General features: G+C 42.7%; 46 protein-coding genes and 2 riboswitches. Of the genes, 15 read left to right on the top strand and 31 right to left on the bottom strand.

The features are described from left to right. Positions 1-670 precede the first annotated feature (670 nt). From CSV70_RS14590 to CSV70_RS14570, 4 genes are all read right to left on the bottom strand, one after another. Entirely contained in the window at positions 671-1,132 is a 462-nt protein-coding gene (locus CSV70_RS14590) for a DinB family protein (protein WP_085132440.1), read from the bottom strand. A 55-nt stretch (positions 1,133-1,187) separates the two neighbouring features. After that, positions 1,188-1,550 (bottom strand): hypothetical protein, encoded by a 363-nt coding sequence (locus CSV70_RS14585; protein WP_099661145.1) that lies wholly within the window; start codon positions 1,548-1,550, stop codon positions 1,188-1,190. Between the two features lie 147 nt (positions 1,551-1,697). Beyond that, positions 1,698-3,971, bottom strand: coding sequence for a sensor histidine kinase (locus tag CSV70_RS14580; RefSeq protein ID WP_085132438.1), 2,274 nt, complete (start codon positions 3,969-3,971; stop codon positions 1,698-1,700). Between the two features lie 156 nt (positions 3,972-4,127). Then, positions 4,128-4,817: a response regulator transcription factor gene (locus tag CSV70_RS14570; protein WP_085132436.1), complete on the bottom strand. Its 690-nt coding sequence runs from the start codon at positions 4,815-4,817 to the stop codon at positions 4,128-4,130. Positions 4,818-5,113: 296 nt separating this feature from the next. Here CSV70_RS14570 and CSV70_RS14565 point away from each other — a divergent pair, with 296 nt between their 5' ends. Then, the gene (locus CSV70_RS14565; RefSeq protein WP_085132435.1) at positions 5,114-5,296 is read left to right on the top strand and encodes a hypothetical protein; all 183 of its coding nucleotides are present in this window, start codon (positions 5,114-5,116) and stop codon (positions 5,294-5,296) included. A gap of 110 nt (positions 5,297-5,406) precedes the next feature. Here CSV70_RS14565 and CSV70_RS14560 read toward each other — a convergent pair whose 3' ends face one another. The 6 genes from CSV70_RS14560 to CSV70_RS16625 form a co-directional block, all read right to left on the bottom strand. Continuing rightward, on the bottom strand, positions 5,407-6,105 hold the full coding sequence (locus CSV70_RS14560; protein WP_085132434.1) for an ECF transporter S component: 699 nt from the start codon (positions 6,103-6,105) through the stop codon (positions 5,407-5,409). Beyond that, on the bottom strand, positions 6,078-7,751 hold the full coding sequence (locus CSV70_RS14555) for an ABC transporter ATP-binding protein (RefSeq protein ID WP_085132433.1): 1,674 nt from the start codon (positions 7,749-7,751) through the stop codon (positions 6,078-6,080). Before CSV70_RS14555 ends, CSV70_RS14560 begins: the two co-directional genes overlap by 28 nt. Beyond that, on the bottom strand, positions 7,733-8,611 hold the full coding sequence (locus CSV70_RS14550; protein WP_099629559.1) for an energy-coupling factor transporter transmembrane component T: 879 nt from the start codon (positions 8,609-8,611) through the stop codon (positions 7,733-7,735). The genes CSV70_RS14555 and CSV70_RS14550 overlap by 19 nt, the downstream gene beginning before the upstream one ends. Before the next feature lie 82 nt (positions 8,612-8,693). Continuing rightward, complete coding sequence (locus tag CSV70_RS14545) at positions 8,694-10,991, bottom strand: S-layer homology domain-containing protein (protein WP_143560435.1); 2,298 nt, start codon at positions 10,989-10,991, stop codon at positions 8,694-8,696. Between the two features lie 112 nt (positions 10,992-11,103). Beyond that, complete coding sequence (locus CSV70_RS14540; protein ID WP_099629557.1) at positions 11,104-13,212, bottom strand: DUF4430 domain-containing protein; 2,109 nt, start codon at positions 13,210-13,212, stop codon at positions 11,104-11,106. A gap of 144 nt (positions 13,213-13,356) precedes the next feature. After that, positions 13,357-13,541, bottom strand: a riboswitch (cobalamin riboswitch). Between the two features lie 141 nt (positions 13,542-13,682). Then, the gene (locus CSV70_RS16625) at positions 13,683-13,859 is read right to left on the bottom strand and encodes a hypothetical protein (RefSeq protein WP_099627696.1); all 177 of its coding nucleotides are present in this window, start codon (positions 13,857-13,859) and stop codon (positions 13,683-13,685) included. Positions 13,860-14,229: 370 nt separating this feature from the next. Here CSV70_RS16625 and CSV70_RS14530 point away from each other — a divergent pair, with 370 nt between their 5' ends. Next, a complete protein-coding gene (locus CSV70_RS14530; RefSeq protein ID WP_099661144.1) occupies positions 14,230-15,717 on the top strand; it encodes a glycine betaine uptake BCCT transporter in 1,488 nt (495 codons plus the stop codon). A 48-nt stretch (positions 15,718-15,765) separates the two neighbouring features. Here CSV70_RS14530 and CSV70_RS14525 read toward each other — a convergent pair whose 3' ends face one another. From CSV70_RS14525 to CSV70_RS14495, 7 genes are all read right to left on the bottom strand, one after another. Beyond that, positions 15,766-17,046, bottom strand: coding sequence for an O-acetylhomoserine aminocarboxypropyltransferase/cysteine synthase family protein (locus tag CSV70_RS14525; RefSeq protein WP_099661143.1), 1,281 nt, complete (start codon positions 17,044-17,046; stop codon positions 15,766-15,768). Between the two features lie 141 nt (positions 17,047-17,187). Continuing rightward, a riboswitch (SAM riboswitch) is annotated at positions 17,188-17,291 on the bottom strand. Between the two features lie 544 nt (positions 17,292-17,835). Further along, a complete protein-coding gene (locus CSV70_RS14520) occupies positions 17,836-18,612 on the bottom strand; it encodes a sulfite exporter TauE/SafE family protein (RefSeq protein ID WP_099629490.1) in 777 nt (258 codons plus the stop codon). A 57-nt stretch (positions 18,613-18,669) separates the two neighbouring features. Further along, a complete protein-coding gene (locus CSV70_RS14515; RefSeq protein ID WP_085132426.1) occupies positions 18,670-18,897 on the bottom strand; it encodes a sulfurtransferase TusA family protein in 228 nt (75 codons plus the stop codon). 56 nt (positions 18,898-18,953) lie between these two features. Beyond that, complete coding sequence (locus CSV70_RS14510) at positions 18,954-20,075, bottom strand: MBL fold metallo-hydrolase (RefSeq protein WP_099629489.1); 1,122 nt, start codon at positions 20,073-20,075, stop codon at positions 18,954-18,956. After that, positions 20,072-20,650 carry a sulfurtransferase TusA family protein gene (locus CSV70_RS14505; protein WP_099629488.1) on the bottom strand — a complete coding sequence of 193 codons (579 nt, stop codon included), beginning with the start codon at positions 20,648-20,650 and terminating at the stop codon, positions 20,072-20,074. Before CSV70_RS14505 ends, CSV70_RS14510 begins: the two co-directional genes overlap by 4 nt. Positions 20,651-20,694: 44 nt before the next feature. Next, positions 20,695-21,174, bottom strand: coding sequence for a DsrE/DsrF/DrsH-like family protein (locus CSV70_RS14500; RefSeq protein WP_085132423.1), 480 nt, complete (start codon positions 21,172-21,174; stop codon positions 20,695-20,697). Between the two features lie 90 nt (positions 21,175-21,264). Next, positions 21,265-21,528 (bottom strand): metal-sensitive transcriptional regulator, encoded by a 264-nt coding sequence (locus CSV70_RS14495; RefSeq protein ID WP_085132422.1) that lies wholly within the window; start codon positions 21,526-21,528, stop codon positions 21,265-21,267. Between the two features lie 287 nt (positions 21,529-21,815). Here CSV70_RS14495 and CSV70_RS14490 point away from each other — a divergent pair, with 287 nt between their 5' ends. Together CSV70_RS14490 and CSV70_RS14485 are read left to right on the top strand one after the other, a co-directional pair. Next, positions 21,816-22,037: a DUF2187 family protein gene (locus CSV70_RS14490; protein WP_029053955.1), complete on the top strand. Its 222-nt coding sequence runs from the start codon at positions 21,816-21,818 to the stop codon at positions 22,035-22,037. 147 nt (positions 22,038-22,184) lie between these two features. After that, the gene (locus CSV70_RS14485) at positions 22,185-22,835 is read left to right on the top strand and encodes a LysR substrate-binding domain-containing protein (protein WP_158232427.1); all 651 of its coding nucleotides are present in this window, start codon (positions 22,185-22,187) and stop codon (positions 22,833-22,835) included. Positions 22,836-22,854: 19 nt separating this feature from the next. On the opposite strand, the gene CSV70_RS14480 is transcribed toward CSV70_RS14485, so the two are convergent. Then, positions 22,855-23,160: an EamA family transporter gene (locus tag CSV70_RS14480; protein ID WP_232319135.1), complete on the bottom strand. Its 306-nt coding sequence runs from the start codon at positions 23,158-23,160 to the stop codon at positions 22,855-22,857. Between the two features lie 72 nt (positions 23,161-23,232). Next, the gene (locus CSV70_RS14475; protein WP_085132420.1) at positions 23,233-24,150 is read right to left on the bottom strand and encodes a LysR family transcriptional regulator; all 918 of its coding nucleotides are present in this window, start codon (positions 24,148-24,150) and stop codon (positions 23,233-23,235) included. 113 nt (positions 24,151-24,263) lie between these two features. Here CSV70_RS14475 and hutG point away from each other — a divergent pair, with 113 nt between their 5' ends. The 4 genes from hutG to CSV70_RS14455 all read left to right on the top strand — a co-directional run bounded on the left by hutG (position 24,264) and on the right by CSV70_RS14455 (position 28,870). Further along, entirely contained in the window at positions 24,264-25,223 is a 960-nt protein-coding gene (hutG, locus tag CSV70_RS14470; protein WP_085132419.1) for a formimidoylglutamase, read from the top strand. Next, the gene (gene gltS / locus CSV70_RS14465; RefSeq protein ID WP_085132418.1) at positions 25,220-26,410 is read left to right on the top strand and encodes a sodium/glutamate symporter; all 1,191 of its coding nucleotides are present in this window, start codon (positions 25,220-25,222) and stop codon (positions 26,408-26,410) included. Before hutG ends, gltS begins: the two co-directional genes overlap by 4 nt. A 275-nt stretch (positions 26,411-26,685) precedes the next feature. Further along, a complete protein-coding gene (pepT, locus tag CSV70_RS14460) occupies positions 26,686-27,912 on the top strand; it encodes a peptidase T (protein WP_099627691.1) in 1,227 nt (408 codons plus the stop codon). Positions 27,913-27,916: 4 nt separating this feature from the next. Further along, a complete protein-coding gene (locus CSV70_RS14455; protein ID WP_099661142.1) occupies positions 27,917-28,870 on the top strand; it encodes a DMT family transporter in 954 nt (317 codons plus the stop codon). Positions 28,871-28,918: 48 nt separating this feature from the next. Here the strand turns inward: CSV70_RS14455 and CSV70_RS14450 are convergent, their stop codons facing one another. The 4 genes from CSV70_RS14450 to CSV70_RS14435 form a co-directional block, all read right to left on the bottom strand. Next, the gene (locus CSV70_RS14450) at positions 28,919-29,812 is read right to left on the bottom strand and encodes a DMT family transporter (protein WP_099661141.1); all 894 of its coding nucleotides are present in this window, start codon (positions 29,810-29,812) and stop codon (positions 28,919-28,921) included. 269 nt (positions 29,813-30,081) lie between these two features. Next, entirely contained in the window at positions 30,082-31,107 is a 1,026-nt protein-coding gene (locus CSV70_RS14445) for an ABC transporter substrate-binding protein (RefSeq protein ID WP_198166121.1), read from the bottom strand. Between the two features lie 77 nt (positions 31,108-31,184). Continuing rightward, on the bottom strand, positions 31,185-31,964 hold the full coding sequence (locus tag CSV70_RS14440) for an ABC transporter ATP-binding protein (protein ID WP_085132414.1): 780 nt from the start codon (positions 31,962-31,964) through the stop codon (positions 31,185-31,187). A gap of 5 nt (positions 31,965-31,969) precedes the next feature. After that, positions 31,970-32,788: an ABC transporter permease gene (locus CSV70_RS14435; protein ID WP_099661140.1), complete on the bottom strand. Its 819-nt coding sequence runs from the start codon at positions 32,786-32,788 to the stop codon at positions 31,970-31,972. A gap of 107 nt (positions 32,789-32,895) precedes the next feature. On the opposite strand from CSV70_RS14435, the gene CSV70_RS14430 reads away from it, so the two are divergent. Beyond that, positions 32,896-33,603, top strand: coding sequence for a hypothetical protein (locus CSV70_RS14430; RefSeq protein ID WP_099661139.1), 708 nt, complete (start codon positions 32,896-32,898; stop codon positions 33,601-33,603). A gap of 37 nt (positions 33,604-33,640) precedes the next feature. Here the strand turns inward: CSV70_RS14430 and CSV70_RS14425 are convergent, their stop codons facing one another. Then, on the bottom strand, positions 33,641-33,919 hold the full coding sequence (locus CSV70_RS14425) for a hypothetical protein (RefSeq protein ID WP_085132411.1): 279 nt from the start codon (positions 33,917-33,919) through the stop codon (positions 33,641-33,643). A 100-nt stretch (positions 33,920-34,019) separates the two neighbouring features. Continuing rightward, positions 34,020-35,099 (bottom strand): AI-2E family transporter, encoded by a 1,080-nt coding sequence (locus CSV70_RS14420; protein ID WP_085132410.1) that lies wholly within the window; start codon positions 35,097-35,099, stop codon positions 34,020-34,022. Between the two features lie 255 nt (positions 35,100-35,354). Here CSV70_RS14420 and CSV70_RS14415 point away from each other — a divergent pair, with 255 nt between their 5' ends. Next, the gene (locus CSV70_RS14415) at positions 35,355-37,004 is read left to right on the top strand and encodes an SLC13 family permease (protein ID WP_099661138.1); all 1,650 of its coding nucleotides are present in this window, start codon (positions 35,355-35,357) and stop codon (positions 37,002-37,004) included. A gap of 44 nt (positions 37,005-37,048) precedes the next feature. Here CSV70_RS14415 and CSV70_RS14410 read toward each other — a convergent pair whose 3' ends face one another. Further along, positions 37,049-38,248 (bottom strand): MFS transporter, encoded by a 1,200-nt coding sequence (locus CSV70_RS14410; RefSeq protein ID WP_085132408.1) that lies wholly within the window; start codon positions 38,246-38,248, stop codon positions 37,049-37,051. A gap of 145 nt (positions 38,249-38,393) precedes the next feature. Here CSV70_RS14410 and CSV70_RS16810 point away from each other — a divergent pair, with 145 nt between their 5' ends. Together CSV70_RS16810 and CSV70_RS14405 are read left to right on the top strand one after the other, a co-directional pair. Next, entirely contained in the window at positions 38,394-38,516 is a 123-nt protein-coding gene (locus CSV70_RS16810) for a hypothetical protein (RefSeq protein WP_255397532.1), read from the top strand. Positions 38,517-38,741: 225 nt separating this feature from the next. Then, positions 38,742-38,951, top strand: coding sequence for a CsbD family protein (locus CSV70_RS14405; RefSeq protein ID WP_085132407.1), 210 nt, complete (start codon positions 38,742-38,744; stop codon positions 38,949-38,951). Between the two features lie 96 nt (positions 38,952-39,047). Here CSV70_RS14405 and CSV70_RS14400 read toward each other — a convergent pair whose 3' ends face one another. Beyond that, positions 39,048-39,521, bottom strand: coding sequence for a YflT domain-containing protein (locus CSV70_RS14400; RefSeq protein WP_085132406.1), 474 nt, complete (start codon positions 39,519-39,521; stop codon positions 39,048-39,050). A gap of 163 nt (positions 39,522-39,684) precedes the next feature. On the opposite strand from CSV70_RS14400, the gene CSV70_RS14395 reads away from it, so the two are divergent. From CSV70_RS14395 to CSV70_RS14385, 3 genes are all read left to right on the top strand, one after another. Further along, on the top strand, positions 39,685-39,984 hold the full coding sequence (locus tag CSV70_RS14395) for a DUF3243 domain-containing protein (RefSeq protein WP_085133610.1): 300 nt from the start codon (positions 39,685-39,687) through the stop codon (positions 39,982-39,984). Positions 39,985-40,000: 16 nt separating this feature from the next. After that, positions 40,001-40,240 (top strand): hypothetical protein, encoded by a 240-nt coding sequence (locus CSV70_RS14390; protein ID WP_085132405.1) that lies wholly within the window; start codon positions 40,001-40,003, stop codon positions 40,238-40,240. A gap of 161 nt (positions 40,241-40,401) precedes the next feature. Continuing rightward, complete coding sequence (locus CSV70_RS14385) at positions 40,402-41,307, top strand: EamA family transporter (protein WP_099661137.1); 906 nt, start codon at positions 40,402-40,404, stop codon at positions 41,305-41,307. A 243-nt stretch (positions 41,308-41,550) separates the two neighbouring features. On the opposite strand, the gene CSV70_RS14380 is transcribed toward CSV70_RS14385, so the two are convergent. From CSV70_RS14380 to CSV70_RS16845, 4 genes are all read right to left on the bottom strand, one after another. Further along, positions 41,551-42,111, bottom strand: a complete 561-nt coding sequence (locus tag CSV70_RS14380) for a hypothetical protein (protein ID WP_099627686.1) — start codon at positions 42,109-42,111, stop codon at positions 41,551-41,553. Then, entirely contained in the window at positions 42,104-42,991 is an 888-nt protein-coding gene (locus CSV70_RS14375) for a hypothetical protein (protein WP_085132401.1), read from the bottom strand. Before CSV70_RS14375 ends, CSV70_RS14380 begins: the two co-directional genes overlap by 8 nt. Positions 42,992-43,003: 12 nt before the next feature. After that, the gene (locus CSV70_RS14370) at positions 43,004-43,633 is read right to left on the bottom strand and encodes an alpha/beta hydrolase (RefSeq protein ID WP_085132400.1); all 630 of its coding nucleotides are present in this window, start codon (positions 43,631-43,633) and stop codon (positions 43,004-43,006) included. An 89-nt stretch (positions 43,634-43,722) separates the two neighbouring features. Beyond that, a complete protein-coding gene (locus CSV70_RS16845; protein ID WP_085132399.1) occupies positions 43,723-44,697 on the bottom strand; it encodes a c-type cytochrome in 975 nt (324 codons plus the stop codon). Positions 44,698-45,042: the final 345 nt, after the last annotated feature.

The following is a 45,042-nucleotide window of genomic DNA, read 5'->3' as shown; positions in this document are numbered from 1 at the left end:
GCGATAGTGCCCGCCAGTTGTCTCAGGGCCACGGCCTACCCCGCAGTTGTGCCTGCGCTACTGTGGGAAAGTGAATTAGTTTGTGTTTCTAGCAAAAAAACAGCAACATTGTGATACTAATCATTTATTTTTTGTGAATGAAGTGGCCTACACACTATCCAGCTAAGAGGCTGGCAAACCGAGAAATTGCGAATGTTACCAGACTTAGAAACGCATTTGGCAGAATAACGACGCGGTTGCAGGTCTTATTCACTTTTGGTTGGGACGTCGCTCGACTAGCTGTTGGATACTAAAATTAGTGAGCGTATGCTTTCTCGACCCGCGCAGGCACGTGGGGGATTGCCTCCAGCCCTGAGCCAGCTGGCGATAGTGCCTGCCAGTTGTCTCAGGGCCACGGCCTACCCCGCAGTTGTGCCTGCGCTACTGTGGGAAAGTGAATTAGTTTGTGTTTCTAGCAAAAAAAACAGCAACATTGTGATACTAATCATTTATTTTTTGCGAATGAAGTGTATTAGCTTCCCTACACAATCTAACGAAAGCCATCCACCAGCGCCGAAGTGAGGACAATGGGCTTTCTACTTACACCGCAAGCAAAACAACAAACTTTTAACCAAACACAAAAAGCTGCTCACGAAATCGATTACGATCTCCTGAACAGCTACATCGGATTTTACTTATTCGCTTTAATTAGGCCATCAATCAAACCTGCATGCAAACCTTCATGCCAAGTAAGAAACTGCAGAACTTCATCGACAGTTTCCATCGTAATGAATTTACCGATAGAAAGTGGTGTACTCAATCGATGGGCTAGCTGTTGTTCGGTTAGTTTCGATATACGCTTGCTTTGGTCTTTCATCGCAGCGACTAACTCCTCTTCAACTGGAGGACTACTCGGCCAAGTAGATGGACTCGTTCCTGGCGCGAAGAATTCAGTCCACTCTAACTTATCGACTGGGTAGTCATTCAGTGCGCGGTGAAGAAGATCTTCAGTTAATGAATAGATATGTCCTACATTCCACCGTACAGTATTAGAAAAACCTTCAGGTTGAACGTCCCACGCGTAATCGTCTGCACGTTTAATGAGACTTAATGTATAACCTCTCGCCATGTAGAATTGTTGCAATGCACCCATTCATTCCACCCTTTCTTCTAACCTAAAAACAGCCTTGCACTTAGGCAGGCTGACTTTACGATGGATTCTCTTCTTGCTTTTTAATATTCTTATGCTCATTCCACTGGTCATGCGCTTCATGGTTGTATTCACGATTATGTTCTTCCTGATCTCCATACGGGAACTTTTCACCGGGTGTCAGATCATGATAATTTTGGCTTGGTGATTTATTTTGACTGTATGCGGAGGGTTTATGTTCTCCCGTTTCATCCTGTGCATTTTCTCTAAATGCTACACTTGAATCAGAATCTGCTGGATCGGCAAGAGGTAGTTCGTCTGGTACTACTACGTCTTCTACTACACCCTTTTGTTCATTAATCTCTTCCAATTTCGGAGTTAGATCTTTTTTGTTTGGATACTTTCCGTCAACGATTGTCATATAACCATTCCTCCCTTTCATGCAGCCAAGAATCAATAGACCACACTCTCTATACATACCCGTATTCGCCATAAACTAAACTAATTCCTTTTTAATTTTAAAAAAAGAGTAAGACAGGAATTTCCTCCCATCTCACTCCACACCAATTTACCCACCTACGACATCAATCGTCACTTTGAATAAATCTCCATCCACTTCCACTTCCATTCGACCGCCATGCAACTCGACAATAGATTGAGCAATAGCCAGCCCGAGACCCGAACCTTCCGTTTGTCTCGACTCATCGCCTCTCTTAAAGCGTTCGAATAATTCATCCGTATTGTCTGTAAGTTCATATTTCGCGACATTCTTCAAGATGATACGTGCATTCGATCCGACTTGCTGAAGATTGACGTACACTCGGGTACCAGGCAGCGAATACTTCCACACATTGATGAGCAGATTATCAAGTACTCTCCACCACTTCTGACCGTCTACCATCGCAAACACTGGCTCTTCAGGTAAAGTAGTTCGAATATGCAAATCTTGATCAACGAATTCTTCCGCGTGTTCTGCCAATGCTTGTTGTATCAACTGATTCAAATCCACACGTTGCTTCACCATTTCTAAATTACCGCTTGCCATTTTGGATACTTCAAATAAATCTTCAATGAGCGTTTTCAGGCGCTGGGATTTCTGATCCAGAATGCCGACGTATTTCGCGCGTTCTTCCGCAGTTAACGTCTCATCTTTCAATAAATCCGTATACGTAATGATTGAAGTAAGCGGCGTCCGTAAGTCATGGCTGACATTCGTAATTAGCTCTGTTTTTAACCGCTCACTCTTCGCTTGCTCATTAATCGATACGCGAACACCTTCGCGAAGATTATTCAAGTTCGCTGCATGTTTCGCAAGCTGTGATGTACCTTTGACGGGGATCGCTTGCGTCAGATGACCCGCTGCCATATCATTCGTTGCAGCCAATATACGAGTTAAATAAGCTGTTTTTTTCACGAAAATGAATAATGCTGGTAGTGCGACAAACAGTACACAGAAAAAGTAGATGATTAGGAGCGTCGGTTGCATGAATCCACCAACCAAGCCTATGCCGGCAAGGAAAAAGATCATCAGTAACAACGATAACTGTACACCGATCGTACGATTGCTGAACGTGACTCTAATATCTTTCACAAATTGCATCGTGAAGCTTTCCTGCCAATCCTTCATCAGTCGTCCAGGTTCGCGGTATAGTATAAATAAATGAACAACTTGAAACGCCAATAATGAAGTAAACAGTACACCAACCAGCAAGAAACTGACGGTGATATTACCGATTGTCCCCAAACTTAGGTACCTAAACTGATTGAAGATATTGTAGATAGCCGATTGGAAATAAAGTGTCAGAATAAACGTAGTGAACAGTAAAAAGACTACTTTCACATCGATTTTCCAGCGTGAATACGTGGTAGCGAATCTTGACTGGAGCACCCACTCTTTCTGAAACTTCATAACTGTAAACAATGCCGCGAGAGCAAGCACACCGAGAATCCACAATACATATATCATATATTTTCCACGAATGAATTGATCATTTTCCTTGGCCATTTCCCCTGACACTGTAGCATCTGCAGGAATAATAACTGTTCCTTCGAAATATTGCGTAGGGTTGCTGATTCCTTCTACATCATCTGTGAAGGTTGAGTCGTGTTCCATTGAATAATCAAAGTAGTCATCGTCATACGCCGTGCTGGTTCCTTCTACGTCATCTGTGTACATTGAGTCTTGTTCCATTGAATAATCGGAATAGCCATTGTCATACACAGCCGAGTTCGCCCTGAAATATCCTGTTGCATCAGTAAATTTTTGATGAAAGAGTGCCGTTACCTCGACATCTCCCCGAGAAAATCGTTCGCCCGTTTCAATATTAACGAGATCGTAGGCAATCGGAATATTCGTTTCCTGGCTATTTTCTGTCTCATTAATTTGACGCGCTAAAGCATTTGCCTTTTCCAAACGAATTTTGTCTTCCACGTAATGATCGCTTTTAAAGTTCTTTTGAATGTCTTCCAATTTCATATTCCGCTCTTTAACTAGAGCCAATAGCAAGGTTTCATTTTTCTTGCTTTTCGCATCCGTAATTCGTTCATCATATTGTTGCTGAATATTATCAAGCTGTTCAGAAAGTGTACCGTATCGCTGTCGGTACTCTTCAATTTCATCCCGTGAAACCACTAATTCTTTCTCCGCTTTTTTCAGGTCAATTGGATTAAGTACGGTAGTCGACAGATTATCATATACTTGTTCCATTCTGTAAGTAAATTCTTCTTGATCAGTAAACGACTTGCCAACAAGCTGCGGCGCATAATGAATAATGGACGGCAATGCGATCACTACAAGCGTCACGAGTGCGGACCAGATGGCCAATTTTATATTTTTGTTCATTACACGGTTCCTCCTCTAATAATTCGTCCGAAGTAATGAGTCGCTAGGTTTACTCGTTCCCAGCCGTCCAGGAAAAGATCCACTGTATAGGAGGCGCAGTACAGTAGGCTACCCAGAGCTAACGTAATCGCAATGATTGACCCAACCAAGCCGTTTCTATTTTTCAATTTTGTAGCCAACGCCCCACACCACCTTTACATACTGCGGATTTTTCGGATCCGCTTCTATTTTCTCTCGGATCTTTCGGATATGCACCGCCACAATATTTTCTGCGTTATATGCCTGTTCATTCCACACACGTTCATATATTTCATTAATTGAAAATACGCGTCCTGGATGTTTCATCAGGAGTTCCGTGATTTTGAATTCAATTGGAGTCAGCCGAACCGGTGTCCCATTTACCGTCAACTCCTTCTCTTCTTCATTGAGGACAAGTCCGTTTACTTCAATTACTTTTTGTCCTTCATACGTCCCCAGCATTACATACCGGCGAAGTTGTGACTTCACACGAGCCATCAGTTCAAGCGGATGGAATGGCTTCGTGACATAATCATCTGCACCAACTGACAACCCATGTATTTTGTCAGAGTCTTCCACTTTCGCACTTAACATGATAATGGGGATATTCTGTACTTCCCGTATCTTGAATGTTGCCGTGATCCCATCCATATTCGGCATCATAATATCTAAAATCAATAAATGGATTTCATTCAACGCCAGCAACTCTAGCGCTTCTTGACCATCTTTCGCTTTCAGCACATGATATCCTTCATTTTTCAAATAAATCTCAATTCCCTCACGGATTTCCTTATCATCGTCTGCTACAAGCACTGTAAACTCTGCCATATACGTCACCCCGTCTCACTAATACCTTCATTCTACCACCCTACTCTTAACAAAGACTGAGGATAAATATGAAGAAAATCTTAAGATAGATTTGAATGAATTCATTTGCGCTCATTATACTGCTTCAACCGCTCTTAAAAATTCACAAGTGCTCATAGAACATGGACAAGCGCTCTATCATGCCACAAAAGCGCTCATAGAACACATCCAACCGCTCTATGCAACGTCACAACCGCTCATAGGTGATGTATAATCTCCAATAAGAATGCCACACTTCTATAATGGAGGTGACGAACATGCCTAACAAAAAGAGTAATAAGAAGAAAAATGAGAACATGCGTGAGGAGTATGGTTTTGGATATGATCTGAGTCCTGACGATTTCGATGTAATTGGACAGAACGATGCGGCTAAGAATAAGAATGCGAACTCGAAGAAGAACAAGCAGTCGGAAGGTAATCAACCGTTTAATCCTTCGTGATTTTTAAAGGAGAAGGCATCGTTATCGCATATAATCATTCGCTTTTTACTCATTGCACACAAAAAGAGTAGCCATTTTTGGCTACTCTTTTTGTGTCTTATGTATACCAGTTAATCTGGCTGCTCATACAGCAACCCATACTTCCGCTGAATGCGTTGCAAAATCTTCATCCAACTTGCTCCAAATACACAAATGAAAAATACATTGGATAAGGCATGCGCGAGATCAAAGTAGATACTGGAAGCAAAAATCCCGGCAACGTATTTCCAAGAAAGTGCTTCAATATTCCCTACAATAACCCACGCATTCATGACCCAGCCGAAAATATAGCCCCAGACGAAACCAAACACACTTTTCCCCCAAAGCGTCTTCATAAACACGGTATTACGTAATAGTCCCGCAGTCATTCCCATCATGCCCCACGCATACATTTGCCATGGAGTCCAAGGCCCTTGCCCGAGAAAAAAATTTGAGACAATAGCAGCGACAGCACCGACGATGAAACCTGACTCCGCACCAAAGACTAACCCTGCCATAATGATAATGAAGGAAGTTGGCTGAATGCTCGGAAGTCCGGCAAATGGAACACGCCCAACTGCTGCGATCGCTGCAAGCATTGCCAGCAAGACCACTTCCCTTCCTCCTACATCCCGCCACTCAAAGCGAGCGAAAAACGGAATCATAATGGCCGCGATCATGATGATACTCAGTAATAAATACGCTCTGTAATGAAAGAAGACGATCGAAACGACAAGTAAAGACAGTAATACTAAAGAAACAATCAGTAAATACTTTCGCGAACGACCCATGTCGCCACAGCCTCCTCATACGTCAATACTTCAGGCTGTTTTGTTTCCCGCGTCGCGCGATTGATCGCCGTCGTGTAGAAATAATTGCCTTTGAATAATTCATCTGGCGTACCGTCTGCTGCGATTTCTCCATCAAACATCATGGCACAACGTTGTGCATAACTCGCTGCAAAGCCGATGTCATGCGTCACCATGAAAAGGGTCAGTCCGTCTTGCTGCAAACTATACAATAACTCACCTAAATGCTGCTTCGAAACCGGATCCATCCCTTTCGTCGGTTCATCCATGAACAACATTTCGGGTTCACCTAGCAAAATACAGGCAAGTGCCGCTTTCTGGACTTCCCCACCTGAGCAGTCATACGGATGACGCGTACGTAAATGGGAAATACCGAACGCTTCAAGCAAATGATGCATCCTTTCCGTTAAATTGGATAGCTTCAAGCGCTCACCAATAGTCTGCATTTCTTCTTCTATCGTTTGCTGAACAAAATACGTTCTAGGATTTTGTGGCAAGTAGGCAATTTTTCCAATCCACTCAGAATCCTTCATTTTCCGCATATCTTGCCCATTCAAGCGGACTTTTCCACGTTGCGGTTTTATACTGCCGAGACTCGTGCGTAAAGCAGTCGTTTTCCCACTGCCGTTTCCTCCAACCATCGCAAAAAATTGACCTTTTGGGATACGTAACGTAAAACTTTTCAAGACGAATGGTGCTTTCTTTTCGTACCGGAAAAACACATCGTCCATCTCGAGTATCCATGGCTCTTTCGATCGATTGGATTGCGCTTCAACAGGCGCAATTTCATGCTCTTCACGACCGATCCACTGCTTACATTCTTTCACCGTAAGAGGAATCGCCGTAATAACAGGTTTCTCTTCAAACTCCATATATAGTCGTGCGAATGTAGGTACGTACGGAAAAAAATGTGTTGCTTGATCCATATATAATTCTCCAATGACTTGGCGACTATCCCCTTCGTACCTAATCTGACCGGATTCCACCAGTACGACTCGGTCCGCCACTGCAAACAATTCTTCCAAACGGTGCTCGACTAATACAATCGTCATCCCCGTTTCTTTATTTAAACGCTCAAGCATCAGTACCAACTCTTTTGCCGCCACCGGATCGAGTTGTGATGTCGGTTCATCAAGCAAGAGAACGCGCGGCTTCATAAGTAGTACCGACAGTAGATTTAACAACTGCTTCTGACCACCAGACAGCTCGGAAGGCTTTGCATTCAACAAGTCCTCCACTCCGAAAAAGTGCACCATTTCCGCTACCCGTTTACGCATTTCAAAAGTAGAATACCCTAAGTTCTCCAATCCAAAGACAATCTCTTGCATCACTTCATCCATGACGATTTGATTGTCTGGATCCTGGAAAACATAACCGACTTGTTCGACCATCTGCCGCTCTTCCCACTCATTGATCAGTTTACCTTTATAGAGAATTTCCCCTTCAAGTTGTCCCGCCGGTGTCAATTCCCTCTTCAATACCTTCAGTAAAGTCGTCTTACCACTGCCACTTGCGCCTCCAATGACGAGGAATTCTCCTTCATTAATAGAAAGTGAAATATCTTTCAGCACATGCTGATCTGTATTCGGAAAAGAAAACGAGACGTGATTCAAATTGAATAATTCCATTTCAGTTGTTCTCTCCCTTCTACAAGTACTGGAAACAGTGCCATGGCCATGCCGCAAGCGAATACCGCGAAGTCAAGCAATGATAAATGCAATGTACCAAGTTCCGGATACATGACGATCTTTCCATAGCCCATCAATCCACCCGTAACGCACATGACGAAAACCACGATTAAATAACTCAACCACTGTTGATCCGACTTCGTCATCCGGTACGGAATATATGGACGCCTTTTACCAGATCCATATCCCCTTGCTTTCATAGAATCCGCAGTCTCCACAGCTTCTTCCAATGACCATGACAGCAGAATTTGTAACATTGACATACCACTCTTCGCACGCTCACGTACTGTTCCCTGTGTCATCGTCAAGCCTTTCAGACGTTGGACATCCTGAATTTCAGTCAACCGCCTTTTCAGCAAAGGCACAAAACGGATGGACATCATAATTAGAAATGCAGTCCTCGGCACGATTCTTGCGAAAATATATAATATTTTATTACCGTTCAAGACGAGATTCAACGAAACGAATAACAGAAGAATCATCAACAACGACATCGCTGTCACGACACCATAGAGCATCGCTTCTAGCGTCACTTGTTTTCCAAAGAGATGAAAGAACACATGCGTTCCTCTTGAATTAATAAATGGATTGAGCACAATGATGAGCACAGTCATAGTCATCATCAACGGCATCCACTGCTTCATAGCCTGTCCGCCATCATGCGAAAGATTGACCGCAAGTAATGCAAGGCAACCGGCTAACAGAAAGATCGGATGATTGAAGAACATCGCAAAAAAACCAATGCAGATATAATAAAAGAACATCACGAAAGGGTGAACTGCGTGTATTCCATTGCTCATAACCCTTCCCCCCACTAGCCTATCAAGATACTATACGATAAAGACAGACAATCTTGCACCGCGTGTGTGCAAGATTGTGTGATCATTTGGCATTCAAAAACTCTATTAACATTTTCATAGCATGTGCACGAGATGTAGAGTTACTTGGCATAAATTTGCCATTCTCTCCATTTGCCATCTTCAAATCATATAACATTGTCATCGCTTTTATAGCTTCCATATTGTATGAATGAATATCACGGAAAGGCGCTACTTGCTTGAACTTATACACTTCACCGTTCTTCACTTCATACGCACGGTATAACATAAGCGCCATTTGTGCACGCGTCACTTGTTGTGTCGGCATGAATTTACCGTCGATCCCTTTTATTAAACCATTATGGTATGCAGCTGCAATTTCGGCTTGTGTACTTGCAGCATACTTTTGTGTGTCTAAGAATGGTGCTTTCTTATCCGTTTTTAAATCCAATGCACGAACTAAAATCGATACTGCTTGTGCACGCGTCAGTGATTGATTCGGCTTGAACGTATTGTCTTTATAGCCACTCGCTATTCCTTGCTCTACTGCTTGCGTAATATAATCCTTTGCCCAGTGTGTAGTAATATCCGTGAACTGTGGAGTTGGATTCGGTTCAGGCATTGGATCTGGTTTAGGGTCAGGTTTCGGATCTGGATCAGGTGTTGGTACAGGATCTGGCTTTGGTGCCGGAAGAACAGGTACTTCTTTGAAGTCGTACAATACACCTTTGCCTTTTGTGAATAAATCAAATGCTACTAATGCTTGCAACGCTTGCTCCGTTGCCATAGCATTCGAACGACTATCTCCTGCTGTATGCTGGAAGCCGCCGTCAGATGTTTGGAAACTCAATAGGTGATCAATCAAGTTGATGCCATTTTTCGTGAACATCGGTATACGCGGATCGATTTGATTCGCAGTCAGACCGATGATGACTTGTGACGTCGCTTCACTTGAAATACCACCGACGAATGCTTCGTCAAATCCACCTGTTGGACCTTGTGCATTTGCCAGGAACTTCACTGCACGATCCATCGCTTTACGAACTTCCGGCTGATCTGTATACGGCGCAATACCGATCAATGCCATCGCCGTAATGTCATAGCTTGTCGATCCTTCCTTACTCGTCGCCAAGCTCCACGATCCGTCATCTTTTTGGTATTTCAATAATTCCGCAACTAGTTTTTCACGTGTCCATTTCGAGTTGTTTGGCACTTGGTAACTTCTTGAATCGAGTGCAATTAACGCGAAAATGATTCCGTTATTCCCTTGGTATGTCAGGCTATCAGCACCCGTCATATGCTTTTCGCTATTCACAATTTTGTCAATTAAGTTAAAGCCTTTGCCATCTGCATTCGTCGGATCAATACCGATTGCTGAAGCCGCCATGGTTAAACGCTGTACATCCGTAATCTTCATACGACCTTTGCCAGACCTGCTAATCACTTGGTCTTGCAAATGGTCATAGAATTCTTTTGTATAGGAAGCAGGTACTTTCTTACCTGCTTTCACCAGTCCAATTGCCTGCCATTCACTGTCGATTGTGCCTGCAAGCATTTGTACACTTGCCTGGCTAATCGCTGAATTGACAAGCTTTGAGTAATCTTTAATCGATGGTGATTCTGGTTCTGGTTTTGGATCCGGCTTCACTACCGGAGGCTCTGGTGGTGGATTCGGATTAGGTTCTGGATTGGGTAACGGGTTCGGTTCAGGATTAGTATTAGGTGCATACGTCACCTTCACTGTTTTTGTAACCGTATCATCCTTCTTATCCGTTGCCTTTAAGACAATGTTGTTCTCGCCACTCTGCAACACGGTATTTACTGTGTTCCCTGTGACTACTGCTGGTTTGCCGTTTACAGTTACTGTAGGTTGAAGTACTGTTCCGAAATAACTCGCTGCATTTACTTGGAAGGAAAGAGCAGACTGTGTAACTGTTGCTCCCGATGTAACTCCTGACACAGAGATTTTCGGCTCCAAGTCCTCTCGGAAAGGAAACAGATCGGCGTTTAAATCCTTACCTAAGTCAATCGTATATTTCCACTCCACTTTATCGCCAGGGATGAGCTTGATGACACCCGCTCCACGATTCGGGAAGATGCCGTTAACGCTGTACATCCAACCGCTGCCTTGTCCACGATCGAATTCAAATACGCCTTGGATCCCTTCGACATATGCACTTTCATGCTCTCCCCCACGATATGACATCGAAATATTATTAGCTTTGACACTGCGTTTTAGTACGCTTAGAACCGTATCGCCTTCTTCTACGGCCACAGTTGACAACGGCATCGGAACTTCCGTAGGAGAAATCGTAATAGAATGCTGTAGCGTCTGCGTTGCTTGATTTTCATAAATCGGCATCGGTTGCTCTGCAAATGAAGGAGAAACCGGCACGAGGATGGCGGCACTCGCTAATGCGAATGCTACCGTTATTTTTGTGAAGTTTTTAATAATAGAAATAAAGCATACCTCCTTATTTAATGATGAATAGTTGTCGAGCTGCTTGTTTTAATGTTTTTCCTTCTGTAGAGACGGGATCAATCACAACTAGAGAATACAACTGCCCTTTCTGATAGTCTGTTTCAGGTGTAACGGTAGCTTTTAAACCATTCGCTTTTACGGTAACTGGCACACGCTTACCTGTTACATCTTCTACATAGATTTTATCCAGATTCTCTTTTGAATCTTGTATTTCTTTGTTAAATGTGACTGTAAACTCATGAGAGGGTGCTACTACTTTCGCATCGAAATAGCGATATGGACGATCATTATCTACTATGAATACTTTTTTCGCTCCTTTAGGAATCCTTGTTTCTTTTTGGGTACCTTTTTCTCCAGCTTGCACAACATAATACCCTTCAATCATTTCGGTATTTTCAATAAAGATGGAAGACCAAGCTTCATTTTTGTTTTTCTGCACATGTAGAAGGCTATTATTCACAATTCCTTGAAGAGTTGAATGACTTGAAACTTCAAGTCGCATGGGTTGATCCGAAAAATCATATAATCGGCCTTCACCTTTTGTGAATAAATCAAATGCTACAAGGCCTTGAAGCGCTTGCTCTGTAGCCATACCATCTGTCGAACCTGTTACAGTATGTTTGAAGCCTCCATTTTCTGTTTGGAAGCTTAGCAGGTGATCTATCAAGTTGATGCCATTCTTTGTAAACTGTTCACCTTGTGGATCGATGTTATTGGCTGTCAAACCAATGATAACTTGTGAAGTTGCTTCACTAGAAATACCGCCTACGAACGCTTCATCAAATCCGCCGGTAGGACCTTGGTTTTTAGACAAAAATGTCACGGCTTTCTCGATAGCTTTGTTGACGGCTGGTTGTTCCTTGTAAGGTGCTAAACCAATAAGTGCCATCGCCGTTATGTCATAGCTTGCAGAGCCTGTATTGCTTGTAGATAAACTCCATGCACCGTCATCTCTTTGATAACTTAAAAGGGATGCGACTATTTTTTCACGATTCCATCTTGCATCTTTTGGAACTTCATAGTTTTTTGTATCGAGTGCAATCAATGCGAAAATTAAACCATTCGTTCCTTGGCGTGTCATAGTATCTACGTTTCTTATATCTATACTGTTATAGATTTTATCGAGTAAATCTATACCATTGACGTTCTTAGGGTCTCTCCCTATCGCTGCCGCAGCTATCGTCAAACGTTCTGCATCTGTTATTTTTAGTCGTTCTAAGTTATCAACAATTTGTTGTTGGACATTATTATCAAATACGGCTTCATAGCTGTTCGGAACAGCTACCCCTGCTTTTGCTAAACCAACTGCCAACCACTCGCTCGATACTGATTTACTCAGTATGTAATCTGTAACTTTTTCAATTGCTTCGGGTACACGCGTTTGACTTGCCACTACAGTAATGTGTAGTGCTTCCGCTGCTTTTCCTACAACTGTTGCTTTAGCAGCATTAAGCGTGAAGTTTTCATGTTGTACGGTGCCTTCCAATTGAATCGTCACTTGCTGATCTGTGTCTTGAGTAATTTTAGAAATAGTCAATCCCGATTGTCCGACAGTCCAATATTCCGATTCTAGCGCTGCCGGTGTAAAAGTATCACCTATAAGATTCACTGTAATCGCAGGGTTGTTACTACCTTCTACAAGACTAGTAGGTGTAGAAAGGGCTGCCCAACGACTGTAAAAGAATTTCACTTGATCAGTATTTTTTAATACATATGCAGCAGCACCAATAGCAGGTGCTTGTCCGTTTATTGTATAATTCCAGCCATCCCAGCCACCTAATGACCCTGCTTCTTCATTATTAATGGAAGTTACATAAGCTCCAAAATCACTTTCTTGAACAGTGTAATGGACGCTCTTACTATCTAGTGCTTTCTTCAATGCCTCTAAAGCATTTTGCCCTGCTGTAACTTCAATCGCTTCTTTTAAAATTACTCCCGATAAACCTTCTACTTCCACATCTACCATGTAATTAGCGGCTTGCGGACTTACTTCACTTTGTTGGACATCCGTGGTAGCTAAAGCAACTGAACTTGTGACAGGCAACAGCATCATTACTGCTAGTAAAACACTTGCGATGATAGATACATAACGCTTAAACAAATGGTTTCCCCCTCATACTAGTATCATAAATTGAACGTAAAAAAGCCCTTGACTCCAGAAAGAGACAAGGGCACTATGTATAGGCAGACTTTGGCTAATAACTTAGTAAATCCGATACAATATGCATACCTCTTCCTGGGAGGCGTAACGCATGGTATTTTGGCAAGTCTCCTGACTTATGGATCATCACATCTTCAACCTTCCCAGTATTTCACCAGTGGTATTTTGAAGATACTTCCCATTTACAGTGGCCGGACCGTACAGGATTTTCACCTGTTTCCTTTTTCATCTTTACAATAATGCAAAGAACCAAAATATTCTATTCAATTTACAACTAGTATATCACAAGCACACCCGCTATTTTTTGTTATTTCAAATGAATAGTATAAAAGACCGATGAAAAGAATCTCTCATCAGTCTTCTTGTGAACACTATCTATTACTTCATACGCTATATAAGGGAGTGTAAACTTATAGCTCCTGATAATCTCGCTGATAGACTCCGCCGTCTTTCACTTCTGCATGATAAAGTGCTTTCAATGCAAAGCTTTTCTCCAGCTCATGCTCTTTCATAATCGCTTTCAATTTTCTATTTAACTCTGGGCTATGCTTTACGAGCTGCAGCATCTTAGGTTGTGAATATTGCACGAAAATCTCCTCCTCATTTCTTTCGTTTCTATAGTATAACATGGCTATGGTTTTTATTGTGTGAAGTGAAATCATTCGTTAGGGTGGAAATCACCCATACGTTTCATGTATACTGTCACAAGCACAAGCTGATGATTCTGGGCAAGTACATGAATGACACTACAGAACCAACTTACATATTGGACGAGAAGGAAATTTCTCTCGTCTTTTTTATTTGTATTTGCGATTAATCCGGCAATAAACCGACATTTTTCAGCGTTTACATGAGCGGCAAAACGGGTATTATCAAATGTATGTGTGCAATTTTATTCTACTGTTTCGATTATGTACTTAGCTCATTTCTCAGACTACGTTCAAAAAAGGAGGAACTATGAAAAAAACTTCTATAACATTTTACATTACATTAGTGGCCGTCATATTGGCAGTGGGATACGGCGTCATTGCCCCTACACACTTCGAAGAAATCACGTCCGCTATTAAGGACTTTATTTCGGATTCATTCGGCTGGTATTACTTACTGACCGTCTCCATGTTATTCTTCATTTCGGTATTCTTGATATTCAGTCCGATCGGGAAAATCCGATTAGGAAAGGATAATGACAGACCGCAGTTTTCCATGTTTTCATGGTTAGCGATGTTATTTTCCGCTGGTATGGGAATCGGACTCGTGTTCTACGGGGCGGCCGAACCTCTTTCGCATTACGCAGTAAGTCCTGCTACAGAAGCTCCTGAAACAAAAGCTGCTTATAAAGAAGCAATGCAGTCGACATTTTTCCATTGGGGTTTCCATGCTTGGTCTGTATACGGTATGACCGCTTTAGTATTGGCATATTTCCAATTCCGCAAAGGACAACCTGGATTAATCTCCGTTACACTTCGTCCAATTTTTGGTGATCGAGTAGATGGAAAGCTCGGCACAGTCATTGACGTCTTCGCTATTTTTGCCACCGTTTTCGGTGTGGCGACATCACTTGGCTTTGGAGCTGTCCAAATAAACGCCGGGCTCAATTACTTATTCGGTGTATCAATAGGCTTCTGGTCCCAATTCTTTATCATTGCAGTGGTAACAGTATTATTCCTTATATCTGCGTGGAGTGGACTTGGAAAAGGAATTAAAATTTTATCCAATGCCAATATGATTTTAGCTTTGGCATTGTTAATTTTCATGATCGTGCTTGGACCAACTTTATTGATTTTCAACATGTTCACGGATTCCATTGGTGGCTACCTGGAAAATCTCATACGTATGAGTTTCCGTACTGCACCGCTCACTCCTGAAAATCGTACTTGGCTAAATGGGTGGACTCTATTCTACTGGGCTTGGTGGATAGCTTGGGCACCATTTGTCGGGATGTTCATTGCCCGCGTATCAAAAGGTAGAACGATTCGCGAGTTCATGATTGGCGTGCTAGTTGTTCCTACTGTGTTGAGTATGATCTGGTTCACAGCATTTGGTACGACAGCAATTGAAACGCAAAAAGCTGGAATTGTCGACTTGGCTGCAAGTGCAACTGAACTGACAATCTTTGAGATGTTCAGCGAATTGCCTTTGTCATTCGTCATATCAGTCATTGCCATTTTGTTGATTACATCGTTCTTTATCACTTCAGCGGATTCGGCTACATTTGTGCTCGGCATGCAGTCGTCATATGGTTCATTGACTCCACCAAATAATTTGAAAGTTGTATGGGGCGTAATTCAATCTGCCATCGCCATCATTCTATTATATGTCGGAGGATTGGATGCACTGCAAAACGTCATCATTATTGCCGCTTTGCCATTCTCCATCATCCTCATTATGATGGTCGTCTCGCTGTTCAAATCACTAAAAGATGAAAAGAAACGAATAAAGCGTTAGTAGAGAAAAGAACACCATCGCACTAGCGACGGTGTTCTTTTTCATATATTAGTTTGCCACTTTTTCGATTGCTTGCTTCAAATCCGCAATAATATCCTCTGCTGACTCCAACCCTACAGATAAGCGAATTAGCTCTTCACTAACGCCTGAGTCTTTCAAGTCTTCCACAGACAACTGCTGATGAGTTGTAGATGCCGGGTGAATGATTAATGACTTCGCATCTCCCACATTCGCTACATGAGACCAAATTTCTACATTGTCGATTACTTGTCTTCCTGCATCGCGTCCACCTTTAATACCGAATACGATAATTGAACCATAGCCATTTTTTAAATATTTATTTGCCAATTCTACTGTTGGATGATCTTCTAGACCTGTATACGTCACCCATTCTACTGCCGGATGTTCTTGCAGGAATGCAGCAACTTTTTGTGCGTTTTCATTGTGGCGAGGCACGCGCAAATGAAGTGTTTCCAAACCTTGCAACAAGTTGAATGCACTATCTGGTGACAGACATGGGCCGAAGTCTCTCAGCAATTGTACACGTAATTTCGTTGCGAAAGCTGCAGCAGCTGTATCGATTCCGTACCGTAAGCCATGATAGGATTCATCCGGCTCTGTAAAACCAGGGAACCTACCTTGCGTCCAGTCAAATTTCCCTGCATCAACTGCCACACCACCGATTGTCGTACCGTGTCCGCCAATCCACTTTGTCGCGGAATGAATAACTACATCGGCACCATACTCGATCGGATTTGATCCATAAGGAGACGGGAATGTATTGTCTACTAACAATGGAAGTCCATTTTCATGTGCGATGTTCGCAACGGCTTCTACGTCAAGAACTTGCAAACTTGGATTACCGATTGTTTCTGCAAACAACGCTTTCGTTTTATCCGTAATAGCTACTTCAAAGTTCTTTGGATCTGACGCGTCAACAAACTTCACTTTGATGCCATAGCGGGGTAATGTCACAGCGAATAAGTTGTATGTACCGCCGTAGAGATTGCTGGCTGCAACGATTTCATCACCCGCTTCAGCAATGTTCATAATAGAGAATGCAATTGCCGCCATTCCCGAAGACAGGGCAACTGCCGCTGATCCGCCTTCTAGCTGGGCTACACGCTCTTCAAATACGGCTACCGTCGGATTCGTAATTCTTGTATAGATATTGCCCGCTTCTTTCAAAGCGAATAAGTTTTGTGCATGCTCCGTGTCTCTGAACACATAAGAGGTCGTACGATGAATCGGCAACGCACGTGAGCCTGTTTCCGAATCTGGCTTTTGTCCTCCATGTAATAATATCGTTTCTGGCTGTAATTTCGTCATAACCATTCCCCTTTTTTCGTGTATTGATGGAACACCGAAATTCCTAGGACTAGACAAGAAAAACGCAAGACGACGATTAGCAATATATAGAAAAAAGCCTTCTTCCATAATAAGAAGAGGGCTCTGCTTTCGCTTATTCCTCCCTTATCTTCCAAACTACTGAAAGTTTGTAGGAAGTAGCACCTTTGCTTTTGCCGGTTGCCGGGCATCACAGGGCCTAATCCCTCCGCCGCTCTTGATAAGAGTGTGTCTATTCGTTTTCCATCGTTGAAAAATAGTATACGGCTATTCCTAGTCTATTGCAAGGTAATTTAATGGAATGTTTCGAAATCTGTATTTCCTTTAATATCTTGCAATGAAAGTAATAATAGTGAAGACACCGTTGATCGACGTTCCAGGCGGACGCTTTCCCGAGGGCGTGGCTTGAGCCAAGCGAACAGCGAAGGGTTCGCTTTGCCGTATTTCTGTGTACTTTGCAGAAATTAAGGCATCTATCCAGGGTCTCAAGACACACGCTGATCCTCCGGGAGTCGCCGCCTTCCACTTACGATCAACTAGTTTACTACCTTGATTATTTTAATGTGTAATGATTTATACATTTACTAAACGAAGTCGTCTTCCAAGCGGTGACGTAGTAATGAGACAGAGACAGGCGTATTTCTTGTCTGTAGCTCATTGCGGGAGCCACCTGCTAGATCAGAAGTGAGTTTAATGATGTTTCCACTTATGACTTCACCAAAAAATCGCCAGCACATGTTCGTTGAACGATGTGCTGGCGATTGTGCTTGATTAGAATATGTCCCACCATATTTTCACGGCCGAGGCGATGATCAATACGGCTAGAATGCTTTGTAATACTTTGGTGTTTACTTTCCGGCTCACTTTTACACCGATCGGAGCCGCGATGATGCTTGCGATGATCATTACGAGAGCTGGGCCATAAGGTACTTGCCCTGTTAAGAGCTTGCCTGACGCCGAGCCCACCGATGATAACAGCGTAATCGCTAGTGATGTAGCGATTGTGACGCGTGTGGGAATTTTTAGTACTACGAGCATAATCGGGACCATGATGAATGCGCCGCCAGCTCCGACGATTCCAGCTGCCAATCCAATGATAAAAGCCGCACTCGAAGCTATGAAACGATTGAATGTAATTTCATCAATCGGCTGATTGTCGAGGCCTTTTTTCGGAATAAACATCATAATAGCTGCCATGACAGCTAGAACACCGTAGATCACGTTGACGGTAGCTTCTGAAAGCATACTGGAACCAGCACCGCCAAGGACACTGCCAACTAATACACTGATTCCCATATAGAGAACGAGTGGTTTCAAGATCAAATTACTCTTTCGATATGCTAAAACTCCTGAAAGTGATGCAAAGAAAACTTCCACTGCCGTAATACCGGATACTTCATGTGGTGTAAATGCAGGAAAGCCAAGTAATGCAGGAATAAATAGCAACATTGGATACTTGACAATTGCGCCACCAATTCCCATCATACCCGAAAGGAATGAGCCCACAAATCCAATAAGGAAGATCGTGATAATAAATGGAATAGTCATGATGTCCTCCCTTCTTCCAGACGAAAGAGGGAGACAGTTATTCCCTCTATCCTCAGTTTATCCTTTTTGGATCCAGAATTTAAAGACATCAGACTCTTGTTGCTGATCTTTTATTTCATGATTACCAGAAGTAGCCCACGCTGTCAGGTCGGACACCGATCCTTTATCTGTCGTATGAATCTCAAGAACGTCTCCTGTTTGCATATCCTTCATTGCTTTCTTTGCACGTACGATCGGCATTGGACATGCCAGGCCTTTTGCATCTAAAAATGTTGTTGTACTCATATATATCTTCTCCTTTAAATTTGTTTTTTGTTTTCCATATGAATTAAATTAATTATTTACCGTACCGCACAGCGATTCGGACCAATCTCCATCTCGCGTTGCGTTTCCTCGTCAGGCTCGATTTTCCCCATGTTCATCTGGCGAATTTCCTGATATGCGTTAGGCTGTGGAGGCAAGTTCCCCGTGACTAATTCCCTGAACTCACTTTCATCCTCAATATTCAAACCGTGATTTTGCTCATACAATACACCGAGCTTTTCCGACACACTACCGTCTTCATTCAACTCATCTATAAGCATGAAGTGAGCCGGTAGGACTGTTAAATCCTTCGATAATTCTTTATAGCGTCGATACAAAGAATCACGCAAGTCGCCTACCCAATCTTCTGCTAAACCTGCTAAGTCAGGACGTCCAATCGAATCAATGAACAGAATATCACCTGTCATCAAATAGCTGTCGTCTACGATAAAAGAAGTCGAACCAATCGTGTGTCCTGGCGAATAAAGCGCTTGAATATCGATTTTCGTATCACCTACCTGAATAGACATATCATCCTCTAATGCAGCATATTCAAATTCTACCTCTTCGGCATCTTTCGGTGGCAGCCAATACGTCGCACCTGTGGTTTTTGCGATTTGACGACCACCTGAAATATGGTCCGCATGCAAGTGAGTATCGAATACGTTTGTAATCTTCACACCGCGTTGCTTGGCAAAGTCAGTGAACACATTTGTCATACGTGTTGCATCAATGATTGCCGCCTCTCCGCCAGACATGACCATGTAAGAGAGACATCCTTTTCCTAGACGAACGAATTGATATAGTTCGCCACCCGATTTCAAATCCGCAACCTTCACAGGCTCAAGATGCTCGCTCCATGCTTTCATTCCACCTGAAAGATAACCTACTGAGAAGCCTGCATCCTCAAGGATTTCTGCCACCATGATGGACGAACCTTCTTTCGCGCAAACTACTAGAATCTCCTCATCTTTTGGCAATTGATCTTCAATTTCTTCAATGCCATCCAATAAATCAAAGTATGGCACGTTCAAATGGCGTACTCGATCCCCTTCAATTTTCCAATCGTTGAACGCATCTGTATTTCGCACATCTAAAATGAATAAAGATTCCTTCGCAATGACTCTCTTTGCTACTTCACTTGATTGAATAGTTCTCATTTATTCATACCCCCCGTTGTATTTTCTGTCTCGCTATTCCACTCTGACATACCAGGAATGACATTAGTAACACTTTCAAATCCATTCGCCACTAATTTTCGACATGCCATATCACTGCGGTTGCCTGTTCGGCATACAACGAAAATTTTCATGTCCTTATCCAAGTACGCCATGCGTTCTTCCAATTGGCCAAGTGGTATAGATAAGGCACCTGGAATATGAGCAAATGCATATTCCGCTTCTTCACGGACATCTAGTAACACAGCGTTAGGTTGTTGCAGTTGGTCCATCAACTGGCTGTTATCAACTGTAACCGCATATTCTTTTTGTGACTGATCTTCCCCACCTGATTTTCGTACAAAGTGGCGCCACACATCGGCTTCCTTCACATGACCGACGTATTGATGCCCCACGCTTTCCGTCCATGCCTGTAAATCTGCAGTAGTACCCGAATCTGTAGACTGAACTTCGAGCACTTGACCGTCTTCCATATCCTTGATCATTTTTCTCGTCTTCACAATAGGCATCGGACAAGCAAGACCTTTTGCATCTAAAACATTATCTGACTGAATCATTTTATTCCTCCCATACACCCTAGGGTATTTATTTTCATAAAAAATTAAATAAACAAGTTTACTTGACCATCTTGCGCTTCTCCTAAGTAAGCCGCTACACCGCCATATTCGACTTCTTTAAGAAGTTCTTCCTCACCAAGTCCCAGTAAATCCATCGTCATCGTACAAGCGATCAACTTCACATCTTGCTCCACTGCCATATCAATTAGTTGTGGTAATGTCATCGCGTTATGCTTTTTCATCACTTGCTTAATCATCTTCGGACCCATTCCTGCAAAGTTCATTTGTGATAATCCCATTTTATCTGCTCCACGTGGCATCATTTTCCCAAATGCCTTTTCAATAAAGCTTTTATTACTTTTAATAGGTTCATCTTTTCGCAATGCATTCAATCCCCAGAATGTATGAAAAATGGTTACCTCATGATCGTACGCAGCTGCGCCGTTCGCGATAATATAAGCTGCCATCGCCTTATCATAATCTCCACTAAATAATACAATCGTCGTTTTCTTTTGCTCCGTCATATTCTCATCCCTTTCTTTTGGAAAACCACTTTGTTAAATACCTATAGGGGTATATTATATGTTATAAAAAAAAGAGTCAAGCGATGTTGCTCATCGACTCTTTACTAGAAGATCCACTGCTTCTTTAATGATGGATTCATGCGTACGTTCATCTGCTTCATCTAAATTCTCCATGCAGGCAATCAAATTCGAACTCACGATTACACCAATTGTACGATCAATAGCAGAACGACTGGCTGATAATTGCGTAATGACTTCTTTACAATCCTTACCCTCTTCCATCATGCGCAAGACACCTTTGATTTGACCCTCTAGACGTTTTAACCGATTCTTGACTTTGTCATCGTACTCCATATCGTTCAACCTCCTTACTGTTAGCTTTATATTATACCCCCACAGGTATAATGTCAACCGATTGATTTGCACATATTTCGTACTATCCTATCTTTGGCGGCGGCACTAGTCAACTTCCAAACATGATTCTACGCAAAACTTGCTCATTCGACATAATTCTAGTATGATGATTAATTTCTCAAAATGTGTTATACTAGTTCTAGTAAGCTATTGTACGTACTTTTCGTCTAATTTTAATGACAAATTACGACAGACTAGATTCCACACTACTGAAGGAGTTGATTCGATTGGCATTTCCACGAAAAGATCGTCCAGTTTCTGATTTTGTAGCATCACGGTACGTAGACGAAGTTATATCTTTCAACCGTAATGAACATGAAGTTTCCGGAACTATACACAAGATTCTCGAAAACTCCGTCATTGTGAAGATTTCTGAAGAAGACGCAGAAAATATTGGAGCAGCTTCCAACATGACTGTCGTCGCACACAAAAATTACACAGTTCTATAATTGTATGTTCGATGCCTTGCAGATTATTGCAAGGCTATTTTTTCACACAAAATCAGCCCATTTACTAGATATCGTGGAACCTGTGGTGGATTTTAAATAACACCCGCAAGACGTTTACTATATAAACGCACATTGGAGATGATTGATTTGACAGATCGTAGAGAGGTAGATTCAATGCAAGCAACGGCACTAAAAGGAAACTTGCGCATTGCCGCTTCGCCGGTTATTTCGCAAGCTATTTTACCCGACGTCCTCACTCGCCTACATGCGAAGTATCCCGACATACGACTGGAACTGACGACTGCGCCATCTTCTGAAATTACGCAATTACTAAAAAGCCATAAAACCGACATCGGTTGCAGTGAACTAGACAATTTACCATCATCTAAAGCATTTATGCAAGATGAACTATTACTCTTTGCTTCCATTAAACATCCGTTAGCACATACAAAAAGCTCATCAATCCTTGATTTGCAAAATACACATTGGATCTTGCCTGACACGAAAGATCCTAGCCGTCCATTAATTGATCAATCGCTTAAACAATACGGCATACTAGTAAATCCCACTATCATAGACTCACCGGAAAGCATCAAACAAGCCGTTCTTAGTGGACTAGGCATCGCTATTTTGTCGCGCTTTAGTTGCAAACATGAACTTGCAAAAGGTGAACTAACCATACTCGATTATAAAGTGGCACCAATCAAACGTACTCTTTATACAGGAACCCATTCTAACACGAAGGAAGTACAAGCATTCCTCAGCGAACTCCAAGCCTATTGCCGTCTATGGCAATAGACGGCAATTCAACTCTCACTTACTGCGCCAGTGCACGAGGAATATCCCCAAAACTGATGAGCAATCCTCCTAAAATCAATGACATAGACAACTTCTCGTCTAACAGAATCCATCCTGACAAAGTCCCAAAGAACGGTGCTAGGAACAGAAACGCACTCGTTCTTTCGGGATTTCCTATCTGCAATGAACCGATTAGGACAAGCCACTTCCACTCTCCAACTGTTTTAGGATGGGTTTTTTTCATTACTTTCACAACTACCACCATGATGGCTCCTGCAATGGTAAAACGCCATGCTACTAGTAATACTGGTGAAGAATATTCCAATCCGATTTTCCAACAGCAAACGAAGACCCCATTAAAGCAGTCGTAATGACAACTAAAATGCCGAATAAACATTTATTCATCCAGTTCTCCTTCTTTCCACTTTACAGAGGAGTCACGTTGCATTTGCATATTGCTTACTAACATCTCAATAGCTGGTGGCATATATCGTTTTTTCAAATACGTGAGATAGACTGTACGTGTCAACGTCTTCGAATGTATTATTTTACTTACAATTGTAGGATCGGGTCCGTGTGCAAAATATTTTTGTGGAATCATTGAAATTCCGATATTCTCTCGTATTAGCTCCACAATCGTTTCAAAACGCTCTACTTCATAACATATATTCATTCGCACTCCTTCTTCGGCAAATGCAGCAAAAATGTCTTGACTAGTTTGCAATCCAACACTCGTAACAATGAATGCCTCATCTTCCAGATCGGCTAGCGTAATGGTATCCTTGCTTGCCAATCGATGTTCCGGATGCATGACAACCGCTAATTGCTCTTGATACAAAGGAATCGTAACGATATCCGGAGCCTTTATATATTGATTTGTCAAACAAACATGGACAGCGTACTGACGGAGCGCTCGCTCAACATCCCCACGGTCTAACACCTCAATTAACTTCACATGCATCGATGGAAACTCCTGGCGGTATGCATGTAATATGGAAGGAAGCCAGTTTTTCACTGATTCGATCACACCGATCTGTACACTTCCACTGCCTGTCCACTTCACTTCTTTAATTTCTTGCTGTAGAATATCTATCTCATGGAGAATCTTCAATGCACGCTCATAAACCACATTACCCGATTCTGTCAGTTGGACACGTTTGGTCGTACGTTCAAGTAACTGAAATCCTACTTCACATTCCAAGTTCTTGATCGCTTTACTGAGCGAAGGTTGTGAAAGATGAAGTTTTTTGGCAGCTTCTGAAAAACTAGACTGTTGCACCACCATCACAAAATACTGCAATCGCTTCAATTCCATTCATTTCACCTCCACTTATAACCTTTATGCATGAATATATGAACAACATGTATTAGAATTAATAAGTACAAACCATTATAGTAAGAATATCACGTTGGAAAGGATGAAGTATATTGTTAATACAATCAAATGAAAAATACTGGTCCGGTCGTACAGATAGTGAGACCGACAGAGCTGCATTTCGAATGCACCAAATCATCCAATTTCCCGAATCAATGGAAAACTATACTGATAAGACTTGTACCCTGATTGGATTTTCTTGCGAAGAAGGTGTACGTCGAAATAACGGCAGACTTGGTGCTGCAGAAGGACCGAATGCACTACGAAGTGAACTGGCAAAACTACCTTGGCGCTTGCCAGCAGACTGTCAGCTAATCGATTTAGGTACCATAGTATGTAAAGATGGCCAGTTAGAATTAGCGCAAGCTGAATTAGGAGCAGCCGTTCAAAACAGCCTTCAAAATCATGCCGCTCCTGTCATTTTAGGCGGTGGACACGAAACCGCTTTTGGTCATTATACAGGAGTTCGCAACTTCCTTGGTCCTAACGCAAGAATTGGTGTCATAAATATTGACGCACACTTTGACCTCCGTAGCTACGAAGATCAACCATCTTCAGGCACAATGTTCAAGCAAATGCTTGACTCGGATCCAAATGTCGACTATCTCGTGCTAGGTATACAGGAGTTCGGCAACACAGAAGCATTATTTGCAGAAGCCGATGCAAAAAACGTGACATATGTCACAGAACAAGAGATTACGACAAGTCCTTTAGACGATACTTTACAAAAAGTACAGTTATTCATTGAAAAACAGGACGCTATTTTGTTAACATTATGCTCGGATGTCCTGAATTCCGCGTTTGCTCCAGGTGTAAGTGCGCCGTCCCCCTTCGGTTTGGACCCGTTGATTGTACGCTCTTTCATTCAAACTGTTGCATCGCATAAGAAAACCCTTTCATTCGACATCTCCGAAATAAATCCGTCACTTGATCATCATAATCAAACGGTTAAGCTGGGGGCCTATCTTACAAATGAAGCAATCTTTGCATTGCTGGGAGGTCGAATCACATAAATATTGAGCTAAACCAAATTACCACGCTATTTCTAGCGTTAGCGCTCCTGACACTGGGTACGATGTTAGTCCGTAAAATCGGCTTTCTTCAGAAGTTCTGTATCCCCGCCCCTGTTGTCGGTGGTTTGCTATTCGCATTATTAGCGACTATTTTAAAGTACTTCGATTTACTGAGTTTCACGTTGGATACATCACTGCAAAATTTATTTATGCTGACATTTTTCACCACAGTGGGTCTTGGCGCTAGTTTTCGTCTAATCCGTCTTGGCGGAAAATTATTGATGATTTACTGGGCAGCTTGTGGCTTCTTAGCCCTTGCCCAAAATGTCATAGGTGTCTCCATGTCCTATATATTTGGTCTGCATCCGTTGATCGGTATGATGGCTGGCGCTGTCTCCATGGAAGGCGGGCACGGCGGTGCTACTGCTTACGGGGAAACATTAGAAAGTCTTGGGATTGATTCAGCACTATCCATCGGTATCGCAGCGGCTACTTTTGGACTCGTAGCAGGTGGACTAGTCGGTGGTCCAATCGTTAAATACTTGATCAATAAGCATGATTTAAAATCTACGGAAGTCGAGCATAAAGAAGCATACTCCGTGGAATCATTGGAAAAACCAATCAATACCGATAACTTCATGACACAAACTTTACTGATTACACTTTGTATTGCTGGCGGTACACTGATAGGAGATCTTTTCTCAAACGCTACTGGCTTCGTAATGCCTGGCTACGTGGGCGCAATGTTCGTCGCGGTTATCGTACGAAACATTGTAGACCGCGTGAAAGAAGATGCGATTCATATGACGAGCATCAATTTGATCGGCGACGTATCACTCGGTATTTTCCTATCGATGGCATTAATGAGCATCAAACTGTGGGAAATCGCGGATTTGGCGCTTCCGTTGTTGCTAATTGTCTTTGTACAAGTGATCTTCGTCACGTTGTTTGCAATCTTCGTCTTGTTCCGTATACTCGGTAAGGATTATGACGCAGCAGTGATGATTGCTGGTTTCGCAGGCCATAGTCTGGGTGCGACGCCAAACGCGATGGCGAACATGGCAGCCGTCACAGGACGCTATGGCCCGTCACGTAAAGCCTTCCTGATCGTCCCTATCGTAGGCGCCTTCCTCATAGACGTCGTCTCGATGCCGATCATCATTACGACGATTAATATATTTGCTTGATTATCGTAAGCCAAATGCTTAAAATATGAAAGCCAATTAGGGTGTGCGTGGGGATTGAAGCTCCAGTTGGGGGACGCTTTCCGGGGGAGCTAGCGACCTGGTTGGCTCACCGCGGGCCCTCAGGAACGCGTTCCCTCCGTAGCGCCAATCCCAACCCCTACACCATTTCCAAGAACCGAACTCTCGGTTCTTTTTTTTATTCGTTTTAAGCGAAATATTCACATAGCTCTGTTAAAATGAAAACATTAATCTGTATCTTGAGAGGAGCTTGCTACATGAAAGAAGAACTGATTGAACGACTCATCCGCTACGCTAAAATCGACACTCAATCCGACGCCGCTTCGGACACTACACCTTCTACCGCAAAACAATGGGACCTGCTGCGAGTGCTTGAAAAAGAAATGGCCGACATCGGTCTAAAAGAAATTTCTGTGGACGAAAACGGCTACCTTTTTGGCACACTACCCGCTAACACCGACAAACAACTACCAACAGTCGGATTTCTGGCTCATATCGACACAGCGCCTGACTATACAGGTACGAACGTCAAACCACAACGCATTGACAGCTATGATGGTAAAGACATTTCTTTGAATGAATCAACGGTCATGAGCGTACAGGCATTTCCTGAGCTTACCAACTACGTAGGCCACACGCTGATCACGACGGACGGCACGACTTTACTAGGGGCTGACGATAAGGCCGGTATCGCAGAAATCATGACCGCCATGCACTATTTAGTTAAACATCCCGAAATCAAACACGGTAAAGTACGCGTTGGGTTCACACCTGACGAAGAAATCGGACGCGGGCCGCATAAATTTGACGTAGAACGTTTTGGTGCAGAGTTTGCCTATACTATGGACGGCGGACCGCTTGGAGAACTTCAGTATGAAAGCTTCAATGCTGCAGGCGCAGAAGTACTATTTCACGGCGCGAATGTACACCCAGGCACAGCAAAAGATAAAATGATCAATTCATTATTAATCGCAGCAGAATTTCAGCGAGCTATGCCGCAACACGAAATACCTCAGGAAACGGAACAGTATGAAGGTTTCATTCACTTGATGGATGCGCATGGTTCTGTAGAAAAAACGACGTATCAATATATCATACGCGATTTCAACCGCGATGCTTTTGAAGCGCGTAAACAACTAGTACGAGATACCGCCGCTCGCCTTCAGGAGAAATATGGAGAACATTCCGTGGAGCTTACGGTAACAGATCAGTACTTCAATATGGGGGAAAAAATTGCACCTGTCATGGAAATTGTCGACGTAATGGCGGACGTCTATCGTAGTCTCGATATCGAACCGAAAATCGAACCGATTCGTGGGGGTACGGATGGTTCTCAACTTTCCTATATGGGCATGCCAACGCCAAACATCTTCACAGGCGGCGAAAATTACCACGGCAAATACGAATTTATCTCGGCAGATAATATGGTGAAAGCTACACACGTTATCATTGAAGCGCTGAAACTTCAAGAACAGCGCGGTTAAGCATATGAAAGCAATGTGGATCGGCGTTTTATCTGCGCTCTTTTTTGCGGTGACTTTTGTGCTGAATCGCTCTATGGAACTCGACGGTGGTAGTTGGATGTGGAGTGCCTCACTACGCTACTTCTTCATGGTTCCGTTTCTTGTCGTGATTGTGGCGATGCGCAATGGATTGGATGGCATCAAACGGGAAATGACTGCTGCACCATGGCCTTTTTTTATTTGGAGTTTCGTGGCATTTGTTATGTTCTACGGTCCTCTAACGTTTTCAGCCGGCTATAGTCCAGGATGGCTTGTTGCAGGAACATGGCAAATGACGATTGTGGCTGGTGTTTTGCTAGCCCCTTTCTTCACGTTCCAAACGAAGACGGAAACTGGCGAAATCAAGACAATCCACCATCATATACCTGCAACATCATTGGTAATTTCGTTGGTCATCTTAGTAGGCGTCCTGCTAATCCAGATTCCGCATGCTAGTAGCGTATCGACTAAAACCATTTTACTCGGTACGTTACCACTCATCATTGCAGCATTCGCCTATCCACTTGGTAATCGGAAGATGATGAACTTGGTCGGCGGCCGGCTCGATATGTTCCAGCGTGTACTCGCGATGACACTAATGACAATACCGATTTGGCTGCTCCTCGCTCTCTATGCTTGGGCGACAGTCGGCTTGCCCTCTACGAGCCAAGTCGTGCAGTCATTAATTGTTTCGGTCAGTTCAGGTGTGATCGCCACTTCACTATTCTTCATGGCGACGGATCTAGTACAACATGATCAAGGGAAACTGGCAGCTGTCGAAGCTACACAGTCCGTCGAATTAATTTTCGCCATGCTTGGCGAGATGCTATTGCTGAGCTTGCCAGTACCGAGTGCTCTTTCATTAATTGGCATGCTGGTGATTATCGGAGGCATGTCGTTGCATAGTTATCAAACTTCATTGGCAGCAAAGAAAACATAGAAAAAGGTTGTTTCAAAGTCAGTTGAAGACTTGAAAGACAACCCTTTTTCAAATTTCATGCTCTTTAACTTGCCGCGGAATGCGTTTTTTCAATAATGGCGGTCTAACTTCTGACAATAAAATCGCGATGAAGATAATGGATGCACCTAGGAACATGCGGAACGTTAACAGTTCATAGGCGAGGGCAACAGAGAAAATCATGCCCCAAACTGATTCTGTCGATAAAATAATGGCCGCTTTCGTTTCTGATAAGTGTTTCTGTCCAACTGTTTGCATTAAGAATGCCAACGTCGTAGAAAATACAGCTAAGTACAACACTGAACTTACACCCTTTGGCTCCATGGAGAATGACGTCTCGCCCATTCCGATAACAGTCACCGAGCTGATCCCTGCGGCGACAACCATTTGTAATAGCGTTAGCAAAATGGCGTCTTCTGTGCGGACAAAGCGCGCCGTGTATAAAATATGAAACGCGAACATCACGGCACAACCAAGTGTCAACACATCGCCAATGTTAATAGTGGTAGACCACTGCAACGATAAAACCGCCACTCCAATTAGCGCCAGTACTGCACCAAACCATTCAAATGTATCGAGTTTCCGCTTATACAAAATGAACGCGATCAACGGGACCATCACTACATTTACACCGGTTAAAAATGCATTCTTTGAAGGTGTCGTAAACTGCAAACCTACCGTCTGCAAAGCAAATGCTCCATACAGAAAAACACCAAGCAATGCGCCTTTCCATAAAACCGACTTATCCACCCGAAGTAGACGTTTATGGAAGACGATACTAAGTAGTAAAGCCCCAATGATAAAACGCACAGCTAAAATTTGATACGGTGTGTAATATTCCAAAGCGAGCGCGCTCATCACAAAACCGCTCCCCCAGATAATAGCAGTGAACGTCAACCCGATCTCACCTATGTATTTCCTCATTCATTTCACCATACTCCCAATAGTCTGTCATATTATTTTAGCATGTTTTTCTGTCTAATTGTAGATGAATTTACATCAAATACCGTCTTTTCCGGTAAAAGCAAAACGTCAGGAAAGCATGTTTGCTGTGTAATTAAATTAGCACCCATAATAGATGGATGCACTAGCAGATGACACTTTCCGAGACGCCAATCCCCCTCTCTACAGCAAAAAGGAGCCATCAACAGAAGTCACAAACGTCATGACTTCTAGGACAGCTCCACCAATTATCAATCTTCGTACAACCCAATTTCTTTAATCGCACGCTCAACAAGCGACGGATCTACAGACTTATCGAAATCGATTTCACCACGAATCGCTCCATTCGCCTTATACATCTCATACTGTTTCTTAATATCGTCGATAAACATCTTGCCGTTTGGATCGAGTCCTGTCACGAACACTCTCTCCCATAACTCAGGATCTTTCAACGCCGTATGTTTCACCATAATGTCTATAATCTCTTCTTTACCATGATCTTTAAAGAATGCGTCGTTATAGTCACGCACTCCTTTTAAATAGGCCGCCATGAAGCGTAGCGACAGTTCTTCATTGGCCATGAACTGAGGCGAAGCCAATACCATGGCGATTTGTGATTCAGGCGCATAATCCGTGGCGTCTCCAAAGCGAACGTGAAAACCTTTACTGATACCCTGCGCAATAAGCGGTTCAATATTTAATGCTGCATCAATCGTTCCTGAATCAATGGCCCCAAGCATTGCACCGAAGTCTGCGATGTGCACATACTCTACATCATCTTCCGTCAAACCTGCATGCTTTAACATCTCTTCATAGATATAGCCATCAATAGAGTTACGAGACGATACTGCGATTTTCTTTCCTTTGAAGTCACTGTATTCCTTGATTTCATCGACCATATGATTACCGATGACGAAACTGAAGTAGGACTTACCGGGCATATTATGACCTTTATCCGCAATGATCCGTACATCAATGCCTTGGGCGATCGCATTAAAGAATGATGCAGTGGAGACGCCACCCGCGATATCGACTTCCCCAGCGGCTAGTGCGGGCAACATGTCATCACTATTTGCAAAATCCGCAAAATCTACACGGATATTATAATCGTCAAAATACCCTTTTTCTTTCGCAATATAGAAGCCAGCTCCAGAAGCCGCGCCATCTTCCGCTATAAATACTTTCGCCTGCTTCTCAAGTGGAGCCAAATCACCCGATGCTGGCTTGTCGTCATTCGTTACAGGCTTCGTAACTTCTTTCGGAGAACATGCCCCCATGATCAATACGAACGATAATAAGCTGAACAAACCCGCCTTCTTCACCCATTTCCCCACATCATCTCTCCTTTTATCACTTATTCTCTCGATTTCAGTACTTCCTCTTGCAAATGATGCCATATCTCGATGAATTTTGTTGCCATTTCCGGATCTTTCCGAACATCCTCCATCTTTCTCGGCCTTGGCATATCAATAATGATTTCTTCAATGATTTTCCCCGGTTGAGCTCCCATCAACAGAATGCGATCACTGAGCAACAACGCTTCATCAATACTATGTGTAATGAACAATACGGTCTTCTTCGTCTCTGCCCAAATACTCAATAACTCTTCCTGCAAAATAAAGCGGTTCTGTTCATCGAGTGCACCAAACGGTTCATCCATCAGTAAAATCTCGGGATCATTCGCAAAAGCTCTCGCTATACTCACGCGTTGCTTCATACCGCCTGACAATTCCTTTGGATACAGCGAAGCGAACCGTTCCAACCCTGTCTTCTTCAAATAAAAGTCCGTTCGTTCATTAATGAATGCTTTCGGCAAATTACGCATCTTCAACCCGAAGGCTACATTTTCACGTACTGTCAGCCATGGAATGACACCACGTTCTTGGAATACCATCGATTGCAACGGACGATCATTCGTCTCAGTCGCAATCGTAAAGTTGCCGACACTTGGCTGTTCAAGTCCAGCCAAGATACGTAACAGCGTCGTCTTGCCACAACCGCTCGGCCCAACGAGACAAACAAATTCACCTTCAGCTACCGTCAGAGAAATATCTTCAAGTGCAATGACACTGCCCTGTTTCTTATAAAAAGCTTTCATTAGTCCATCCACCGTAATCTTTGGCTCCCCCTCCATTTCCTTCACCTCCATGGCAATAATTTATTTTGAAGCGCACGCAGTATAAGCGAGAATAAGTAACCGAAAAAGGAAATGAGAATTAATCCCACATACATTTCAGGTAATAAGAAGGCCTTATAGGACGTCCATATCAAATAACCGATACCGGAAGTCGCCCCCATCATCTCTGCCGCCACAATCGTCAATAACGCAATCGCCTGCCCCATCTGGATTCCTTCAAGCATGACAGGAAGTGCTCCGGGAAGAGCGATTTTAAAGAAGAAATTCCACTGACTCGTTTGATAGTTACTAGCAACATCCAAATAAATCTTATCGATATTCAACACACCCGCCGCCGTATTAATGACAACCGGGAAAAATACACTTCCTGCTATCGTCACAACCTTCGACAAATCTCCAATTCCGAATAAAATAATGATGATTGGCAATAATGCCAACGTCGGAATTGGCATAAGAGCCATGACAATCGGTTGAACAAAATGCCGGATTGGAGAATATAATCCCATCAATAAACCGACAATGATGCCTGGAATGACACCTGCTAAAAATCCGATGAAAATCCGATACAATGAGACGCCAACATGTTTCGCCATCACGCCGCTCACAACCATGTCATAAAAGGTTTGCACAATCGTACTGGGCGGCGGGAAAAAGCGAATATCCAAGATACCCGTTCTCGACATCACTTCCCATAGCACCAGCAGGAACAACGGTGACACAATCGTCAGCAATCGCTTGCCACGTTCTTTGCGCTGCCGCAAATTCCATTCCCTTTGTTCCACCTCAAATGATTCATTGCGAGCCAATACTTGAGTCTCCACTCTTCACCACCTCTTCACTGCCTATAGTATGTAAAGGCCTAGTAAACTGGTTGGGCTGGCGTCACGTTCGGGTTGTTTCCGTAAAGTAGTTTGATTATACTGAAGCTATGACTATACTTACACCAGACCAAATCAGAGAATTGAATAGTTACAGTGTCTACTTGGAACCGCCAGTACATCCAGTCTTCACGCTAGCCGATGTACTGGACCCTTCAAAAGTACAAACTATCGTCCAAGTCGCCCAAACTGTCAGCCAAAGTCCAAATGAAGTCGTTGCAGCTTCGTTTTTCGTACGTCGCCTCGGCATGTTTTTCGCCATGCAGCTCTATAATTTGGCTGTGTATGATGAAATGTGGAACGGATCAGCAGAAGACTTGCAGTTCGGTGCACGACAAGAGTTCGGCAATAAAACGATCAGCACATTTATAGATAGCGCAGACTGGGAAATGATTGATGACGAAGACCGAGAAGCGCATATTAGACGTGTACTAGATGATGCACATTCGGTGATTACGTCGCTACGCACGGCTGTCCCGGTATCTCCCCTTACTTTATGGGAAAACATTTTCGGCTTCTGGTTATGGCAATATCATGTACTACTGTCAGACCCAGGATCGGAAATGGAAGCAAGCGAAGATTTAAGCATACTAAAAGACGACACCACATGGACAGGCATCGCCGATCACTCACGTTTCGCCAGCTATTTAAACGGTTCACAACCATCTGCTTTATTAAATACCACCGTTCGAAAGACATGTTGTTTCTCAAAAGATGTACCTGGATTAATGCGCTGTGGATTTTGCCCAATACCTTAAAAAAACAGGCTTTCGCTCACTATGCGAAGGCCTGCTTTTAACGTTTACGATATGCATGGAAGGATTGTTTAGTCGAATAGATAATCCCCATAGCCGCACCACTATAAAAAATCCCCATAAAAATTCCGGCAGACAAATTTTTGGGATGGCTGATGAATATAGATATCGCAAGCGCAACGACTGTAGCAACTGTCGAAAGCCAACTAAGCGACACTTTAAAAATCCACTTGACGATCAATACCACGACTAGGACAACCGGAACACCCCAAATCGCATCCCAAACATTGGTTTGAATAACGGGAAATTCCGTCAGCATATGCCAACACCCTTTCTTTTATCGTAGAATGTACTGTTTTACTTTTTTTATCCCCATAAAAAAACCTCCCAGTCCAAAGACTAGGAGGCTGATTCTATCGCTATATATTCTTCGTAGCCGCTTCACTAATTTCTTGTCGCATTTCATAGATGTTCTGCACAATTACTTTACCAACTGCATAAGCAGGTACAGCTACTAGAATACCAAGGAATCCTGCAAGACTTCCCGCCACTAATAATACTGTAATGATCGTTAGAGGATGAATATCAAGTGATTTCCCCATAACGTTCGGCGTAATGAGATTACTATCGATTTGCTGCGCGACTAACGTAACCACTCCGACCCAAATAACTAATTTAGGTTCCTGTAAATACGCAATGATTAAGGCTGGAGCTACCGCAATCCACGGTCCAATAAACGGAATGATATTCATGAATAAAGCGAGAATTGCTAGTAACAAGGCATACTCCAATCCGATGATTGAATAACCAATCAAAATAATCGCTGCCAAAATAGCACTAATTAATAATTGTCCTTGAATATAAGAACGTAAGACCTGATCAATATCTTCCAATGTCTTCTTTATCCATATACGTCGCTTTCCGGAAAATAGATTGTATACTCTCGGAGCAAATTTTTCATGATCCTTCAACATAAATAAGAAGAAGAACGGTACAAGTAACAATAACGCTACCGCTTGGACGAAGGATTGTACAAATTGTACGAACCATTTGCCGAATGTTACCGCAAAAGTTTGGATTGACTCAACTGCTGAATTCAGAGAATCCTGCAAACCTTCAGGTAAATTGTCCATTTGATTAATTGCTTTATCTTTTAGCTGCTCAATCTGATGAGTGAGAGCGGGCCCGTTGTCCACGAGATTATTCACTTGTTTCGTGACCATCGGACCAATTATTGCGATTAAAATCCAAATAACCGCTACGAGTATGAGCATAATCGTTATGATACTTCCCCATCTCGGCATTTTTTTCTTTTCCAAATAGTGCTGGATAGGTACCGTTATGTAATAAAGCAGGCCACCGAAGATTAATGGCATGATAATAGTCTGTAAAATGATACCCACCGGTCTAAAAATATAATTTACTTCTAAAAAGAATTTCGTGATCAACAATGCCAGTAATATACCAACACCTACCTGAAACCACACCTTTTTCGTCAAATGCTCACTTCCCCTCTATTTTAACTTACATAGTTAACTTTATTATACGCGGTTGAATCCCCTGTGTCGAAATTTTTAAATACCCCTTGCTGTATAATAACCATCGATTTATACACTGTATTGTAACAATAATTATCTAATTATGCGAAAAAGTCTTAAATCCTCTTGTTCTAGTTGTATTTAATAGGTAAAATGATTGTGTCTTTGAAGATTTCAACTCTTCAAGAAATACAACGTAGAAATGAAGGGATCTTAATGTTACAACAGACTTGGAATCGTCTTTGGTCGTTACACGATCAAGTTAAAGATGTCTTCCGCTTTTTTGCTGCGCCCGCTTCTTCTGAAATGGCAACAGGCGGACAGGGTGGAAAAAAGATTGGCGTGAATCATGAAGGTGGAGGTAGGGACTCCCGCAGTTATTCAGCTACACAGCTCATTGGATTGGTGCTTGGGCCATTACTCTTTTCCCTTATTTTACTGTTTTTCAAACCTACAGACTTATCCGCAGCGGGTATCGCTATTTTAGCCAGTACTGTATGGATTGCGGTTTGGTGGATTACGGAAGCCATTCCGATTCCAGTTGCGTCCTTGCTACCGCTCATACTGTTTCCAATGACAGGCGGCTTGGAAATGAAAGACACCGCTTCTTCCTATGGAGATGAAACGATTTTCTTATTTATGGGTGGATTTATGATCGCACTCGCGCTTGAGAAGTGGAATTTACATCGACGAATTGCACTGACAATCATCTCTGCAATCGGAACAAACATGGACAAAATCGTTCTCGGTTTCATGGTAGCTACCGGATTTTTATCTATGTGGATTTCTAACACTGCCACAGCAATGATGATGGTGCCAATCGGTTTGGCGATCATTACACAAGTAACAATCGCATTAAAGGACGATCCGACTATCGATACATCAAAAGAAAACTTTGGATTCGGTAAAGCATTGATGCTTGGTATTGCTTACTCTGCTTCATTAGGCGGGATTGCGACATTGATCGGTACGCCTCCGAATACACTGCTTGCTGGTGCCATCAATAAAATCTATGGCATCGAGTTATCCTTTGGTAAATGGATGTTGTTCGGCGTACCTTTTGCTTGGGTATTCATCTTACTGACTTGGTGGTACCTAGTGAAGATCGTCTACAAATCACCAGTCAAAACATTACCTGGCGGACGCGAAGTCATTGATAAGGAAAAGAAGTTGCTTGGACGTCCATCAATTGAAGAAATTATGGTCTTCATCGTCTTTGCTCTTGCTGCTTTTTCATGGATTACGCGCTCATTCTTCCTATCGAGATTTATTGACGGCTTAAGTGACGGTGTCATCGCTATTACGTTTGCAATGATTTTGTTCATCATTCCGTCTGTAAATAAAAAAGGTGATCACTTACTGGATTGGAATACGGCAGTGAAATTACCTTGGGGTATCTTACTTCTCTTCGGTGGTGGACTGGCTATCGCAGCTGGCTTTGTCAGTAGCGGTCTGTCCGAATGGATCGGTGCTCAACTGATTGGGTTGAAAGGTGTTCCGCTCATTGTCATCATTTTGATTGTTACGACACTGGTTATTTTCTTGACAGAAATCACATCGAATACAGCAACAGCTTCTATGATGTATCCAATCATGGCTTCGTTGGCACTTGCACTTAATTTCCATCCGTATGCATTGATGATTGCAGCAGGTGTAGCAGCATCTTGTGCATTTATGCTACCGGTTGCCACCCCACCGAACGCAGTCGTTTTCGGATCAGGTTATCTACGAATTCCTGACATGGCGAAAGCTGGCTTCGCGCTCAATATAGTTGGGGTCTTGCTCGTGACACTTTGTATCTACTTCCTGCTTCCAATATTATGGGGCATCGATTTGCATACAGTACCAGATGTATTTAAAAACTAAAATAAACCAGATGCCGGGGTTCATCCCAAGCATCTGGTTTTTATTTACTGCACTTTACTCAACACTCTGCGTCGCAATCGAATCAATAGTACATAGACAACTGGCACAACTGCTGAAAACATAGCGAGACCCGTCCACCCTGCAAACTGCCAAAGCGGTGTTACTAGCGTACTTCCTGCCGCCATACCAATATAATAAGAAACCAGGTACAGGCTTGATGCACTCCCCTTATGATGCGTTGCTTCTTTACTGACAGATGCCGCAGTTAAAGAATGCGCAGAGAAAAAACCAAGACAGATAATGCAATAACCAATAATAATCAACGGTAATATAGTTGGAATGGTTAGAAGACAGCCAACCGCTAGCAGGAGTACACCTATAAATCGAACAGAATTCATACCTGCTTTACTGGCAATAGAGCCAGCGAGCGGTGCGCCGATAATTCCAAATGCATACGCGAAGTAGATATAAGAAACTTCATCAAGCGTCATCGAAAACGGTGAAGCTGTCAAATGGAATGGTAGAAATGTCCACATGCCGGTAAAGCTCAGCTGCAATGCGATACCAAGTCCAAAGACAATTAACAACGCCGGATTCTTTAAATGTATACCGAAACCTTCCATGTCTTTCTTCATTGACTCCACACTCGGCGTGAAGTAATTGGATTTTGGTAACACGAATAGTAAGAAGATAAATACCGCCACGCCTGCGACTGTTAGCAGTTGAAGAGACAGTTCCCATGACCAACGTTCTGCTAAATAGCCCGTGACAAAACGACCAAGCATGCCACCTGTGCCGTTGAATGAAATATACAGAGCTGTCGCCACACCCACTACACGCTCATTAATCTCTTCATTGATATAAGCAAGTGCGGCAGCCAATACTCCTGCCATCGCAAATCCCTGTATAAAACGCAATACAAGGATGACCGTAAATGAATGCGTCAAAAACATCGGTATAAATAAAAGCGCCGTTACTAATACTGAGACTTTTACAAAAGCGGATCTACCTAGCCTGTCGGAGTAAAACCCAAGAATCACCAAACCGAAGATTAGACCTATTGTATTAACAGACATAGCTAAACTGGCAGTGGACACGGAGACATTGAATTGCTTTGTTAAAATAGGTAGCAAAGGCTGCATAGCATACATCGCGGCAAAAATTAGCACTGAAGCAATACCCAGCCCGATGACAATACGCCAAAATCGAAGCTCGCGAAGCGTTGATTTAGCTTGTAAATTCATGATGACACTTCCAGTCCTTGAAATATGAATAATGAAATTATATCACTACACTAAAAGTTTAACAGAAAATTGTAGAATACAAATTGAAATCCATTGTATATTCTTGCTACAAAGAGCCATCCTACCATTTGGAGGTGTTAGACAAATGAACAAAATGGCGATGACAGCTGTCGGACTAGGTGCACTTTATCTCATGCGAAATAAGCAGTCACGGGAAAAGCTTATGGAGCAAATTAGTAACCTTTCAGGAATGAACAGTAATCCGTAATGCCAGACATTTGTATACACCCGAAAAGCCGGAGCCCTCAGAAGGTTTCCGGCTTTTCATTTTCTTTAAAATTCATCCGGAGGTCTACTATCGATACTCAGTGTCTTATGGAGAATTTTATAGTGGGCACAATACATTATGTAATTATTCCGACCATTTATTGAATGTTTTCCCTTTTAAAAAGTGGGTATTTAATATAATAACAAACGAAATGGAGGAGATAGTATGAGTAACAAAGATCACGGTACAGAAGATAAATTAAAAGGTTTTGGCAACAAAGTCAAAGGTAGTGTAAAAGATACCGTAGGTGATTTAACGGACAACACTAAAATGCAAGCTGAAGGTAAATGGGACAAAGCAAAAGGTGCTACACAAGAAAAGATCGGTAAAGCAAAAGAACGCTTTAGTGATGATGAATCACATCCTGAAAAATAATACATGTACTAACAAGTCTGCTGCTCAATCAGCGGACTTGTTTTCTATACAATATAAAAAGAAGGATCTTCCATTACAATGGGAGATCCTTCTTTTTTACAACTGATTTGTACCTATTCGTGGACTATTTGGAATAGGATTACCTACTTCTCCATTCGGATTACTATCCAGATTTTCACCACTGTCTGTTTGCTGATGGGCACTATCATGTGGATCTACAGATTGCGCTCGTTCTTCATCTGTCAGTTGATCAACAAATAAAGCGATCCCACCTTCTTTTAAATCATTATAGAATGTTTTGGATTCTAATTTTGTAAAACCCATTTTAATGAAAATCGTTAACATCTCATCTTTACTGTTGAACAAACGGCGCGTATGATCCCAAACCGATCCTTCCTGAATACCGATTATTTCAATTTCAGGATCACTTTCCAGTACTTTTAGGTCATCTCGCACATTGGAGACTACACAAATGTGATGTTTTTTAAATCCTTTTGCTTCTAGTTCAGTTATTTTATAACGAACGTTATCTACGGAATGAAATGTGCCCTCATATTGTTTATTAGCCATTATTGCACCTCCCTATCACTAACACTATGCTATACTTCTACCCATTGAAGACCACTTTCACACATAATTCGAAATACTTTACATATATCTTCCTGTGCATAGTTCTCCACTTCTTGTACACGCTAGTTGTATCACAATGAAAAGGAGTGGTTGATTGGTGGAAATGAAAAAAAAGCTGGAGTCTGAAGTTTCAAACATGGGTAAGGACAAGAAAGATCAGATTTTGCAGAACTTCAATCATTTTAAAGGGTATCTAGCCGATAAGGTAGAAAAAGGTGAAAGCCTTGGAATGAGTGATGAACAATTGGCGAAAACCACAAAGTTTATTGCCGATTATTTATCACGTCATGAAGAACCGCGAAACCGTGAGCAATATTTATTACAAGAACTGTGGGATTCAGGCACTAAAGAAGAGCAACACTCTTTGGCACATATGCTTCTAAAAATGGTTCGCCAAGCATAATAGGAGGCGATAAGACGTGGCGTCAAGGAAAAATCCAAGCCCTAACTATCATCCGAATACCTATCGTCTGATTCAGACACATCCTGAAAATCTACAGACTAACACAGTTAGTTTGTTCGATTTGCATGAAGATATGCAAACGGTCGATTCCATCTCTTTACCCGATCAGCGAAAAGCGCTTATGAAAGAAAAAATCAACCACTCCCCTCGTTTTAGTGGTGGCAGCTTGTCGAATGACTACGGCGCTCCCCACTGATTCACCGTTAAAAGCTGTACAGTGAAAATTCCACTGTACAGCTTTTCCTCGTTTATTTGCAGTACTTGTTGCTATTTCCCGGGAAATACAGTGAGTATAGTGCAGTCTGAAAACTTATTTTCATGCTATACTATGATCCGATGGAAATGGAGGTTATGCGGATGAAAATGTGGATGTATCCGCTGCTCGTTGTACTTGGAGCTGCAAGTTATGGAATTTTATCAACGATTATTAAATTAGCAATTCAAGATGGCTTCACCGCTTCGGAAGCAGTGACGAGCCAATATTATACCGGATTTCTTTTAGCGCTTATTATTTTCATCTTAGTCAAACGTGGTTTACCGACTTTCCGTGGAAGTTTCCCAGTATTAATTGCTGGTTTATTCACAGCGATTACCGGGACGGTGTACGGGAAAGCAGTTGAATATATGCCCGCTTCATTGGCGGTCGTATTACTCTTTCAATTCACTTGGATCGGAATGCTCTATGAATGTGTAGGGGCCAAGCGTTTGCCCAAACGTTCGGAAGTGGTATCACTTGTCTTTCTATTTGGCGGAACGATTTTAGCTGCCGGATTAATCGACGTTGATCTAAGCGAAATCCCATGGCAGGGATGGGCATGGGGACTTGCCGCGGCGTTTAGTTTCGCTGCGTTCGTTACAGCAAATCAGAAGCCCGTACCAGGTATGGACGTAGTGACGCGGTTGTTCTTAATGTCGTTTTATGCCGCGATTGTCATTACATTTTTCCAATCCCCAGAGATTTTATGGAACGGGATGTTAGGTGATGGTTTGTGGATTTATGGTTCCATTTTAGGTGTGTTCGGAATTGTCCTTCCTATTTTCTTGTTTTCTGTCGGAGTGCCAAAAGTCGGCGCGGGCATGTCTTCTATTTTGAGTGCTGTTGAGTTGCCTGTGGCGATTATAGCTTCGATGTTGTTGCTTGGCGAAAAGTTAACGGCATTGCAGTTTCTTGGCATTTTTCTAGTACTGTTCGGGATGACGTGGCCGGCTATATTGCAACGGTTTGCGGTGAAGAGGCGACTACAGTTACGACGGGTGAAGTAAACGGTAAGGCGACGGTGATTGTCGTTCCGAGCTGATGCGTTTGGAAGAAACCGAAACAAAACCAAAAAAACGCATGAAGGATCATTCTTCTCCTTCATGCATTTTTTTGACTACGTATTTATAAAAGTAACTTTTGTGATACAGAAGTGTACCGGAGCGGAAAAAGGCCGACTCCTGCGGGATCTAGCGCGAATGTTGAGACCTTACAAGAGCGCCAGCGCAGGGGAGCGGACTATTTTCTAGTTATGTCCCAGCCTCGTTGGTTTTATATTCTGCCCAATTCTCTCTACGCAATGAAGCGATGAGGAACAGTAACAAGACGTCCATCGCAACCAATGCAAAACTGATAATAATGAAGAAAGTTGAAAATGCATGGTCTCCAAAATTTAGCGAGAATGCTGTCATGAGCATCATCATAAAGTGAATGCTCATGTACCAGATATAAGCCGTGTGTATGCGGTTACGCAACTGTGCTTGGCCAGGTTCTTGAATAATCGATTTCCACGTACCAAATAAGTAGTAGACGACGATTGTTTTCCAAATGAATAAAATTCCCGCATATATGGTCCAGCCCATATCACTGACTTCAGAAAGATTGACGAAAACCCCCGGTACCGAAATCAGCATCCCAATGAATGCGGTGATTTCCACTTTTTTGGCTACCCGATAACGTTGAGTTAGTAGTCGCGCACCTGAATAAATCAAATAGTAACCAATTGGTGCTGCCAGTATATCAATCCCTATTTGCAATCGGAAGAAAACGAAGAGATAGCCCCAAAAGAATAACTTAAATGCTTTATTCATGAGCTTTTACCTCCGTTCGATCCTCGATGACTTGCCGGATAGACTCTTTCGTCATATATGGATAATAGTGGAGATGACCAACCCGAGTAACGAACGATTCACCCGCTTCGGTCGTACCGTTCAAATCAATCTTTACGTCTAATACGGCATGCAATGCAGGATCCGCATAACTTTTCACATTCAACCAGGCCCCTGCGGCTAATTGCAGAGGTAAATTCATCTCACGTAGATCAATGCCTTTTGCATGATTCCACTCATCGCTTTCCAATACAGGCCTTAGTTGCTCTGTTTCGACACCATTTGCGCTATGCAATTTTATAAGAAATTGATCTTGTAAGGCATCATCGAATACTGTGTCGACCGATTCAATCGTCAGTGCCTCTTTTGCGTTCAGCCGGGTTTCCGAATATTCTCCTACCGAACCCGATTTGAATGAGAGCGGGTCCCACTGTTCTTTTTGATATTGAAACACAATCTGACCTATTGAATAAGTAGCTACTTCGTTTCCAGAAAAGTGGACAACCATATTATCGAATTTTACTGTTTCACCAGAGGTCACGAATGCTTCCGGATCGAACTGGATATTCACTCTTTTTAATGAATATCTGCCAAATTGCTCTACTACCTCTACTCCCTCATTCTCACCAAAACGATCCGGAATTCCCCGAATATTGCCTAGCTCCACGAACTGTATAAAAGACGTATCATCTTTATTCGTAATAAAATAAAACGGTATATACTGTTCATTTTTCAAGTTTAAATCAAGATAATGATTCAAGAATACAGGACGCTCAAGCTTGTGCTTCTCTGCGTAAATATAATTAGCCACCCAAATCAATACGACCGTCAACATAATTGCCCAAAATGGTTTGATCTTCAACCGATCAACTCCTTATAGCGACCGAATAAACGCCGCCAAGTCTTGTTGATTCTCTGGTGTTACACCATGTCCGTCATTATATGTTTTAAACGTAACGTCTGCACCAAGCGACTCGAAATACTCCTTGCTTTCCACTCCAGATTGGGATGGAATTACATAGTCATAGTCTCCATGGGAAATGAATACCTGTTGATTTTCCACAGATTGTATTGCGTATTCACTCTTGACGAAATCAGGTACATACCCGCTAAGCGCCACTACTCCATGCAGTGAAGGGATCAACGTTACACCCAGCGCCTGTGCAAGTACGGCTCCCTGACTGAAACCGACGACCGTCAAACGGTCAGGATCTAGATCGTACTCCTGAATAGCTTCACGAATGAATGATTGGATATAGACGAGCACTTTATCGAATACTTCACGAACCGGCTTTCCTTCCTCTTCAATCGTGAAAAATGCATAGCCTGGCTCATGAACGATAGGTCCTCTCAAACTGAAAATATGATGTGTATCTGTAAAATCTTTGACTAGTTGTGGTAGATCTTCTTCATGACTCCCCATTCCATGAAGTAAAAATAGTGCAGGTTGTTTTTCTCCTGACTTCACTGGCTTTGTATGTGTAAATGTAAATGGTGATTTCATAGTCATTCTCCCCTTTTCTCTTCTTTATGCCACTAGTTTACCACAGAAAAAAGCGCCTGCCACTTTATGTGACAGACGTGTTGAACAGCTTATTTCTTTTCTGGCTGAGCTAATACTTCATTCCAGTTGATAGTTCCATCTTTGATTTGATCACGACGTTCTTTCGTTATGATATCGTTCGGACGACCTCCGTCCGGCCAGTCTTTGTCATGATTTTTCCATTCAGGACGATCTTTTGATAGGATGTACGCCGCCAAGTCACTAGCTTCTTGATCAGTGAGTGTACTTTCTTGACCAACAGGCATGTTGTTCTGGATGTACCCCGCCATTTTCGTCATACGTGCAATTCCTGCTCCATCGTTAAATGATCCTTCACCCCAAAGTTTAGGACCCGTGTTAGAACCGATCCCTTCACCGTTCTCACCGTGACATGCGATACAAGATTGCTGATACACTTCTTCACCGTTTTCTACGTTCGGTGTCGGTAAATCATCCAGAGAGTTCTTATGGCGCCAATCTAATTCGGCGCCTACTGGAATTCCTTCGGAGATATACGTCATGTATGCGACCATTGCATCTAAGTCTTCATCATCAGCAGCAAATTTTTGCCCGTCCATACTTCTTACCATACAGCCGTTAATACGTTCTTCTAGTGTAACCATTTGACCCGATCGTCCGATGTACATCGGATAAACTGCAGACATTCCGACCATGGATGAAACACCTTCGTCTGTTCCTGCACCTGCATGACAACTTGTACAAGACAATTCATTCACTCGTGCAAGTCCGTCTTCTACTGTTGCCGCCTCAGAACGTAATACGTTAGACGTATCATCGAATAAATCGAAGCCGCGTTTAATTGCTTCCCCTTCTTTCCCCTCTGGAATGTCATCCATTGAAGGCGGGTTGTGCTGAATCCCAGCAACCTCTTCAGTCGGCGCTGCTACTTCCGGCGTTTCTGATGCCTGGTCTTTATTAACACGCAGTTGGTTGCCCATAAATGCTATGACGACCAAACAAACTATGACGATAAAGCCTAGGGCTAGTCCCGTTGCTCTTTTCATGTCCGCTCCTCCTTTCCATAATTTTCTATATACCCTATTCAACCTATCACACATCTTTATGTCAGTCTATCCATTTTATGACTGATACCTAGTGTCATTTAACTTTACAGCTTATTGTATAAGCAAATCTAAAACCCAAATACTTTGTGACAAAAAGAAAACGAGGTTGGGACAGAACAGAAAAACGTAAGGGGAATGAGTCCTTTACGTTTTTTTCTGTTCTATCAGCAAATATTTTTTAGAGTATCAGAATGTACCGGAACGGAGAAAGGCCGACTCCTGAGGGATCAGCGTGCGTCTTGAGACCCTGGACGTAGCAAAGCGAAGGAAGCGGCTCAAGCCACG

This window comes from Sporosarcina sp. P25, from assembly GCF_002743235.1.
Taxonomy (GTDB): Bacteria; Bacillota; Bacilli; order Bacillales_A; family Planococcaceae; genus Sporosarcina; species Sporosarcina ureae_B.
The sequence above is the reverse complement of the archived record's forward strand: the minus strand, read 5'-3'. Positions and strand labels throughout refer to the sequence as shown.

Excerpts from the sequence above, each read along its gene's own strand:
- CSV70_RS14380 (WP_099627686.1), bottom strand. The coding sequence starts at position 42,111 with ATGAATAAAGCATTTAAGTTATTCTTTTGGGGCTATCTCTTCGTTTTC.
- CSV70_RS14560 (WP_085132434.1), bottom strand. The coding sequence starts at position 6,105 with ATGGGTCGTTCGCGAAAGTATTTACTGATTGTTTCTTTAGTATTACTG.
- CSV70_RS14500 (WP_085132423.1), bottom strand. The coding sequence starts at position 21,174 with ATGACGGAGCAAAAGAAAACGACGATTGTATTATTTAGTGGAGATTAT.
- CSV70_RS14405 (WP_085132407.1), top strand. The coding sequence starts at position 38,742 with ATGAGTAACAAAGATCACGGTACAGAAGATAAATTAAAAGGTTTTGGC.
- CSV70_RS14395 (WP_085133610.1), top strand. The coding sequence starts at position 39,685 with ATGAAAAAAAAGCTGGAGTCTGAAGTTTCAAACATGGGTAAGGACAAG.
- CSV70_RS14590 (WP_085132440.1), bottom strand. The coding sequence starts at position 1,132 with ATGGGTGCATTGCAACAATTCTACATGGCGAGAGGTTATACATTAAGT.
- CSV70_RS14565 (WP_085132435.1), top strand. The coding sequence starts at position 5,114 with ATGCCTAACAAAAAGAGTAATAAGAAGAAAAATGAGAACATGCGTGAG.
- CSV70_RS14425 (WP_085132411.1), bottom strand. The coding sequence starts at position 33,919 with ATGCTGACGGAATTTCCCGTTATTCAAACCAATGTTTGGGATGCGATT.
- CSV70_RS14450 (WP_099661141.1), bottom strand. The coding sequence starts at position 29,812 with ATGAGGAAATACATAGGTGAGATCGGGTTGACGTTCACTGCTATTATC.
- CSV70_RS14400 (WP_085132406.1), bottom strand. The coding sequence starts at position 39,521 with ATGGCTAATAAACAATATGAGGGCACATTTCATTCCGTAGATAACGTT.
- CSV70_RS14415 (WP_099661138.1), top strand. The coding sequence starts at position 35,355 with ATGTTACAACAGACTTGGAATCGTCTTTGGTCGTTACACGATCAAGTT.
- CSV70_RS14370 (WP_085132400.1), bottom strand. The coding sequence starts at position 43,633 with ATGAAATCACCATTTACATTTACACATACAAAGCCAGTGAAGTCAGGA.
- CSV70_RS14410 (WP_085132408.1), bottom strand. The coding sequence starts at position 38,248 with ATGAATTTACAAGCTAAATCAACGCTTCGCGAGCTTCGATTTTGGCGT.
- CSV70_RS14550 (WP_099629559.1), bottom strand. The coding sequence starts at position 8,611 with ATGAGCAATGGAATACACGCAGTTCACCCTTTCGTGATGTTCTTTTAT.
- CSV70_RS14510 (WP_099629489.1), bottom strand. The coding sequence starts at position 20,075 with ATGAGAACTATTCAATCAAGTGAAGTAGCAAAGAGAGTCATTGCGAAG.
- CSV70_RS14530 (WP_099661144.1), top strand. The coding sequence starts at position 14,230 with ATGAAAAAAACTTCTATAACATTTTACATTACATTAGTGGCCGTCATA.
- CSV70_RS14515 (WP_085132426.1), bottom strand. The coding sequence starts at position 18,897 with ATGAGTACAACAACATTTTTAGATGCAAAAGGCCTGGCATGTCCAATG.
- pepT (WP_099627691.1), top strand. The coding sequence starts at position 26,686 with ATGAAAGAAGAACTGATTGAACGACTCATCCGCTACGCTAAAATCGAC.
- CSV70_RS14430 (WP_099661139.1), top strand. The coding sequence starts at position 32,896 with ATGACTATACTTACACCAGACCAAATCAGAGAATTGAATAGTTACAGT.
- CSV70_RS14385 (WP_099661137.1), top strand. The coding sequence starts at position 40,402 with ATGAAAATGTGGATGTATCCGCTGCTCGTTGTACTTGGAGCTGCAAGT.
- CSV70_RS14525 (WP_099661143.1), bottom strand. The coding sequence starts at position 17,046 with ATGACGAAATTACAGCCAGAAACGATATTATTACATGGAGGACAAAAG.
- CSV70_RS14555 (WP_085132433.1), bottom strand. The coding sequence starts at position 7,751 with ATGGAATTATTCAATTTGAATCACGTCTCGTTTTCTTTTCCGAATACA.
- CSV70_RS16845 (WP_085132399.1), bottom strand. The coding sequence starts at position 44,697 with ATGAAAAGAGCAACGGGACTAGCCCTAGGCTTTATCGTCATAGTTTGT.
- CSV70_RS14475 (WP_085132420.1), bottom strand. The coding sequence starts at position 24,150 with ATGGAATTGAAGCGATTGCAGTATTTTGTGATGGTGGTGCAACAGTCT.
- CSV70_RS14580 (WP_085132438.1), bottom strand. The coding sequence starts at position 3,971 with ATGAACAAAAATATAAAATTGGCCATCTGGTCCGCACTCGTGACGCTT.
- CSV70_RS14505 (WP_099629488.1), bottom strand. The coding sequence starts at position 20,650 with ATGATTCAGTCAGATAATGTTTTAGATGCAAAAGGTCTTGCTTGTCCG.
- CSV70_RS14520 (WP_099629490.1), bottom strand. The coding sequence starts at position 18,612 with ATGACTATTCCATTTATTATCACGATCTTCCTTATTGGATTTGTGGGC.
- CSV70_RS14445 (WP_198166121.1), bottom strand. The coding sequence starts at position 31,107 with ATGGGGGCATGTTCTCCGAAAGAAGTTACGAAGCCTGTAACGAATGAC.
- CSV70_RS14440 (WP_085132414.1), bottom strand. The coding sequence starts at position 31,964 with ATGGAGGGGGAGCCAAAGATTACGGTGGATGGACTAATGAAAGCTTTT.
- CSV70_RS14545 (WP_143560435.1), bottom strand. The coding sequence starts at position 10,991 with ATGCCGATTTATGAAAATCAAGCAACGCAGACGCTACAGCATTCTATT.
- CSV70_RS14570 (WP_085132436.1), bottom strand. The coding sequence starts at position 4,817 with ATGGCAGAGTTTACAGTGCTTGTAGCAGACGATGATAAGGAAATCCGT.
- CSV70_RS14495 (WP_085132422.1), bottom strand. The coding sequence starts at position 21,528 with ATGGAGTACGATGACAAAGTCAAGAATCGGTTAAAACGTCTAGAGGGT.
- CSV70_RS14455 (WP_099661142.1), top strand. The coding sequence starts at position 27,917 with ATGAAAGCAATGTGGATCGGCGTTTTATCTGCGCTCTTTTTTGCGGTG.
- CSV70_RS14585 (WP_099661145.1), bottom strand. The coding sequence starts at position 1,550 with ATGACAATCGTTGACGGAAAGTATCCAAACAAAAAAGATCTAACTCCG.
- CSV70_RS16810 (WP_255397532.1), top strand. The coding sequence starts at position 38,394 with ATGAACAAAATGGCGATGACAGCTGTCGGACTAGGTGCACTTTATCTC.